The sequence below is a fragment of the Pacificibacter sp. AS14 genome, assembly GCF_038899935.1.
Classification (GTDB): Bacteria; Pseudomonadota; Alphaproteobacteria; order Rhodobacterales; family Rhodobacteraceae; genus Celeribacter.
In genome coordinates this window covers 170,933-228,603 of sequence record NZ_JBBMQI010000002.1, presented here as the reverse complement: position 1 = coordinate 228,603, position 57,671 = coordinate 170,933, and the positions used below count along the sequence as shown (strand labels likewise).

The following is a 57,671-nucleotide window of genomic DNA, read 5'->3' as shown; positions in this document are numbered from 1 at the left end:
CAAATTGCAGCAGCACTGGCAGCAGGCAATGCTGTCATTGCAAAGCCCGCAGAGCAAACACCTCTGATTGCTGCGCGTGCGGTCGCATGGATGCAAGACGCAGGTATTCCAACGGATGTGGTGCAGCTTTTACCTGGCGGCGGCTTGACTGTGGGGGCACCCTTAACCGCTGATCCTCGTATTAATGGCGTGTGTTTCACCGGCTCAACAGACGTTGCCAAATTCATTGAGCGTCAACTGGCCAAGACATCGCCCAACGCTATGTTCATCGCTGAAACCGGCGGAATCAATGCAATGATCGTGGATTCGACGGCCCTTATGGAACAAGCCACGCGAGACATTATACGTGCGGCATTCCAGTCGGCAGGTCAAAGATGCTCGGCTTTGCGCGTCCTTTATGTACAAGACGATGTGCGCGAAGAACTTCTTGAAATGTTATCGGGCGCGATGGATGCCCTTACGGCTGGGGATCCGCGGGATCTTGCAACAGATGTTGGGCCTGTGATTGACAAAGACGCCTATGATGGCATCCAAGGCTACCTTCAAGACATGTCTAAAAAACAGCGGATCGTGAAACAAATTTCAGTGCCACAGGCAGGGCTTTACGTCCCGCCAACCATCGTGCACGTCGACAGTATCGCGGATGTAAAGCGTGAGATTTTTGGCCCAGTGCTGCATATTGCCAGTTTCGATGGTGCGCGCGCGGAAGATGCTATCGAGGCGATAAATGCAACGGGATATGGCCTAACCTTTGGCATCCACACCCGTATTGACCGCCGTGTTCAATATGTCTTGGACCGTGTTCATGCTGGAAATGCCTATGTCAACCGCGACCAAATTGGCGCAGTTGTCGGCTCGCAACCCTTTGGGGGGCATGGCCTCTCTGGAACAGGACCCAAAGCCGGCGGCCCTTTCTATTTGCCTCGGTTTCAAACCTCTTCTTTCAAAGATCATTCAGCGCCTGCAGGTCTTGCGTCAGTCTCTGAGGGTCAGGCCGCGGATGCTTTGAAAACGTTGCATGCCCAAGATTGGGCAACATCTACGAACCGTATCACTGAATTGCGCGCGGCCCTTCGCGGCAAGTCAGCCAAGGTCATGTCGGCGGTTGCCGCGCTTGAATATGGGCCCATCGATTTGCCGGGCCCAACGGGAGAAGCAAACCGCCTCCAGCTGACGCCTCGGGGGACTGTTTTGTGTTTAGGACCGGACACAGAAAGCCTTATGTCGCAAGCACTGCAAGCCTTAGCGGCCGGCAATGCTGTCTTGGCAATCGCGCCGGGGGCCTCATCAGCGTTGCGTCCTCTCTCTGGCCTCAAGGCGCCTTTGGCCATTTTAGACGGTTCGCTTGATCTTGAGGCTTTAGAAACGTTGGATGTTGACCTTGTCGCAATCCAAGCTGGCCCTGATCATATGCGTGCGCTCAAAATAAAGCTCGCTGAACGATCAGGAGCCATTATCAAAGTGGTCACAGAGCCTCTCGCGCCAGAGCAGTATTGCCACGAACGCACCACCTGCATCGATACAACGGCAGCTGGCGGGAATGCGTCCCTGCTTGCGGACATAGATGCGGATTGATCATAATATCGCGTTTAGAGTCTCAAAAATATGCGTCTTTGCGGCGTTCTAGGCCTTGGTCTCTCGAAGGTGATTATCGCGCGTTGGTCGTGCCGAGTCTGAAGGTTCAAAGCTAACTTCGCTGTCTTTTAGGTTGGTCTGTTTATCGTATATTTGCGCGGCGGCGCAGCAACCTGTTTGCATTCGTACAGGGGGGCAGTGTTATACGTAGCCCGAGCACCTGATTGAGGTCGTGCTACAGCTTTGCGTCCTATGAGGTGCATTTCTGTAGTTTTGCCCACAAAATCAACAAACTACCGGAGATAAGTCATGATGAAGAAGAAAAAGATTGTTGTCAAAATCGGATCCAGTCTTTTGGCTAACAGTGACAATTTAACACTTCGCTATGCTTTTATGAACGGTCTGTTAAGCGATCTCGCGCAACTTCAAAGGGAAGGTTACAATATTATTTTGACCTCGTCTGGTTCGGTTGCGCTGGGGTTGAACATGGTCGGAAAACGCCCCGAAGACGCGGGCGTTCTTGACAAACAAGCCGCCGCTGCATGCGGCCAACCCCTGTTAATGAATGCCTACCGCCAAGTCGCTTCAGAATATGATTTGAGCGTCGCACAGATGTTGGTGACTGTCGAAGATATGGAAGAAAGTCGCCGCTTTCTGAACATCAAAAATACGATGCTAAGATTGTTCGAAAACGATATTTTGCCCATCATTAACGAGAACGATTCCGTTGCGACGCGCGATCTACGTGTTGGCGACAATGATCGATTGTCCGCTAAGGTCGCGCAAATGATTGAGGCCGATACATTGATAATCTTGACCAGTGTTGAGGGGCTGTACGACCGTGACCCGTCTGATGAGGACGCGAAGTTCATTCACGAAATCGAAGACGTGAGCGAGCATCTCGAATCCACGACAGGTATCAGTACGCTTGGAAGTGGGGGGATGCTCACGAAAATGCACGCGGCAAACATGGCGCAGAACGCTGGGGTTGAGACGATTATTGCAGAGGGTATCATAGAGCGCCCTGTGTCATCCGTACTTGAGAGTGAGCGCCGTTTCACACGTTGCCTTGTGCGCGGCAAGACGGCTTCACCGTTGAAGATTTGGCTGAGCAACCGTTTGCAGGTGTCGGGTACGCTCGTTGTTTCAAATGAAGTATCCTTAGGTATCATCGAGCGCAAACAAGGTGTTAGCCGTGTAGATGTCATTTCAATCCAAGGGGATTTTACCAAGGGCGATGTCCTGCACATTTACAACGAAGATGGTGAAGAAGTGGCGCGTGGGCTGACAAATTTTTCGTCCGAAGAAACCATGCTTATGGCACGCCATCTGGATATGCCGGTTGAAGAGGTGATCGGTTATAAGACGAAAAGTGACATCGTCGGTGCGGAGAACATTCTGGTTCTTGAGGAATATCACCTGCAACTGGAAGCCCCTGAGCAGGACGCGAAAGTTGTTATCCCTGCATAAAGCTCTTTGACGGGGCTCGGCCGTTTGCATGGCCGAGCCCCGTCTGACGTCAGCACCTAGGGCAGGCATTGAGGGGACGCCCGTCTGGATGGTTACTGCTAAGCCAACTGCCGTTCGCGTGGTTTCATCCTGCTCACGGATAAGATCTACCGCTGGTGCCGCGCGTTGGGAGTACTCAATCACCAATGTGTCAATCGAGGAGACGCCGGTGGGCTGAGCATGTCGACCGTAGTCTTCAGTAATTCCAAAGTGTGCCGTCTTCGAGCCGCACAACTGGATGGCTGCCCGGTCTGTATTCATATCGCGCGGCTTCATTTTCATCAAAATCCACCCCAAGGCCCGGAGCATCGCTGACATGAAACAACCCGTCGCGCATCACATGTTCAGACGGGAACAGCGCGTCGCATTCGGGCGTGCCGAGGACGAGATATTCCTGAATGCCAAAATTGGGCGCCCATGCATTTAAATGATGTTGCGCGGCCATTGAAATGGGAGAGTGACTTGGCGCGCCGTGAAAACCGGTACGCACGTGGTGCAGTCCGGCCAAATCGATGATGCGTTTCACATGAGTAATGCCGCCCGCATAGGTTACTGCGATGCGAATGAAGTCGATAAGCTCGTTTTCGATTAGCGCGTTGCAGTCATAGATCGAATTGAACACCTCACCGATGGCGATGGGCACCGTCGAATGCTGACGGATCAAACGCAGGCTATTTTGATCCTCGGCAGGGGTCGGGTCTTCAAGCCAAAAAAGGCCCGCAGGTTCAACTGATTTCGCGAAGGCGGCGGCTTCGCGGGGAAGAAGGCGATGATGGACATCGTGCAGCAGTTTTAAGTCCGGACCAAATTTGTCCCGAATTTCGGCCAATGCTTCTGGCATGAAACGCATATAACGGTCTGTATCCCAAACTTCAGTTTTGGGGATGATGCCTCTGAAATCAGTGATGTAGTCGCCGTTCGTGCCCTTTTTATCAGGCACGGCATAACTGGCAGTGGGCATATCTGGGATGCCGCATTGGACGCGAACGGCCTTGTAGCCTTGTTCGACGTAGGACGAGATAGAGTCCATCAAGTCGGGTAAATCCGCGCCCGTTGCATGGGCATAGACCATCGCGCCATCGCGACTTTTTCCGCCGAAAAGCTGATACAGCGGCATGTTTGCCAGCTTGCCTTTGATGTCCCAAAGCGCCATGTCGATCGCACCAAAAGCAGCCATAGCGATTGGTCCGCGACGAAAATATGCACCACGATAAAAGTACTGCCAAATGTCTTCGCTGCGGCGTGGATCCATCCCGATCAGGTTTGGGATCAGGTAGTCTTGTAGGTAGCTGGCGGGCAGTGTTTCGCGATTGTTAAGGGTCGCATCGCCAAGGCCATAAACCCCTTGATCGGTCATAATTTTGAGCGTGACATAATTCTTGCCCGGCCCGCCGACAAAGACTTTTGCACCAGTAATTTTCATGATGTGGCTCCCAAGAGGTCCGTCACATCTGCCCAATTTTCAGACCGGCGGATCACGTCGATGATGTTTTGGTACTGCGCGCCTTGCGCAAAAGTAGGGTAGGCGGGCACATCTTCGCCAAGGATATCGCGCACAAAGAGGTTGGCCAAAATATGCCAACACTGTTCTGTTTCTCCCAAACCGGCAGGCATGAGGGCCGCGATTTCAATCGGTGTCGGCAGATCTGTCCAATTTGCGCCATCATGCAATGACAAAGTGCCGGAGCCATAGTGTCCCTTGATATAGATCGCGCCTTTGGTGCCGTAAATCATGATGTGATCCTCATGAAAGCGTGGCACCAATGCCCCGTGTTTGAACAGTACGGAAATGGGTTGGGTGGCCATCGCAGACCGCAGCCGTGCCATAACCGTATAGGACCACTCGACGTTGCTATCACCCCATTCCAAATCAGGATCATTTAGGTTCTTGGGGATTAAGGCACGCCGTTTGGTAAAGTCGTGAACGCCGTCAACTTTGGGCGCGCGTCCAAGATCATCACGCACATCGCCAGCGACTTGCAGGATTTCGCCATCTGTTAAAGCCTGCGCAATGGCCAGTGAATGGGTAAAGTTGTTGTTGAGCCGCCCACCGCCATCTTCGGCGCGATGCGACCAACCAAACGGAATGCCGCGTTCAAGGTTGAAATGCGAGATGCTCTCGATCTCAGTCGGCTCCCCGATCACGCCTTGGGCGATCAGCTGCTTGGCGTGTTGGACGCTGGCCGTGTACTGAAAGCTGGCAGCATAAGCCGTTTTGACGTCTTTGGCCTTGGCCTGCGTGTAAAGCTCAGTTGCGGTGGCGCCGTTCGTGGTCATGGGTTTGTCACAAAAAACATGGCAGCCCGCCGTTATGGCCAGCTTGATCTGTTCATAATGAGCCCCTCCTGGGGTCGCTATGGACACAATGTCAGGCTTTAGCTCTGCCAAGGCCGCAGCCCAATTTGTGCTGGCATAAGGGATCGCCAAGTCCTTTGCCACATCACGCACCACGTGATCCGTACGGCCAACCATGCCTACGACCTGCGTGCCTGCATCACGAAACGCGACCGTGTGGCCCTTGCCTGCAAATCCGGTGCCTGCGATCAAAACCTTAAGTTTCTTCATTGTCTTTTCCTCCCGACTTTCGTCCTCACCATCATATTCTCCCAAGATACGTCATTGAGATGGCTGTGATTATTCCGCTACTTTTATCCGCTTCCAATCGCCTTTCCACATACGGCGGTGGAAGGCGGGAAATTTCAGAAATTCTTCCCAAAGGAACAACGATAGGATCCAGAAGGCAGAAAGATCGAAGTAAAATATGAGCAAAGCTGTCGCGGGCACGCGGAAGGCCCATTGCGGCCAAACAAAAACGTGCATGACATAAACTGTATCGCCCGCCGCGCGCAAAGTGTTGCCGCAGATTGCGTTGGTGGCGCGGGGAAACTGAATGATCAGCAAAATAGGCAAGAACCCAAACAGGATTGCGCGGGTTTCGACCTCAAGGTTTGGATAAAGCCAATCTATTGAAAAGCTCATTGCCAAGAAAGTTACAGCTACGATTCCAGCCGCCACAAATGCACCGATCCAAGCGCGCGACAGGAAGCGGTCTAGCACGTCTTCTGGTGTGTCTTTGCCCAAAAGCTGTGCCACCAATATGCCCGTTGCTTGGGTCCACTGCATTGCAATCTGACCTGTCAGCATATTCCACGGCGCAATCAGGGTCATGGCGGCGAACCCATTCAAGGACATGCTTGCGTACATCAATGAACACACATGGGCTGCAAGGTTTGAACTTACGAAGGTCGCAGCGATCGGTAAGGCAAACAAAACATGCCGCTTGAATGAAGGCAAAAACGTGCCATTACGCCAGCCTTCGACTCGACGTAAATGCCCGTAGGAGCGCAGCAGCAGGACGCTCCAGAACCCGGTTTGAACGGTGATCGCGATGGCGCTGCCAATAGCTGCGCCTGCCACGCCGAGCGCCGGAAAGCCCCAAAGGCCGTGAATCAAGACAACACTGAAAGCGATATTTAAAGGTACCGAAAGCAGGTATCCGTAAAGGGGAAGCTTACTGCGACTGCATCCATTAAAGAAACTTGCGATCGCCTGACCGATAGATTCACCTAAGATGACGATGCAGAAAATTGACAAATAGGTTTGCGCTTGATCCGAGATCTCAGCTGTTGGCGCTAGGGCTTCGGTTAGAATGCCCCCCAACAGTTGGATCAGGCCAACACCTATAACGCCGATACTTAGACTAACAGCTAGCCCAGACGCCAATACCGATTTCAAGAACACTGGATCGTTGCTTCCTACGGCCTGAGCGGTGCGAATTTGCATGGCTTGGGAAAATGCGAAAATGAAGCCAATGACGATCCCGCCGAGAGCGGCTGCCAATCCCATCGCGGCAAGCGCCCCCTCCCCAAGAGACGACAGCAAAAATCCATCAATCACCACAGTCCCGTGCAGAAAAATCGCCTTCAGTGTCATGGGCCACGCAAGAGAAAAAATCTGACGAGCTCCGGGAGCGTTTTTTTGGGCGAGGTGTTCTGTATTGTCTTGCATGGGGTTCTTTCGTTTCACTCAATATGCAGCAAGCAATGGGCGTCATCGCAATTTGCCCGCGCTGCATTAGTTGTAATGCGCTCAAAATAGTCGATCTTATCTAATGCACGCTTGGTGAGCTTGCCCAGTTTTATGCTGTTTTGTTGACGGACTAACAGTAGATTAAGGTTGGCCCTTTGCGTGAACATATCGCACGCAGTAGGGGCCGTAGGGCGGGGCGCACCGAGCTGCAAAGCATCCTTTATCTCGAAAACCCGATCACTCAGTTTCAACGTCATCGATGACATCTAATCATTTAGAAAACTCATCACTTCAGCAAAGGTCGCGCGTTGATTCAGAACTGCGGCTGCATGAGGCATGCAAGCGACCCTTTTGTATCTGCACTCATATTTACGCTACCAGAAAGAAAATAGGAATACTAGCTCTGGTATACTAGTGTGGGCACTGGTATACTAGTTAAGAGTTGATTCGGTCCTAGCTTTGGGCTGAAATCCAGCAACGTCAAAGGGGAGGACATAATGTCTGGCGTGAATCTAAGCGGAATCGTAAAGGCCTACGGGGCGGTGCAGGTTGTACATGGAATTGATTTGGACGTTGCAGAGAAGGAGTTTGTTGTTCTTGTTGGCCCGTCCGGCTGTGGCAAGTCTACAACGCTTCGGATGGTTGCTGGGCTTGAAGAAATTTCTGGTGGTGAGCTGACCATTGATGGTCGCTTTGTGAATCGGGTTGCTCCCAAAGACCGTGATGTGGCGATGGTTTTCCAAAACTACGCCCTGTATCCGCACTTAAATGTGGCAGACAACATGGCTTTCGGATTGCGGATCCGTAAGATGCCTAAGGACGAAATCAAAACCACCATCGCTGACGTGGCTGAAATCCTTGGCTTGACACCTTATCTGGATCGCCGTCCATCCGATTTGTCAGGCGGACAGCGCCAGCGTGTCGCTATGGGGCGTGCGATCGTGCGTCATCCTAAAGTTTTCTTGTTTGATGAGCCGCTCTCGAACCTTGATGCCAAGCTACGCACGCAGATGCGCGCAGAGATCAAGCGTTTGCACAAACGCCTTGGAGTGACATCTATCTACGTCACTCACGATCAAGTCGAGGCTATGACTTTGGCGGATCGGATCGTGGTTATGAATGACGGCAGAATTGAACAGGTCGGCACGCCGATGGAATTGTTCAACAATCCTGCCAACACCTTCGTTGCTGGCTTCCTTGGCTCACCGCCGATGAACCAATTGAAGGGTGTGTTGACGCAAACCGGCGTGAAGGTTGGCGACGCAGAGATCAAAATCGACGGCGCTGCTGCCGAAAACGCTGGTCGCAATGTGATTGTGGGCATTCGCCCTGAGCACGTGACACTGCAAGCTGAGGGTCAGTCTTCTAGCCTTCCGCTTTCACTGGATCTGGTAGAACCCCTTGGATCCGAGGCGTTGCTTCACGCACGTTACGGCGAATCCGCACTTGTCTTCAAAGTCGAAACCAACGGTGACATTGATCATCTGTCTGGTGTCTCAGAGGTCCATGTGCAGCCCGATATGGTGAAACTGTTCGACGCCGACACAGGCCGTGCATTGAACCTAGGGGCTTGAAGACCATGGCAGAAGAAAACTCAAGCGCAAGCGGTCAGCCTGTTCAGAATGCCCGCACGGAAGGGCGCGAAATGCGCCGCCAAAATGCGAACGATGGACGGTGGCTTCGCCTTCTAGATCATTTCAAGCGTGAATGGCAGCTCTACGCGATGTTGCTGCCCACGATTATCTGGTTCCTCGTGTTTTTGTACAAGCCAATGTATGGTCTGCAGATTGCGTTCAAGGATTATTCTATTTTCCGCGGTGTGTCAGGCAGCCCTTGGATTGGTTTTGAACATTTCCATACACTGTTTTCGAATGATCAATTCATTCGGGCGGTCAAAAATACGATCATCATCAGCTTCTACAACCTTTTGTTTGGGTTTCCGGCACCGATTATTCTCGCTCTCATGTTCAATGAAGTGCTTCACGCGAGCTACAAAAAGACAGCCCAAACAATTGTTTACCTTCCACACTTTATATCTTCGGTCATTATCGCAGGTATCGTTATCACAGCCTTTTCACCCACAGCCGGTATCATCAATACCTTTATCAGCTGGCTTGGATTTGAACCGATTTACTTCCTAACTCAACCGGAGTGGTTCCGTCCGATTTTTGTCGGAACAGGTATTTGGCAAGAGGCAGGCTTTGGGTCCATCGTGTTCCTTGCTGCGATTTCAGGTGTGAATCCATCTTTGTACGAAAGTGCAGTTGTGGATGGGGCGAACCGTTGGCAAATGATGTGGAAAATCACAGTGCCGTCGATTTTGCCTACAATTTTGATCATGCTGATCATTCGGATCGGCAACGTTATGGAAGTCTCGTTTGAGTTGGTCATGTTGCTCTATCAACCATCCACTTACGCCACTGCTGACGTCGTGAACACATGGGTTTACCGACAGGGACTTCAATCGGGTCAATACGATCTTGCCGCAGCTGCGGGTCTGTTCAACGCTGTCGTTGCTTTGACGCTGGTGATGACCGCAAACACATTGTCGCGCCGCTTTTCGCGCACATCACTTTGGTAGGAGGATCAAACAATGATTAACTGGAACCTCTATTCACGCGGCGACAAATTCTTCGCCATTACTGTATCGGTCCTGATCGGGATGTTTACCGTCGCGACGCTGTACCCGTTCATCTATATCGCGGCGGTGTCTTTCAGTTCCGGCTTTGCAGCACAATCCGGCAAGGTGGTGTTTACCCCTATCGATGCAACGCTCGAAGCCTATGGCTATATTATCGGTGATCCAAAGTTTTGGCGCTCCTATGGGAACACCTTTATCTACACGATCGGCGGCACGTTTATGAGCATGTTGTTCATCATCCCCGCTGCATATGCGTTGTCACGCCCACAGCTAAAGGGACGTCGGGCCTTCAATCTGTTTATCGCATTTACAATGTGGTTTAACGCTGGCCTGATCCCGTTCTTCTTGAACATGCGTGACCTTGGTTTGCTTGACAGCATGTTCGGCATCATCCTTGCCTTCGCGGTGAATGCGTTCAACATCATCTTGTTGCGCAACTTCTTTGAGGCCATTCCGCAAAGCTTTGAAGAAGCGGCCCGGATGGATGGGGCCAATGACTTTCAAGTGCTTTGGAAGGTCTTTGTTCCATTGTCTAAGCCGGCTATTGCGACCATCACTTTGTTTTGCATTGTATCGCGCTGGAATGGCTTTTTCTGGGCCATGGTTTTGCTGCAAAGCGAAGAGAAGATCCCGTTGCAGGTGTTCTTGCGTCACACGATCGCAAACCTCAGCGACAATGACGAGTTTGCTATTTTGCAAACGGCAGCAGGGTTCAGTGCTGAAACTGTGACCGCAGCCATCATCGTTTGTTCGATCATCCCAGTGCTGATCGTCTACCCATTTATCCAGAAGTACTTCGAGAAGGGCATCTTGCTCGGGGGCGTCAAAGAATAATTTAAACGCAAAAGGGAGGAAACCACATGCGTAAACTAAGCCTAGCAGCGGTACTGCTTGCAGGAAGTGCGATCTCATCACCCGTCTTCGCAGACGGCCACCTAAAGATCGTGGATGAGCCACTGGAACTTACTATCCAGATGAACCATCGTGCCTACCCTATCTACGAAGAGGACTGGGCTGTCGAACAAGCCGCACGCGAGATGACCAACATTCATCTTAAGGACGTGACAGTGGGCGCAAACATGCGCACAGATTCAGAGAACTCCGGCAACACCGAAGCTCTGAACTTGATGTTGGCCACGGGCGAAGTCCCGAACATCGTCGGTTCGAGCCGGATCAAGGATTTTGTGAACCAGTATGGTCCAGAAGGCGCCTTTATTCCGCTCAACGATCTGATCGCAGAGCATGCGCCCCACATCGCAGCCTACTATGCTGAACGCCCCGATATCGCAGCTTCAGTGAAAGCTGCGGATGGCCAAATGTACTACATCCCTTACTTGCCAGATGGCAAATATGGTCGTGCTTACTGGATCCGCACCGATTGGTTGGATGCTCTTGGACTTGAAGTACCGCAAACAGTTGAAGAATACGAAGCTGTGCTGCGTGCCTTCAAAACCCAAGATCCAAACGGCAATGGTATCGCAGATGAAGTGCCACTGTTCTTGCGTCAGTGGCCTGAGCTTATCCGTATGGTCACCCTTTGGGATGGTCGCGCTCACGGTTCAGACACCTACCATGATTTCTACGTTGACGATGGCCAGATCACGCACGGTTACATCGGCGAAGGATATCGCGAAGGCATTAAAAACCTTGCGCGTTGGTACGCTGATGGCTTGATCGATGCAGAAGTCTTTACTCGCGGCAGTTCGGCGCGTGACTTCTTGTTCTCCGAAAACCTCGGTGGGTCCACACATGACTGGTTCGCCTCGACTGGCGGATACAACAGCCTGTCCAGCGAGATCGAAGGTTTTGAACTCAAAGCTATGGCGCCACCAGCCTCTATTTCTGGCAAGCGGATCGAAGAGCACCGCCGTATTCTGGTCAAACCTGACGGTTGGGCCATGGGGTACACCAACGAACACCCAGTTGAAACGATCAAGTACTTTGATTTCTGGTTCACCGAAGAAGGGCGTCGCCTTGCCAACTTCGGCGTTGAAGGCGTGCACTACGACATGGTCGACGGAAAGCCGATCTTCAAGCAAGAATTCCTTGATGCAGGTCCAGTCAACCGTTCGCTCAATCAGGTGGGTGCCCAGCTTCAAGGTCGTGGTTATTTCCAAGACTACAACTACGAAATCCAATGGACCAACGAGTTCGCTCTTGAAGGTATCGATCTGTACGAACAAGGCGATTACTTGATCCCTGACTTCCTCGGCGTATCTTTCACGGCCGATGAGCAAAAGGTCTATGACCGCTCTTGGGGGTCTGTGCGTGACTACATGTTGGAAAAACAGCAGTCTTGGATCCTTGGTGCAAGTGATGTCGAAGCCGGATGGGACGACTACTTGGCACAGCTGAACGATCTCGGCCTGCAAGATGTTCTTGAAGTGATGCAATCTGCATACGAGCGTCAGTACAGCGCAAACTAAATCCTCCCGCTCGAGGCAGCGATCTTTGCTGCCTCGAGCTCTTCCAGACACTCACAATATGCGGGAACACAATCCGATGGCGGCCACCAATCTTCCAAAGCTCGATGAACCCAAAGCGGGCGGATTAACCATTCAGTACAGCCCGACAGCTGAGACAGAGATCACTGAGAATCCACCGCGATTCATGTGGATTCCTGTCATTGATGAAGAGGCGGCCTATGTCTTGAGGGTCTCGACGGATCCGAAATTTCCCAAAGACAAAACGCAGACCTTTGCGAACCTGCCTTTCAATTTCTTTACGCCTGACGTCACGTTTGAGCCGAACAACTACTATTGGGCCTATGCCTCTTGGGACGCCGAAACCGGCGCGCCGAGCAGTGGTTGGAGCAGCAATCGCAGCTTTACACTTGCGGCTGATCTGCCTGAAACGCCTCTGGCGTCGCGCAGCGCGCGCCTTTCAACGGTTGCGACCGATCACCCGCGCTTGTGGATGACAAACGACCGATTGGGCGATTTCATCAAAGAGGTCAAAGCCAACCCAGACCATTGTGCATGGTCCACTTTTTACGAAAAATCAGTAGTGCCATGGATGGACCGCGACATCATTCGCGAACCCGCAGGCTACCCTGATCACAAGCGTACGGCTCCTGTTTGGCGCAAGACTTATATTGAACTCCAAGAAGTTTGGTATGCGATCCGCCATCTCGCGATCGGTGGTAAGGTCACTGGCAACGCCGAGATGACAGCACGCGCCAAAGAATGGCTTCTTGAGGCAGCAAGCTGGGACTCGATGGGCGTTACATCGCGTGCCTATACAGATGAATGGGCTTACCGCGTGTCTAACGCGCTCGCTTGGGGCTATGACTGGCTTTACGATGAATTGTCCGAGGATGAACGCGCCATTGTGCGAGCTTCCTTGTTGGAGCGCACACGCGACATCGCGGAACATGCGATCTTAAACGCCAAGATCCATCTGTTTCCTTACGATAGCCATGCGGTTCGGTCTGTATCGCTCTCAATTGTGCCTGCTTGTATCGCTTTGCTGGGCGACGACGAAAACGACGAAGCTCGTGGCTGGTTGAACTATTCTATTGAATTCTTGATGACAGTCTATTCGCCTTGGGGTGACAGCGATGGTGGCTGGGCCGAGGGTACGAACTACTGGATGATGGGCATCGCTTATCTGATCGATTCCGCCAACCGCTTGAAATCCTATACTGGCATCGATCTTTACCAGCGCCCGTTCTTGCAAAATACCGGTGACTTCCCGCTGTTCTGTAAAGCACCAAACACCCGCCGCGCGACTTTTGGCGATGACAGCACGCAAGGCGACCTGCCAGGCATCAAAACCGGCCTGAACATGCGCCAATTTGCTGGCGCCACCGGCAAAGGCGAATACCAATGGTACGCCGAAGAAAACCTGCGCACCAATCCAGACACCGAAATGGCGTTTTACAATTGGGGTTGGTGGGACACGAATTTCGATGAGCTGGTGTTCCAAACCGATTTCCCAGTTGTTGAAGCCACGCCCCCTAAAGGCGGCCTGCGCCACTTCAAAGGTATCGGATGGGTTGGCGCGCAACACGCGATGGGCGATCCGGACAACCACATCCAGTTCGTGTTCAAATCCTCTAAATTCGGCTCTGTCAGCCACAGCCACGGCGATCAGAATGCGTTCTGTATGGCCGCCTATGGCGAGGATATGGCGATCCAGTCGGGCTACTACGTGGCCTTCAATTCATCGATGCACCGCAACTGGCGCCGCCAAACCCGTTCCAAGAACGCGATCTTGATCAACGGCAAAGGCCAATACGCGGAAAAAGACAAATCCAAAGCCCTGAATGCGACAGGTAAGATCATTGCCGCCGAACAGCGCGAGGATCACATCTTTATCCACGGCGACGCGACAAAGGCCTATCAAAGCCTATCGCCAGAAGTCACACGGGCCGAGCGCGAGATCTATTTCGTGAAAAACTCATACTTTGTCATCATCGACAAGGTGGACGCGGAAACACCTGTGACGGTGGACTGGTTGCTTCATGCCAACAACAAATTTGAACTGGGCAAATCGTCGTTCCGCAACACGGGCGAACGGGCTGGTTTCTACGGACAGGTCGTTTGGTCAGAGGCGGGCAAGCCCGAAATCTCGCAAACAACGGATTTCCCCGACGTTGATCCCGCTGATTACGAAGGCCTGCCTGTCAGCACCTTCTTGACGGCGAAATATCCGGCGTCCACGCGACACCGGATTGCGACGCTGCTCGTGCCTTACAAGCTCGACGCGCCAAAACGGATCTTTAACTTCATGGACGATCAAGGCTATGACGCTGATCTCTACTTCACAGATTCCGAAGAGAGCACTTTCAAAGTGGTCCTCAAGAAGCTGGCAAACACCTAAGAACACCTGCGGAGAGTTAGAATGACTGTTAAGAACCTGTTCCCCGGCGCAGATGCCGAGCTTGTAACCGTTTCCGACGGCCTGAGCCGCAAGGTCGGGGCGTATAACGACAACCTGATGGTCGTGGAAGTGCATTTCGAGGCGGGCACTATTGCCCCCTTGCACCACCATGTACACGAACAAATCACTTATGTGATATCGGGCAAATTCGAATTCACTGTTGGCGACGAAACTTACATCGTAACCGCTGGTGACTCTCTTTATAAGCAATCCAACATCGTACACGGCGCGATCTGTCTTGAGGCAGGCACGCTTTTGGATGTCTTCACACCACACCGTGAAGACTTCCTTTGATCGAAAACAAATAGAATAACGAACGGAGAAAATTCATGACCAAACCTGTGATCGGATTCATTGGCCTCGGCCTTATGGGCGGCAATATGGTCGAGAACCTTCAAAAGAGGGGCTTCGAGCTGGTCGTGATGGACCTAAACAAAGATGCCGTATCTGCTGTAATAGGTCGGGGAAACGCCACAGAGGCGGCCTCTCCTAAGGAATTGGCAGAAGCGAGCGACATCGTTATGCTGTGTCTCACCACTTCTGAAGTTGTTGAAAAGGTCGTCTACGGCGATAACGGCATTCTGGCTGGTATTAAAAAAGGCGCTGTGCTTATCGATTTCGGCACATCCATCCCAGCCTCGACCCGTAAAATCGGTGCTGACCTTGCGGCAAAAGGCGCGGGCATGATTGATGCGCCGCTTGGCCGTACCCCAGCGCATGCCAAGGATGGTCTTTTGAACATCATGGCCGCTGGCGACCAAACAACCTTTGATCAGGTCAAGCCTGTGCTTGACGAACAAGGCGAGAATGTCTTTTACCTTGGCGCACTCGGTGCCGGACATGTCACCAAGTTGATCAACAACTTCATGGGCATGACGACTGTTTGCGCGATGAGCCAAGCCTTCGCCGTTGCCGATCGTGCGGGCGTTGATCGTCAGCAGCTGTTCGACATCATGTCCACGGGTCCGTCCAATTCACCGTTCATGGGTTTTTGCAAAAACTACGCAGTAGATGGCGTCAGCAACCTTGGCTTTTCGATCAACAACGCAAACAAAGATCTTGGTTATTTCTTGCAAATGGCTTCAGACATGGGCACGCGCGCTGAAATCGCTGAAGGCACCTCGCACAATCTTCAAGCTGCTGTGGACGCAGGTTTGGGGGACGAAAATGTTCCGAATATCTTCGACTATTTTCTGAAGCTCCAAAGCTAAATTAAAGAAGCAACCCGACCTGGTTTCGCGTAAAAGCGCTTGGCGGATCAGGACGGCAATGCATCTATAAACCTCAGGGGTAAGCCGGCTATTTAAACTGGCAGTCATGCAATCGTGGTTCAAGCCGATCCGAACACCTAATACGAGGTGGACAGGTGGGTTGGGATCACGGTTGATGCGCCTTTGGGGCGGTGTAGATGTATATGTATATGTTGTGAACGGTCTGCCTTGCGCATCTGACGCGCTTCATTAACGACGCGCGTAACTCACATGGATTTTGCTTCGTAACTGCTTATGATAGCGATTTCTACAGTGTCGGTTTTCATGCAACGTCTGACCGTCATTATATTTTTTGGTACCGAAGGCTGCTTTGAGTGCTATGACGGCATGTCTGACAATCAGGCCATAGGTCTTGAGTATCCTATATGTTTAAGCCTTTGATATAGATGCCCAAGTCCGGCATTGAATCTGGGATGTCTCACGCCAACAAAGAGCCAGATTGAAGCCTCTGCAAATTTTAAGTCTCTTGCACGTTTTGGAACGTATGGCGGTGTGGCGTGCCATGCAGATCGGTTCCTCAGATTTTGGGATACGTATCCATGGATTGCTAAGCTGCCGTCTAAGGTAGTGTTTGCAAAGACAGTGCTAAAAACTGCTTCTGAAAACAAACCTGTCTGCCGTCATCGTCTATGTCGCTCTGTCGTTTTCGGCATTTCAAAGCGTCCAAGGGCCGTCGGGCGAGACAAATCAGACGTGTGATTAATAATCAGGCATCCGTCATCTGCCAATGCAGGCGGCTTAAAATGTGACCCATTAACGCCGAGACATATGCCAAACGCTAAAGCGCATGCATTGGGCGATTCCAAAAGGAATTGGCTGTTGCTGCGATGCCGCGATTCGTCCATGATATCGGGAAGGAGCTTTTGCCATGTCAATTACTGCCAGCATCTATCATCTCACCCATTATAAATACGACAGACCGGTGACGTTGGGGCCTCAAACGATCCGTTTGCGTCCCGCACCGCATTCGCGCACACGCGTGATTTCGCATAGCCTCAAAGTCTCGCCATCGGCACATTTTGTGAACCACCAGCAAGATCCTTATGGCAATTGGCTGGCCCGTTTTGTGTTCCCAGAACCCGTGCGCGAATTCAAGATTGAGGTCGATCTTGTCGCGGATATGTCCGTCTACAACCCGTTTGATTTCTTCGTGGAAGACAGCGCAAAGGAATTTCCATTTTCCTATGACACCGACATTGCCCCTGACCTGAGCATCTATATGCGTACTGATCCAGTTGGGCCCTTGTTAAAGACCTTCATGGCCAGTGTCGCGCGCGACCCCATGGTGACGATTGATTTTCTGGTGATGCTGAATATGCGTTTGGCAAATGAAATCAACTACGAAATCCGCATGGAACCAGGTGTGCAAACCGCCGAGGAAACGCTGGGCCGCGTCGCAGGGTCTTGCCGCGATACCAGCTGGCTATTGGTGCAAGTGCTGCGCAACCTTGGCCTTGCTGCGCGCTTTGTCTCGGGCTACCTGATCCAGCTCAAGCCTGATTTGATCGCCTTGGATGGGCCTGCGGGCACCGACAAAGATTTCACCGATCTGCATGCATGGGTCGAGGTCTATTTGCCCGGTGCGGGTTGGGTCGGGCTTGATCCGACGTCCGGTCTTTTGGCCGGCGAAAGCCACATTCCCTTGGCCGCCACGCCGCATTATCGCCATGCCGCGCCTATTTCTGGACTCGCAAGTGCGGCTGATGTTGAATTTGCATTCGATATGCAGGTCACACGCACGGCAGAACATCCGCGCATCACCAAGCCGTTTTCTGACGATGCATGGGACGCGCTGAACACGCTTGGCAAAGCGGTCGACAAACGGCTTGAAGCTGGCGATGTGCGCTTGACCATGGGCGGCGAGCCGACGTTTGTATCCATCGACGATTTTGAAAGTGCCGAGTGGAATTCCGATGCAGTTGGTCCAACAAAACGTGGACTGGCTGACCAATTGATGCGCCGCTTGCAAGGCAAGTTCTCGACCGGTGGGTTGCTGCATTATGGGCAGGGCAAATGGTATCCGGGCGAAACGCTCCCGCGGTGGACCTTTTCGCTGTATTGGCGCAAAGATGGCCATCCGATCTGGAACGATCCTGATCTGCTGGCGAAAGAAGACACGTATGAAGATGTTGGGCCCGAGGATGCTCATGCGCTTTTGGCTGCGATTGCGACAAGCCTTGAGGTGCCACGCGAAAACGTCCTGCCGGCTTTTGAGGATCCTGCCGAGTGGATCATCAAAGAAGGCAATCTACCTGCGAATGTCACGCCCGAAAATTCCAAACTTGCCGATCCCGAAGAGCGCGCGCGCATTGCGCGTGTGTTTGAGCGCGGCCTGACAACCCCAGCAGGGTACGTCTTGCCCGTGCAACGTTGGCAGTCCCGTGCCTCAAGCCGCTGGATGTCAGAGGTCTGGGATATGCGTCGCGGTCAAGTGTTCCTTGTGGCGGGCGACAGCCCTGTCGGTTACCGCTTGCCGTTGGGCACGCTGCCGCATGTGCCCGAAAGCGACGTGTACTTTATCACGCCGCAAGATCCGACAGAACCACGCGCACCCTTGCCCACCCCCGTGGCGGAAAAGCAAGCAGAGCCACAGCAACCTGTCGCCCATCGCCAGCAAGGCAGTGCAGGTCAAGAACAGGTTGAGCAAACACTGGGTGATCTCAATGGACGCGTGCGCACCGCGATTTCGGTCGAGCCGCGTGACGGGCGTCTGTGCGTATTCTTGCCGCCCGTTGAAACGCTTGAAGACTATCTTGAATTGATTGCAGCGGTGGAAGCCGGTGCAAAATCCATTGGTCGCAAGGTATTGATCGAAGGCTATGCGCCGCCGCATGATCCGCGCGTTGAAGTGATGCGCATCGCGCCAGATCCTGGCGTGATCGAGGTTAACATCCACCCCGCCGCCAATTGGGACGCTTGCGTGCACACCACTCAAGCAGTCTATGAAGAAGCGCGCCAGTGCCGTTTGGGGGCCGATAAGTTCATGACCGACGGCCGTCATACTGGCACGGGCGGAGGCAATCATGTTGTTGTCGGAGGTGCGACGCCCAATGACAGCCCGTTCTTGCGCCGTCCTGATCTGTTAAAAAGCCTGATCCTGTTTTGGCAGCGCCATCCCAGCCTGTCCTATCTTTTCGCGGGTACTTTTGTTGGTCCGACATCGCAGGCCCCGCGCATCGATGAGGCGCGCCATGATGTGCTGTACGAACTTGAAATTGCGTTGGACCAAATCTGGCCACCCTCTGAAGGGGCCACTGTGCCCCCATGGTTGACCGACCGTCTGTTGCGCAACGCGCTGATTGATGTCACGGGCAACACCCACCGGACCGAGATTTGCATCGACAAGCTGTTCTCGCCTGATGGGCCAACAGGACGGTTGGGCCTTGTCGAGTTCCGTGGCTTTGAGATGCCGCCAAACCCGCGCATGAGCCTTGCGCAACAATTGCTGTTGCGCGCCATTATCGCGCGCTGTTGGGAAAATCCGCTCAGCGGCAACCTGACCCGCTGGGGCACGACCTTGCATGACCGTTTCATGTTGCCCGCCTTTATCTGGGAAGACTTCTTGGACGTTTTGGGCGATCTGCGCGGCCATGATATGCACTTTGATCCAGCATGGTTCGAGGCACAGGCCGAGTTCCGCTTCCCGTTCTGCGGTGAAGTCACCTATGAAGGTATCACATTGGAACTGCGCCAAGCGCTGGAACCATGGCATGTGATGGGCGAAACAGGTGCTATCGGTGGCACTGTGCGCTATACAGATAGCTCTTCGGAACGACTGCAAGTCACGTTGAAAGGCGCAAATCCAGATCGCTACACGGTCACGGCAAATCAGCGTTTTGTCCCAATGACGCCGACAGCGATCAACGGAACGCGCGTGGGTGGTGTACGCTATAAGGCGTGGAAACCCTCGATGTCACTGCATCCTGTACTTGAGGTCGACGCGCCACTGACGTTTGATATCTATGACACATGGACGGGGAAATCGCTTGGCGGATGCCGCTATCACGTCGCGCACCCAGGCGGGCGCAACTTTGATACGTTCCCAGTGAACGGAAATGAAGCAGAGGCACGCCGGCTTAGCAGATTTGAAAAGATGGGACATACTGCAGGCTCAGTGCCCCCCGCGCCAGAGCGGCCGCACCCTGAATTCCCGATGACGCTGGATCTGCGGCGTCGGAGCGGCCTTTAGAAGATGCAAACGCAACAGTCCTCTGCACAGCGTAAGACGCAGCAAAATTTGCTGGCGTCTTATGGTGTGCAGGGCCGCGGCCAAGCCCCACCCAACGACGAGATGTTGGCCACGAACGGCACAATCAAACCCGTTTGGAGCTCTTTCTTTGACCATCTGAACAGTCTTACACCGCAAGACCTCGCCGCGCGATTTTCGCGCGGCGATCAATATCTGCGCGACGCTGGCGTGCTTTACCGCCAGTATGACGAAACGTTGTCGACAGAACGGGAATGGCCGCTCAGCCATATACCGGTCATCATCGGCGAAGACGAATGGCAGGTTATTTCCGACGGGTTGATCGAGCGGGCCGACCTTTTGGAATACATTTTAGGGGACTTTTACGGTGACAACACACTGGTGTCATCGGGACAGTTGCCCGCCCAATTGCTGAGCCAAAATCCGGCTTGGCTGCGTCCAATGGTCGGCGTCGCAAAAAAAGGCAGGCCTTTACTGAACGCGCTGTCGTTCGAAATCGGGCGCGGGCCGGATGGCAAATGGTGGGTCATCAGCGATCTAATCGAAGCCCCCTCGACCGCTGGGTTTGCCGTTGAAAACCGCATCGCCATGGGGCGAGTTTTTCCGAATTTTTTCGCAAACGCGAATATTTACCGCCTTGCCGGATATTTCCAAGACTTTCAGCAAAGCCTCATGAAGATAAAAGGGCGGACCACGGGTGAGGTTGCCTTGCTGTCGCCGGGCCCGATGAACCAGAACTATGCAGAACATGCCTATATGGCGCGCTATCTAGGTCTGTTGTTGGTTGAGGGCGAAGACCTGATTGTTCAGGACGGCAAAGCAATGGTGCGCACGGTTGCTGGGTTGAAGCCGATCAGCCTTTTGTGGAACCGTTTGCCAAGTACCATGTTTGACCCGTTGGAACTTGATTCAAATTCTATGCTGGGGGCCGCAGGGTTGGTACAAGCGATCCGTGACGGGACGCTTAAGACAGTGAATATGGTCGGCGCAGGCGTGCTTGAAACGCGCGCGTTGATGGCGTTTCTACCCAAAATTGCACGCGCGCATCTTGGGCACGGTCTGGCTATGCCCAATATCGCGACCTGGTGGTGCGGACAGAAAAGCCAGCGGGACCATGTTATAGCCAACAGCGCGCGTATGATGGTTGGGGATGCCTTTTCGACCGTCCCGCTGATGGCCGATCCTCACACAACCACGTTTGACACCGCCTTGGGCGGTACCCAGTCACAGCAATTGGCAGATTTGCTGACAACCAATGGCCACACCCTTGTTGGGCAAGAGGCCGTGACCCTATCGACCACGCCTGTCTGGGAAAGAGGTCAATTGGTTGCGCGGCCGATGTGTATCCGAATTTCGATGGGTCGGACGGAAAAGGGATGGTCCGTCATGCCGGGTGGTTATGCGCGGATCAGCGCAGGCGATGACGCCAAGGCGCTGGCCATGCAACGTGGCGGTCAGGTGGCAGATGTCTGGGTGAGTAGCCCCAAATCGGTCAACACGCCAACCCTTTTGTCTGCGCCCAAAACTGCGGCGTCGCGCAGCGCGACCCATGCGCTTTTGCCCAGTCGGGCAGCAGATAATTTGTTCTGGCTAGGGCGCTATGTTGAACGCGCGGAGCAGAATATGCGGATGTTCAGGGCCTATTTCTCGCGCATTTGCGATGGCGCCAAACATAGCGACACCATGCCCACCTATATTCGTGACCAGCTGATGAACGGCGTGGCGCCTGACGCGACGGCCATTGCCGCGCGGTTTGATGAACCGCTGGCGCTGGCGTTGCAATCGGCCTCGCGCATTAATGACCGCTTTTCCCCCGACGGGATGATGGCCCTGCGTGGACTGGTGAAAGATGCTAAAGCCTTGGGGGACACTTTTGTCCCGCTTGATGATATTCCGGTTCAGATCAGCAGTCTTTTGCGTCAAGTCACCGGCTTTGCTGGGCTTGTACACGAAAACATGTACCGCTCGGACGGTTGGCGCTTTCTTAGCATAGGCATCTCGCTCGAACGGGCGGCCAATATGTGCGATGTGCTGGCAGCGTGTTTGTCAGCAGAACCGGCGAGCGGTGCGGTGGACCTAGCCCTTGAAATCGGAGACAGCGTCGTGTCACATCGTACCCGGTTTCAAATTGCGGCCAATAGCATGTCTGCCGCAGATCTTCTGGCGCTTGACCCGCAAAATCCGCGTTCAGTCCGTTATCATATTACACGCACCAAGGATCACATCGCCAATCTGCCAACCCAAGCTGACGACCACAACATGAGCCATGTTGCGCGTCAGGTTCTGCTGCTTGAAACCCAACTTGCAACGAGTCAGCCCGCGATGATGACACCTGAGGCCTTAGTGCAGATCAAGCAAGACATTTGGGCCATATCCGACACGCTTAACGCATATCATCTGGCCTGACCTATGATATATTCAATCCGCCTGACAATCGCCCACTACTATGATCAACCTGCAGCCAACAGCCGCCATCTGGTGCGCGTGATGCCTCGAACGCTGGCAAACCGCCAGAATTTGACGACCCATTTGCTTGAGGTCTTTCCCGAACCTGAATCGCGTTCAGAAGCCGTCGATTTCTTTGGCAACAAAACAACGTTCTGCGCGCATCGCGACCAACATACCGAAATGACGATCCATATGTCCTGCAATGTCGACATCCACCCGCCCCAGAAATGGAGGGACGTGTCACTTGGTGTCGCAGATCTAGGGAGGGTCTGCGAGACTTTGCGTGACCTGGGGTCTGAATCGCCGCTCCATTTTCTAGGGCCTACCCCTCGCCTGCCACCCAATGGCGCGATCCGCGATTTTGCAAATGATCTGTTTCACCCATCAGACAGCACGGTGGCCAACGTGATCCGTATTGGCAAGGCGCTGCACGATGCGATGACCTTTGATGCGACCGCCACGACTGTTGATACGGACGCTGCCGACGCATTCCACCTGCGCCGCGGGGTCTGTCAGGACTTCAGTCATATTATGATCATTGCCTTGCAGTCCCTTGGTATTCCCGCTGGGTATGTCAGTGGCTACCTGCGCACATTGCCCCCACCCGGCGGTGTTAAGCTTGAGGGGGCCGATGCTATGCACGCATGGGTGCGCGCATGGGGCGGGCCGGATCAAGGATGGATCGAATATGACCCAACCAATGCAACGCTTGTCGGCACCGATCATATCGTTGCAGGCTACGGCAGGGATTACTCCGATGTCTCACCCGTGCGCGGGTATTTGCGCTCGTCGGGCGGGCAGCAGAACACCCAAGCGGTAGATGTGGCGATTGTCGGCTAGCGTGTGTAGTTTGGCAAATGCTCCAGTGCATTGCGAAGCGCGTCGCTCCAACCAGTGCTAATCGATTGATAGTAAGGGTTTTCTGCAGTTACGCGCGGTTGCGTGTCAAGCGCGAAGCTGTTGCTTTCATAGATCTGCATATCCAGTGGCAGACCGACAGACAGGTTCGCTTTGATGGTCGAATCAAAAGAGACCATGAGCAACTTGATCGCTTCCTCAAAACTCATATCCGGATCATAGGCGCGCACAAGGATTGGTTTGCCATATTTCGTCTCGCCGATTTGAAAGAACGGTGCATCCTCGGTGACTTCGATAAAGTTACCTTCGGGGTAGACAAGGAACAACGTAGGCTCGCCACCTTTTATCTGGCCGCCGACAATCACCGACGCCTTGAATGCGGAGGTCGCAGACTGACCATTCACGCCGCCACCTTGGATCACTTCCTTGAGGGTCGCACCGACGAGGCGCGCGACCTCAAACATAGTGGGGAGCTCTAAGATCGCAGGCGCGCGATCAGAAAGAACTTTTGATCGTTCCTCAAGGATGCTGATCAGCGCTTGAGTTGTGGCAAGGTTGCCAGCCGTCATGATCGTAATTGCACGATCGCCTGGCACATCCCACGAAAACATCTTTTTAGTGGTCGAGAAATTGTCGACCCCTGCATTGGTTCGCGTATCGGACATAAAAACAAGGCCACGGTTCAGGCGGAGGCCAACACAGTAAGTCATCTTTTTTTCCACAAAAGGGTCAGCAGTGCGTTGCTGCGCGGTAAGCTCTAGTCGGGAAAAGTTAACTATACAATATTGGGACGTTTGATTTTTTTGCTTCCACACGATACTTTGAGATCATTGAAACAAGAGTTGCGGTTCAAACGCTCGCGCGGGTCACTTGGACGCTTTGCTCTTCCAAGTTCAAAATTCCGTAGGATGTCAAAAGTGATGCGTCTGCAGCATCGCGGCCCACACATATCCGAATAGTCTCTGTTGGCTGCGACATCCCCGTTGGGTCAACAAGATGCCACGCACCTGCAAGAAATACCTCTACGACTGCGTGAAAGTCCTGTGGGTCCACATCTGGTGCATAAGCGCTCACAAAGCGCGCTGGGATGCCTGCTGCGCGCACAAATGCGATCAGTACATGTGCGTAATCCCGACAAACACCGCGTAAAGATGCAAAGCTGTCGGTCGCCGTCGTGCCGCCATAACTTGCAAATATGTCATAGGTGAAATTTGATGTGACCCAGTCGCGCATCGCCTCAACCTTTTCGCCGCCTGAGAGTCCTTCGAATTGGATGGATGCAAATTCCAAAAATAAATCCGATTGGCAATTGCGCGAAGGCAAGAGATATTGGATCACAGAACCCGGCAGCTGATAGCGCGGCGTCTCGTCAAGCGTGCACAAATCGACAGCCAGCCTTGTCACCTCTGCTTGCAGTTCATAATGGATTTCCAGTCGGTCGGTCACGGAAATCCATCTGCGCATCCCGATACCGTGCTCGCCCAAGGTCTCTTGCAATTGCGTGCCCGACCGCAGCGAAAGAGTGTTGAAATCGCAGCGTTGTCCGTCATCTGTGCTTGCCTCTATCTGAAGCAAAGCATCGCAGGTTTGCTGCGCAGAATAGATCAAATCGGCTGACACGTTGAGCAACACGGCAAACTCCAGATTAGCAAAGTGTGTGAGAGATGTTAGGAGCTATCGCAGCACATGCCTGACATGTCTATAGCGTATGCCGAGTGGAAGATAGGAAACCCCTATATTGTCAAGACACTTGGGTTCTATGTCGATAATCTAAACAGTTCCGAAGTAAGACTGGTATAAGTGAAGTCTAGGGGGTGGATTTAGTTGACCTAATCAATCATCTGTGCTGGATGCGGCCCAGGTCCGTTTTTTTCGCGCTTGGTGCTTTATTCTGCGTAAGCAGTCTATCGGAAACAGCCCCTCATTTTAGAGAAAAGCAAGGCCCAAATTTGGCCGTGATTGACGAACGCAGCTAGCCACCTGCGGGCCAACCATGATCGCATATGACTGCATTGTAGTCGATTGGTCGTGTGCGCTTCGAAATAGACTTTTTAGTATCGTAGCTACGATATTCGGGTTTACGCAAATAGCGTGTGACAGTGACATCGGCGTTCGTAGGCTCACAAAAACCGTTTCTCTTCCAACAGATCTGGCAGGTCATTTTCATAGAGAACGACATCATCATTGGTGAGCGTTTTTGCGATGGCGGCGCGGGCGGCATAGAACGTCGGCACTTCGATCACTTCGGCTGTCTCGCGTTTTGCAGCTGTCACAAAGCTTTCAATCCGGTTTGGGTTTACGGCGTAAATGACATCGCAACGCGTGCCAGAATAGCTGCCCAAGCGATCGTGAACGCGCTCATGCTCTAGGCCCAGTTCCGCAATGCCGGGTGTCACAAGAATACGACGCCCGCCACGGTGTTTTGCCAGTTTGTCCAGCGCAGACACCGCAGACATAAAGCCCAACTCATTAGAGTTATACGCATCATCAAGGATGAGGGCTGATCCAGGCGTGTCGATTTTTTGCAAACGGTGCGGGATTTGCGAAATGGTTTTGGTGAAATACGGAATTTGATCGGCGGTGCTGGGATCAATCAGCAGCGCAAGGGTCACGGCCAATGCGGCGTTCATCACGTTGTGATCGCCAATCAACGGCAATTCAAAGGTCAAAGTTGGGATGCGCGCGTCTACAGAGTTGAGCGTGATCGACCACGATCCACCGTCGATTTCAATGGCGTCGATGGTGACATCCGCGTCCTGCAAACCAACGGTGACGATCTTGTCGCCATAGGTGTCTTTTAAGGCTTTGAAGGGCGCATATTGCATGACGTCGGCGTTGATCACCATGGTGCCGCTCGCGGCGCAAACCTCAGCTGCCAGTTCCGATTTTGCCTGTGCGATGGCTTCAATACTGCCGAACCGCTCTGTATGGGCGTCGCCAACGGCTGTGACGATGCCATATTGCGGATGGATGAAGTCGCATAAGCGCTTGATCGATCCAATGCCGTAAGCGCCCATTTCAGCGACAAAATATTTGTGCGCATATTGCAGACGTTGACGAATGTGGCGGGTGTGGCCCAGCACGGTGTTGATCGATCCGGGGCTGTAGAACACCGGACCAGATGTTTCCAAAATTTCCGCGAACATGTGTTTGACGGTGGTTTTGCCAAAAGACCCCGTGATGCCGATGCGAATGGGATCAAGGGCTTCCAGTTTTGTACGGGCTTGATCGACAAAGCCTTCGTTGATGCGATCTTGGAAAGGTTTCAGGATCATGTTTGCGCCGATCAACGCGAACGGCACCGCTTGCAACACGAGGATTGCAAAAATGGGGTGCGCAAAAACAAGCAAAGTGCCAAGGCCCAAAGGCACCAAAGCCAAACGCCAGATGCGCATGGCGCGCTGGGTTTTGGCCAGTGGTTTTTTATAGCGGTACTGGTGTTCCATGTAGGCGATGGCGACAAAAATCACCGCGAGCAAGATGAGGCTAAGCGCTTTTGGCATGGCCAGCCCGGCAAGCAATACAATCACCACAGCGATTGATGCACGAATGTCGAACAGGCGCACATCGCGGCTTGAGGCAACAAAACGCGTCCCGTCGTATTCCTCTTGCTGGAAATAGGTCAACAGCGTGGTGGTGCGTTGCATGACCAAATAGGCGAGGGCGGCAATCAGCAAAACTGTGGCGATAAGGATCATGCTTGGTCTCGCTTCAACGTCTCAAGGATATGGGTCGTCAATTGATGTCTGCCGCGCGATAAAATCGAAATGTGATCGAACTCAGGACATTCAACATAGGTGGAATTCGGAATGGACCGATGCAGCGCCTTGCCCATGGCGGGTGGCGTTTCGGTGTCCTTGCCGCCATAGAGCAGCGTTGTGGGGCAGGTGATTTGGGGCAGCTGTGGCGTTTGATCTTCTTCAACCGTGCGAATGAAAATGTCGCGCAGGCCCAACTTGCGACTGTCCACATAGTCCGCGCTTCCGAACTGCGCTTCAAGCGCGATAATCGCGTCTTCGGATGTGGTGGCTGCTTTTTGTTTCTTAAACTGCCAGCCGCGCCACTTGCCTTTGATCTGTTTTATAAATGGTTTGGGCAGTTTGATGCCCGCGCCGCCAACGATATGCAGGTGCTCAACAGGCGAGTCCGCCATGGCGCCCAGACGCAATCCAATACGCCCGCCAAAACTGTGCCCAACCCAGATAAACCGCGTGATGCCCAGCTCGGTTTTCAAGAACTCACGCACCGCAACAGCGTAGTCTTGCGTGGTCCAGTCGCCCTCAGGTCGTTGCGATTTACCAAAGCCCGGCAAGTCCAGCAATACGGTGGGCGCGGCTTGCCCGATCAGTTCAGCGGTTGGTACAAAATCCGTATGGTCGCGGCCCCATCCATGTGCAAAAATGATCGGAGTGCCTGTCTCTGCGCCGCTCTTTTCATAGAACATGGATGTTTGCCTACTCTGCTGATATTCGCTTGGTCGACCACTAGATATGGTGCTTTATCCGTTTCTAGTGTATCGATTGAGCAAACTCCATATGGATTGTAGGCAGACAAGTGAATAAGCTGAACTTAGCCGTCATTTTCGGCGGACCGAGCCAAGAACACGACGTGAGTGTTGTGAGCGCACAACAATTGATGGACGCGGTTGATGTCCGCAAAATCAACGTCGTACCGGTATATATGGGCTTCGATGGACGGTTGTTGCATGGGGCTGCATTGCGCCAATTGGACCGCTTTCGACCCGCGCCTAAAGGCCTGCGTGAAGTGGTTTTTGCCTGGGGCGATATGGGGCCTTGCCTGAAATCGCTTGATGGCAGTTGGACCAAACAAATCGACTGTGCTTTGCCTGTGTTTCACGGCCCTTTCGGCGAAGACGGCCGCATTCAAGGCCTGCTTGAAACAGTGGGCATCCCTTGCACTGGATTTTCCGCGATCAATTCCGCTTTGGCGATGCGCAAAGACGCCACCAAATCGCTTGTTGCTTCTGTTGGCGTCAATGTTTTGCCGCATGTGGTGGTCAACGCCAAAGAGATGAAACATGCGGATGTTGTCTGTGCACGGGTCGAAACGGCGCTGTCCTATCCTTTGATCATCAAACCTGCGAATTTGGGCTCGAGCATCGGGGTTGGTTTGGCCAAATCGCGTGATGACCTGCTGGTGCATTTGCAGGGTGCGCTGAAAGAAGACAGCTTTGCTTTGGTCGAACCTCAAGTGCAAAACCTTGAAGAGCTCAACATCGCGGTGATGTATCGTGACGATGAGATAAAGTTTTCCGCGATTGAGCGGCCTAAATCCTCTGCCGAGTTACTTGATTTTAAAGAAAAATACCTGTCCTCTGCCGAAGTGGGCAGCACCGGCAGCGGCAAACTTGGCAATACGGCTGTACCATCGCAGGGCATGCTGTCGCTGACGCGTGACATCAATCCTGACATCGACCCTGACCTGCAAGCGCGTCTGTACGATTTTGCGTCCAAGGCCTTTACCATCTTAGGCCTGCGCGGTGCGCCGCGGATGGATTTCATGCACAACACCCAAACCGGCGAGCTGTGGTTTAATGAAATCAATCCAATTCCTGGGTCTTACGGTTTTTTCCTATGGGAAGCTGCGAAAGAGCAAGTCTTGTTCTCGCAATTGGCCGAGCATTTGATGCATGAGGCCTTGGGGGACAGTATCAAATTCTTTGATGATCCAGTGCCTCAAGTCGCCTATCTGTTGCCGCGTTAACGCGCGCAGGTCCAGTGGACGCTGGTCAACCCTGCAAGCTTGGCAAAGCGGTCTAATTCGGCGTCCAGCTTTTTGGTGCGGGCCTTGGTCGGTTTTACGTCAGCTTCCAACCAAAAGTTGAGCACATTGAGAACGCCTGCTTTGCGATCCCCTTTGGCCTCAATCCGACCGATGAACCTGTCGCCCTCAAGCACCGGATAGACGTAATAGCCCCATTGCCGCTTGGCGGCGGGCACAAACATTTCCACAGTGTAATCAAAGCCAAACAGACGTTTCAAACGCGTGCGGTCGCGGATGGCGGGATCAAACGGACTGAGAATGCGCAGCCGTGGTGCGGGCTGCTCAAGCGCTTTGATCCGCGCTTCAATATCCGCGCGGGCAAAAGATTTGCTCCAACGGCCATCAAAGGCTTCCACTTCGACGGGGATCAAATCACCCCCTTGGCGCTTGGCCCAGTTCGAGACCTCTTTGACCTCCGTCGCCTCCCAAAACCTGCGAATTTCAGTCAGGCTGCCCATACCAATGCGATCCAGCGCCATGGAACAAAGCCCGTCGATTTGGTCCACATCATCCAGTTTTTGCGCGCGCAGATTGGCCGGAAAGACGTTTTCTGCCAGATCGTAAAACTTGGTGAACCCGCTGCGATGACTGGTGGCCAAATCGCCAGAATACCACAGGTAATCCAGCGCCTTTTTGTGTGGCGGGCGTTTCCACATCTCTTTGGAGCCCGTGACTTTGGTGTCAAAATCACGGGTCGATAGCGGGCCTTCGTCAGCGATGCGTCGCATGACTTCGTCCAGCAGACGCGCATCCAAAGCATCCCCATACCAACTTGAACGCCCGACTTTTTCTTTCATCCTTTGAAACTGCCTTTGCCAAAGGGGTAGGGTGCTCATCGGCAGGACCGACGCATCATGGGTGAAATGCTCAAAGACGCCACAATCTTTGCCCAAAACATCGTCCATCATAGGTTCGCGGTAGGCCTGATTACGGCTCCATAAAATATGATGATGCGCGCGCGATACCACTTGAATGGTGTCAAGCTGGACAAAGCCAAGCTCGGATATGTCCGCCATGGTGTCCGTGTCGTCAACGGGTACTTTGGCCAATCCATTGACAGCCAACCACAGATGCCGCGCGTCACGATTTGATATTTTTAAAACACTCACGGTCGCTCCACTTCGCTCACAACTTGTCATATCGGCCTTTTTGGGTCGAGCCGCTTATTGTGGCAAAAGGTGCCGCGATGGGATCAATTATTCGACTTGCGCCAACTGAGCATGAGCACCGCGCAGACCACAATCAAAATCGCAGAGACGACAAAAGGTGCCCCCGGCAAATAGAGCGCAGCATCGGGGCGCGAAAATTTGGCAAAGACCATGGTCATTAGCAAGGGGCTAATGATGGTTGCCAATGCAGCAATGGACCCCAGCACGCCTTGCAGTTCGCCTTGCTGGTTGTCGCCTGCCGCGCGACTCATGATGCCCTGTAAGGCAGGCATCACGATAGACCCTAGGCCTGACAGTGCGACGAGTATCCACACAAACCAAACTTGGGTGAGCACTGCAAAAGTGGCAAAGATCACCAGTTCTAAAATCATGCCAAACACAGCAGTCTTATAAGCCCCAAAGCGGTTCACGATCGGTCCAACCAATAGCGCTTGCGATACACCCATTGAGACGCCAAACACGAACAGCGTCAGCCCGATATCGCGTGCTATAAAACCGAATTGTTCACGCGCGAAAAATGCCCAGATGGCGGGGTAGATAAACAATGCGACTTGGTACAAGAAAAACACGAACAGCAGCGCCCTCACGCCGCTCAATTCACTGACAGATTTGAATGAATTTAGGGGGTTGGCGCGGCTCCAAGAAAACGAGCGGCGTTTACCTTTGGCTAAGGATTCCGGCATCACCAAAAGACCAAAAACTCCGTTAGCCAAGGCCATGGCCCCTGCCACCCAAAACGGTGCGCGCGTGTCGACCTCGGCCAACAGACCGCCAATGACAGGCCCCAATGCAAATCCAATGCCCACCGCGGCACCAATGATGCCAAAGTTTTTTTCGCGGTCCTCGGGCTTTGAGATATCAGCCATAAATGCAGAGGCGGTTGAATAGGTTGCGGCCATGAGCCCTGCGATGACACGCCCCAACAGCAACAGCCAGATGGATCCGGCAACGGCCATGATCGCATAGTCGATGGCCAGCACAAAAAGCGCCGCGATCAAAATTGGTTTGCGGCCATAACGGTCGGACAAGTTACCCACAATCGGGCCAAAGACGAATTGCATCACGGCATAGCCCGTCGCCAAAACGCCACCCCAAATTGCAGCTTCCGACAGGGGTTTACCTGTGACCTCTAAGATAAGATCTGGCAACACTGGAAAAATCAATCCAGCGCCAATGCCATCAATCAAAATGGTCGCGACTATGAAGATGATGGGCAAGCGTGCGCGCATGATTGGGTCCTAGTGAAAAGAACTTTACAGTGAGGCCGTTGTAGCCAACTTAGTTTGCATTGCAATCCCGATTGGAATGCTGAACGCGTTGACGATCAAGGGGTCAAATATGGCCGATTTCGGAAAGAAAATCGCATACATGCATCGCAAAGGCATCAGGTGCTTCAAGCATCGGGTAGTGTCCTGACCGACGAATCAATTCAAACCGCGCACCGGGGATCAGCTCAAGTGTTTCGCGCATCAGGTCCGGCGGCGTGATGCGATCATCGATGCCGCATAGCCCAAGAGTGGGCAGACGCAGGCCGGATGTGGGCGTGTAAAAATCAGTGCCAGAAATGGCGCTACAACTGCCGATATAGCCCTCGGACCGCATGCCTCGAAGCACGTTACTCCAATGCCTGGCCATCTCACTGTCGCGTGTCGCGCGGGTGAAATTGCGTTCAGTCAACATCTTGACTATCGCGTCGGTGCCACCAGACTTGACCTGTTCTATGCGCTTGTCCCAGACGGCAGACGGGCCTAGTTTGGCGGCTGTGCCACATAAAATCATAGCGCGGACTTGATCTAGACGTTTGACAGCCAATCCTTGGGCGATCAAACCGCCAAACCCCGCACCAATGAAAACGCAGTCCTTGATTTTGAGCTGGTCCAACAGCTGTTCAACGTCTGTCACCAACTGCCCCATGCGATAAGGCGCTGGCGTAACTTCTGAGGTTGCATGGCCGCGTGCGTCATAACGGATGACGCGTAATGATCTGGGCATTTGTTCGCAAACAGCATCCCAAATGTGCATGTTGGTTCCAAGCGGATGAGCAAGCAAAACAGCAGGCGCATCTTTTGGGCCGTCATCCAAAATATTTATGTTGGCATCAGGGCCGCGCATCACAGTCTCACTTTGGCTTTATTTGAAATCTCGATGGTGATGTGATGCGCGTAAATGCATTTAGTGCGCTACGGCGATCATACCGGTGATGATCAAGCCGCCGCCGAGGATCATCCTTGGTGTAAATTTTTCGCCCATCAAAAGAGCAAAAACAAGCACTAGAGCGGTTTCGACGCCGACTAATATGAGATACAATTGGCTCATCGAATTGTTTTTCAGCAGTGCTATTTCGCCGAATGCGGCGAGCGCTAAACCCGCGAGGATGAGTGCGGCTCCTCCCCAAGCAAATTGGATGCCTGAGACAAGCTTCATCCCCATGGTGGCAAGCGCATAGCTTGAAGCGACGAGGATTAGCAATACGAATTGTGGTACTGCATAGGCTAACATAAAGCCCCTAATAGTTGTTCCTGATACCGTTATGTTATCATTGCTTTGTAAACCCAACATCACCAAAATTGGCCAAGGGCACAATTATTATCATGCGGTTTATGCACTGACTTAAGCTGGTGTTAAGCATTCTATTCAGTCAGTTGCGCGATAAAAGCAGCGATGGTTGCGGTGCTTTCGACCTCGTCTAAAAAGGGGACATGTCCCCGGTCGGGAACTTCTGCCGCAATCATGTCAGGGCGCGCGGCTTTCATTTTGGCCCAGCAGTCCGGCGTCAAAAGGTTTGAATTTGCGCCACGCAGCGCGGCCAAAGGCAGATCACTGAGCGCATGAAACAGTGGCCACAAATCTGGCGCATCGCCAGAGGCCCCTTGAGCCTCAATAGCCTCTCGCAATTTGGGATCATAACGCAGTTGCAAACGGTCTGGACCGGCTGTCCAACTGCGCTTTGCATAGTTCAGCCATTCTGAGTGGCTGACATTGGGGAACTGTGCCCCTAAAGCACGCGGCAGCCTTTCGGCGGCATCTTCAAAGGACGTGAACGCGCAAGGGCGTCCAAGATAATCCATGATATGCGCCAGACCGGTAGGGTCCAGTTCGGGGCCGATATCATTGAGTAAAACACCAGACAGTCGGTGTTTGGCTGTGGCGGCCAGAACCATCGCTATCAACCCGCCACGCGAGGTGCCAATAACGGCTGTGCGGTCAAGGTTGAGGTGATCCAAAAGCGCCAAAGCGTCAAAGGCTTCCTGTGTGATCGTGTAATTTTGAGGATTTGGGTCAAAATCAGACGCGCCACGCCCGCGACTGTCGAGGCGGATGATCTGCGCGTGGTTTGAAAATTTGGTAACCACCTGATCAAAGTCATCCATATTGCGAGTGAGGCCTGCCAAACACAAAACAGGCGTGCCCGTGCCATGGACGTTATAGGCCAATTGAAGCCCGTCAGAGGTTGTGAATGTGTCGTGCATGGGGGCCTGTGCTTTGAAATCTGTATAAGGTCAATTCATCTTGTCATGCCGGATGCACATAGGCAAAGGCTTAGAAAAGTTCTTTTGAAAGCCACCATCCGGCTGTGAAATGCACACACATGCAAAACGCATAGGCCGAGAGGACCACCAGCGCAGCGTTGGACGTTAGGCGTTTATTTTGGGCGCGTTTGCGACGGAGCAGACTTTGAGCGCCTGCCGTGGCCAAAATTCCCATAGAGATTGAGTGGTCCCTGAGTGCCGCTGCGGTAAAGGCCGCAATCATAAAGAGCGTCACAAAAGTAGAAAAGTTTGGCCAAAAGTTGTCGGAAATCGCTTGAACAACGCGCCCGCCCGCAAAAGGTAAGAAAGGCAAAAGCATTACAAAATTAAAGGTGCCAATCATAATGCCAAATGCGCGCATGACATCTGAAAACAATGGAAAGCTTGTTGCGCTGGCTTGGAACAGACCGAAGGCGATCACCATGGGCAAAATCGCCAAAGCAGGCGCATAGAGCGCCGCAAAGCTTTCCTCTAAAGCGTCGTCAAAAAATTCATCTGAACGAGGCGGTGCCATGAAAGATAGGGGCACCAAACGCACTCGGGCCAGATCATGCCCCGCAAATTGGCAGGCTTTCGCTGCGCCAAACTCATGCAATAAAACAGCAAAAATAAACCCAAATCCCATTAAGGGCGAGGTGATTGCAGCAACGCCGACAGTCACGATAAAGCCCACAATGACGCCTGGCCCATCAAACCCGCTTGTGGTGATCCGTCCATTAACCGCTTGCGTTGATCGCAGCAATGGTGCCGCCATAAGGGTTAAAACGAGAGCGAAGATAAGAAAGACCATAAGGTGCGATTCCGACGTCAATTTTAGATATTTGGAACCCAATGCGTTTGAAATGTGTCGAGAATGTGGCCCTGTGCCTCAATCTTTATGCGCGGGTGCCGTGCGCTCAAAAAAATAAAGTGCATCTTCTTTGCACATTTATGTATCAAGGAAAGGCAATGATTTTTTTTCGCAATTCCCTCGCTGTCCGCATTTTCCTTGCCATCGCTGCAACATCCATTGTGATTGTTGCGATCATGGCCGTGTTGGTTGCGCTTTCGATGCGAGACGGCTTTGCACGTTACATTTTGCGCAGTGAACTCGCGCGCTTTGACACGCTAGAGCAGGCATTGATCCTGTCCCACGATATCAACGGTTCTGGATGGTCAGATTTGGCGGCGACGCCAATGGCGTGGAACGATTATGTACGGCAGTATTTCTCGCCACCTGATCTTCCCTCAGGCCCACCGCCCGACCGCCCCCTTGGCCATCCGCCTTTTGGCGGGCCTCCCCCTGGCGGGCCACAAGGCGATGACTCCTTCATGATTGGGGACCGGTTGATTTTACTTGGCCCCGATGGAGAATGGATCGCGGGGTCGACAGATCGTTCTGGCTTGATTGAACGTCGGGCAATTTGTTCTGAGGCGGTGTGCACAGATCAAAATGTGCTGGGATATCTTGGCCTAAACGCGCCAATCTTGGCTCAAACTGCCAGTGATACTTTCTTTTTGCGCCGCCAATACGCTTCGCTTGCGCTGTCCGCGTTGATTGCGATTTTGGTGTCTGCCGGGGCAGCTATCGTCGTTGCGCGCTATATATTGACTCCAATTCGCCAGCTTGAAGCGGGGGCTAAAACCATGGCCTCAGGTGATTATTCATTCCGCATCGGTCTTAAACGGACCGACGAGTTGGGCCAGTTGATCGACCATTACAATGTCTTGGCGGCAACGCTGGAGAGAACCGACAAAGCCGAACGAGAATGGATTTCCAACACCAGCCACGAATTGCAAACCCCGCTGGCGACGTTGCGTGCGCAAATTGAGGCCGTACAGGACGGTATCCGCAAACCAGACCCCGAAACCTTGACGCAAATGCATGCGGCAATCATGCGGCTGTCGCGTTTGGTGGAGGACGTGAAAATCTTATCCCACTCCCGCGAAATGGGCTTGTCGACTGCCTTTCACCACGAAGACCTATGCGACATCGCGAGGGCCTCTGTATCAGTTGCGCGTCAGCAAATGTATGACAAAGGTCTAACGTTGACGATCGATATGCCTGACAAAATGCCCATAGTCTGTGATCGTCTACGGATTGGGCAGGTGATCGAGAATTTGCTACAAAATGCGATCCGCTATACCAATGTCCCTGGATCGGTCCGGCTGTGTGTCCAGTGCGAAGGCGATATGGTGCGCCTGAGTGTTGAAGATACCCCACCGGCGCCACGCAATGAAGACTTGCCCAAACTTTTTGACCGGTTTTTTCGCGCTGAAAGCTCGCGATCTCGCGCCCATGGCGGATCGGGTTTAGGGTTGTCGGTGTGCAAAGCCATCGTTGAATCCCATAATGGCACGATCACAGCGGGACTTTCGATAAGAGGCGGCCTTTGCGTCACCGTTAGCCTTCCGAAAGCATCAATATGATTGAACCACGTATTCTTATTGTAGAAGATGAAAGTGCTCTTGCCGAAATCGTGCGCGATTATTTGATCGCCGATGGCATGTCTGTCGATCATCTTGTGGATGGGACAGCTGCGGTCGCAACAGCATTGCAAAATCAGCATGATTTGCTGGTTTTGGATATCATGCTGCCCGGTGTTGACGGGCTGACGATTTGCCGCGAAGTGCGCAAAGCATCCGATGTGCCGATTATCATGACAACCGCCAAGGTCGAGGAAATCGATCGGTTGTTGGGGCTTGGACTTGGGGCGGATGACTACCTGTGCAAGCCTTACTCGCCGCGTGAACTCGTGGCGCGCGTCCGGGCGATTTTGCGCCGCACGGGTCATCGTAAAGAGGTGAGCCCAACGCACGTCGGGCGCCTGCTCACCAACGGCGAAAGCTGGACAGCCACGTTGGACGGCGCGCCACTGGATCTAACACGCCGCGAATTTATGCTTGTAAACGCGCTTATTACGCGCCCTGGCCGTGTCTTTTCACGTGACGAACTTCTTGCGCTGGCCTTCCCTGACGATGCGGATGTGTTTGATCGCACAATCGACAGTCACATTCGCAACATTCGCCGCAAAATTTCCAACGTGACTGATAAAAACCCAATTCGATCTGTTTACGGTGTCGGATATGCCTACGACGATTGAGAATTAAGAAAAATTAATAAAATCAATACTATAATATTTTCTTACCCTGCACACTCATTGCACATTGGTTGCAAAACTATTCCTTAATGATCTGACAAATTGGCCAAACAACAACGAGCCAAAAGTGTCACTGGAGAGAAAATGCTTACCAAGTCGAAGAAAATGGCAACCGCTTCAAGCAAGCCACAGGGTATCACCGTTTGCTCAGCGCTGACAGCACTGGCGTTGGTCGCACTGTTTACGGCCTCCTCTGCAAGTCAAGCTTATGCGCAGGAAAGACGCGGCCCAAATCCGATGGATGGTGTGGCCGACGCGCTGAATCTTAAGCCAGAACAATTGCACGAATGCCTTGGCGAACCGCCGGCCCCCCCCGGACCGCGCCCCTTAGATGCCCCCGAAGCGCGCCCCTCAGACAGTGATCGCGCGGCCCTTATCTCTTGCTTGCAAGGTAAGAATTCTGCGCTCACAGCAGATCAAATTGATGCGGCGATGCACGCCATGCACGACCCACGCCCGCCCAGACCAAAAAGCTAAAGACCAATACATGCTGCCAGACGAAAGCCCGCCGCCCCCAAGAGCGGCGGGCTTAATAATATTTCCAACGCACATGAAAGTCGCCCATGCTTGATACCCGTTCGACCCATTTCACGCTTGGCCTTTTGGCTGGGGTGAGCACAATTTCGCGTTCTGCATTGGCTGAAGACGCGCTGGAACCTATTCAACAAAGCGACCTGAACGCGCTTGTCGCGAAGGGTCAAACACTGGACGCCTTTTTGTTCGCGTTTGAGGCGGGGCAAATGCCACCAGGCGTATCAGCTGTCATAATGCACCGATCGCCAATGGTGGTGGCGGGTGCATTGCTATGAATGTCGTGGTGGACCCCAGCCATACAGGCGACCCAAGCTTTTTTCTGGAACGCAACACGACACCGCTGTTCGCACTCTCGATCCCGCAAAAACTGGCCGAAGAGCTGAACCTTGAGTTGAACCAACAACGTGAATCGGCGCGCGCAGAGGCTTGCGAAGCGGGGCTTGGTGTACAACCATTGACCACCAAAGGGGTTGGCTTTGGCACGTTGGTGACGTTCCGTACTGCGATAGAACCCTGTGCCGCCAAGATCGATACCACCGTCGTTACCGGCATCGATTCAGATCTTGTGGTGCGTCTCTTCGGGTGGAAAGGTAATCATGCGACCTTGCGGTCTTTTATCTGCGGGGCGGCGCACAACGAATTGAGCCTGCAAGGCACTGAAACGGTGGGAGCGCTAGATGGGGATTTTGATGATTTCTTCCCAGATGGCTCAGACCCCGTAAATTCTGGTCTTCAACCAGACCTCGCCGTGTCGTTCGATATGCGCAGCGATCAACCCAAAAACATGATCACGTTAGAGGACGGCACCGCCTATCACCTTGGCGCGCTGGCGGTTGATGATGCAGGGCACGGCGTGGCGAATTGGTACACTGATCTAAAACGTCATGACATGGGCGCGGCTCTATCTGACTCCGCTGACCCATTTGGAATCGTCGCGTCAATGTTCCTGACCCGCTCGCTCGCAGACTTTGGATCGACAGGCCCATGGCTACATGACGGTCGCGCGACAACGTTGAACGCCGCCATTCTAGCGCATGGTGGCGAAGCGGCCACCAGTCGCGATACCTACGCAGCCTTATACGCAGCGCAACAGGCTCAGATCGTGGCGTTTCTAGAGAACCTCGTGATCTACAATGCCGAAGAACATTGATCGGATGATGACAATGACCTCCATCATGAGGCGCAGACAGGTACTTTGGGGCCTTGCAGCCAGCACCCTATCTGCCTGCGCCAGCACGGCTGTGCCCTTCAAACCAGCCCCAACGACAGGTGAGGCCGATCCTTTCGCTTTGTTTCGTATGGATGCGAATGCTGACGCTTCCGAATGGGCTTATCACCTGAACAAGTCGCAAAATAAGACCGACCAAACTGTGCTTGCGATTTCCGCCGGCGGTGAAGATGGTGCGTTTGGGGCTGGGGCGCTTACGGGGTGGTCAGCCACAGGTCAGCGACCGGAGTTTGATCTTGTAACCGGGATATCCAGCGGGGCCTTGATCGCCCCCTTCGCCTTTCTTGGTTCTGAATATGATGATCAAATTACAAAGATTTTCACCACACTTGACGGACATGACATCATGCAACTGCGCCCGATGCAGGCGGTGTTCAATGGATCGTTTTACGACACCGCGCCGCTTGCGGAATTGATCGCAAATTTCATGCCCGATACGTTTCTAGATCAGATCGCCGCGCGTCACGCGGCGGGAGGGCGGCTGTTTGTTATGACCTCTGAGCTGGACAGTGCGCGGGCGTTTGTTTGGAACATGGGCGCGATTGCACAAGCCCGTCAGTATGATCTGTTTCGGCTCATTATTCGCGCCTCAACAGCACTTCCTGGGCTCTTTTCGCCTGTTAAGTTGCAGTACACGTCCAATGGAGTGACCTATAAGGAAACGCATATTGATGGCGGCGTTCACATGCAATTTCTGGCCATCCCCAGCTTCGCACTTACAAGCTCCGATCCAAAAATTTCGGGTGGGCGTTTGTTTGTGTTGATTAACAATACCCTGAACCCAGCGCCGATCACGACATCTGGGTCAGCCCTTGCGGTGTCACAGCAGGCCCTATCAACAATGATCCGCGCCAGCGCTTTGTCGACTGTTCAGACGACCCAGCTTTTTGCGCAGCAGAACAAAATCGAATTGTTTGTCACTTCCGTCGATCCCGCTGCGGGTATTGTCTATGATCCATCAGAACGGTTTGCCTCGGCATACATGAATGCTCTCTATGAACACGGGTACGAACGGGCTATCGACGAAGAATTATGGCAGGTGAAGTAATGGACGCGATGGACGTTGCCGTGGCGCGCATTCCGGTCAGTCAAGTGATCAGATGCGCCTGCACAGTACAAACTCCCATGGTCGCCTTAAATTGCTATCGATTCTGTAGAAGGCATTATGAATATCGGGAACTTGAATACAAACGCGCGCTTAGGATCTTTTTCGCCTTTCGCTCAATTGGCCGCGCTGTAGGGCCAAGCTCGTCTTCTGCTTATCCGCAAAATGGGTTGTGCGCCATCGTCGAGAGGCGAGATCATGTCACTGGGTTTCAGGGTATCAATAAGAACTGAACTTTTAGGTGTTTGAATATACGAACCGGATGTAAAATAAATCGGCCCGCGCGACTGTGCGGAGTTTACATTGAACCGCCCGTTGCCGTTTTCGCGGCTTCTCTCTTCGATGCTGCCACTGCCACTGCCATGTCTTCGTCAGAGTGATAATGATCACCCTACCATTTTTGCTGGAATGCGTCAGTAACCTTTCAAACATAAGCATAGCGACTGCTTACAAATATCTGACTAACTTCAGGCGATTTACCCGTTTTGGGAAATCAATCGACTTTTGTCAGGAGGTATTTTCGGAACGTCTTGTACTGAGGTTAAATTTGATTGAGATGTGGTTTACGGCCGGTTTGTGCAGAGCACAGCATCCGTCAAATTGGCACAACCTTGCGATCTGCGCCGCGCCAATCGATACCGAAGTCTGTTCGTAGACCTTGGAAACAATTGTCGCAATTTTTTGAAATGCTGGCCAACATTGTTTTACTGAAGGCGCCAAACGTTCAGGAATACGTGTTCTAGTGAACTCATACCCCTGAACTCACACTCTAGAGGCCCTTATTTCCGTACCCAAGCCGTATCGTGTGCCGCGCTGTCCTGACAGGCCGAAATAAACCACATCCCATCCATCGCCGCGTTGATTCCAGGCAACAACTGGCCATCATTCGATCCGATGATAAAGTCTGCGGCATCGCTGTATAGGTTGGCGAATCCCTCAAGATAGCCCTCGGGATGGCCAGGGGGGATACGGGTCCAGCGATCATTTCCGTCACCGAGGCCTGCGCCGCCACGCGTTAAAATCTGCGTTGGCGTGCCAAACTTGGTGAAGCGCATTTTGTTAGGGTTCCCATGATCCCATTCAATACTGCCTTTGTCGCCATAAATACGTAGTGTCAGGTCGTTTTCACAGCCGACTGCTATTTGGCTTGCCCAAATCATACCACGCGCCCCGCCTTTAAGACGCAACAATATGTGAGCGTTATCATCGACCTGACGTCCATCGACAAAACTGTGCAGGTCGGCGGACAGTGCTTCGGTCTCAAGCCCAGACACGAAGGACAGCAGATTAAAAGCGTGCGTGCCAATGTCGCCAATCGCGCCTGCACCGGCTCGCTTGGGGTCTGTGCGCCAATCAGCCTGCTTGTTCTGAATGTCTTCGGTCAACCAGTCCTGCGCATATTCAGCCTGTATCACGCGCAAGTTTCCCAGGTCGCCTCGCGCGATCATCTCGCGGGCTTGCCGCATGAGCGGGTAGCCAGTGTAGTTATGGGTTAGGATGAACTTTGCTGAGGAGGCCTCAACAGCGGCCTTGATGGCATCAGCATCCTCTTGAGTTGTCGAGAGCGGCTTGTCGCAAATCACGTGAATGCCTGCGTTTAAGAATGCGATTACGGGCCCCGCGTGCATGTGGTTTGGCGTCACAATCGCGACGGCGTCAATGCCATCAGGGCGCGCGGCTTCAGCTTTGGCCATATCTGCGTAACTGCTATAGGTGCGATCTGGGGCGATGCCGAGCTCAGCTGCAGATGCCGCAGCGCGATCTGGATCAGAAGACAGGGCTCCAGATGTCAAGGACCATTTTCCGTCAAGGCGGGCTGCAATGCGGTGCACCGCCCCGATGAAAGCCCCTTGACCGCCACCAACCATGCCGAGTTTCAAAGGTTTCATAAGCCCAGCATCCTTTTGATTTGTGCCTCGTCTCGGGTGCTGCCGGCAAAATCGTCAAAGGCTTTGTCCGTCACCTCGATCAGACGGTTGGCAATAAACGGCGCGCCCTCGGCGGCACCTTGCTCAGGGGACTTGATGCAACATTCCCATTCCAGAACCGCCCAGCTGTCATAGCCATATTGAGTGAGCTTAGAGAAGATTCCTGCAAAATCCACTTGTCCGTCGCCTAATGACCGAAAGCGTCCAGCCCGTTCTGTCCAGTTTTGATAGCCTGAATAGACCCCTTGGCGGCCGGTTGGGTTGAACTCTGCATCTTTGACGTGGAAGGCATTAATTCGGTCGTGATACAGGTCGATAAATTGCAGATAGTCGAGTTGCTGAAGCAAGAAGTGCGAGGGATCATAATTGATCATCGCAGCGTCATGGCCACCGCAAGCATCTACGAACATCTCGAAAGTTGCGCCATCAAAAACGTCTTCGCCGGGGTGAATTTCAAACCCGATATCCTGCCCGTGATCTTTGTAGTGATTTAAAATTGGCGTCCAGCGGCGGCCCAACTCGGTGAAGGCTTCTTCGATTAGCCCGGCAGGGCGCTGTGGCCAAGGGTACAGGAATGGAAACGCCAAAGATCCTGTAAAGCTGACAGTATGGGACAATCCGAGCCGTTCAGACACGACGGCAGCTTTCATCATTTGGTCGATCGCCCAGTCTTTGCGTCCAGCAGGATTTCCGTGCAGATGCGTTGGGGCAAAAGCATCAAAGGCTTCGTCATAGACCGGATTGACCGCGACAAGCTGGCCTTGAAGGTGCGTAGAGAGCTCTGTGATTTCAACGCCTGCGTCGGAACAGATGCCTTTGATTTCGTCACAGTAAGTCGCACTGTCCGCAGCTTTATCGAGATCAAACAGCCGTGCATCAAATGTTGGAATTTGGACGCCCTTGTAACCAAGGTCCGCCGCCCAATTTGCGATTTCACTAAGCGAGTTAAACGGAGCATCCGCGCTTGAAAATTGGGCGAGAAATAGTCCAGGCCCTTTGATTTGAGTTCCCATATCGTTCTCCGTTCTGTCTGTTTTCATTCAGGTGGGGCAGTTGGAATTTCCAGTTTCTGCATTAGCGGCAGGTCTGGATCTTCTAATTGTTGAATCGCGGCCCGCGCCATAAAGCGCCCAGCAAGGCTGACATCTTCTGTTTCGACAATGATATTTTCGCGAAACATTTTGAGGATGGGAAAGACTTCTTTCCCATACACGTCGATATCTTTGCCCAGAACAAGGCCGTGTTTTTCGATGGCGACGATGGCCGCGATGGCGTCCTTGGACGAGGTACACAGCACAGCATCAATTTCAGGAGATTGTTCTAATCTGAGCGTCACCCAGTGGCGGATGTCATCTGAGGATTGGTCACTGTCGGCGTTTTTGGAAATGCGGTACTGGATGCCGAACTGTTCGCTCGCCTCTTCGAGGCCGCGTATCATGTCTTGTGCATAATTTTGATTGCGCGGCGGCAAGACTGCTAGGATGTTTTTGCGCCCGCGTTTGGCCAATCGGCTTAAGGCGACGCGAATGAAGGCGGTGTTGTCATAGTCATAATAGGCGTGTTGGTCGGCCCAATTTGTGCGCCCGTGGGTTACAAAGGGAAACTGCTTTTTCAATAGGTACGCGACACGTTCATCTTCAGGTTCTGTCATATTGAAAATAACGGCGTCTGCGGATCCTGTTTCAACGATGTATTTGATCGGACGCAGCGGGTCTTCGTCTGGGAACCACGGCAAAACGTTTAGGTGAAATTGCGTGCCACGCATTTCCCGTGCAATCGAACTGGTCAGTCTGGATGCATTTGTCATCACTTCGCCCACTTCGGGGACGACGAGTGTAATCACGTTGGTGCGCCCCGTGCGCAAACGCAGGCCTGCGCGGTTGGGCACATAGCCGATAGCATCTGCAATTCTGGTCACAAGTTCCTTAGTGTCTGATCCGATGTCTGCACCGTCGCGCATCGCGCGAGAGACTGTTGTGATCGCCAGGCCGCTGATGCGGGCAATCGTCTTTAGGGTCGGTCTTTCACCGGGATTCACTAAGCTACGCAACTCATCTTTGCTCAGTTTTGCTACTTTTGTTGCGGTGCTTTTCATCCGGTCTGTTCCTTTTGCCATCTAACAAAACACCTAGCTGACACGGCCCCCAATTGGCAATTGATCTGTGGCATCTCGTAACGGCCCCTCTCCTGAAGGGTTTATATCGGAGTCCAGAAAAAACTTGCAAGGATAAACTGTATCGATGTAGTCGTTACTGTATCGATACAGATTGGGAGGAATCATCGTGAAACAGATTACTAAACTTTTGGCAGCAACAGCGATTGTTGCTGCGTCCGGCGCAAATGCGGAAGAGCTTGAGGTCATGCACTGGTGGACATCTGGCGGCGAAGCCGCCGCTGTTGGGGAACTGGCTAAGGCGTTTGATGCAACCGGAAACACTTGGGTGGATGCGGCTATTGCGGGTGGCGATGCTGCCCGCGCGGTGATGGTCAGCCGTCTAACAGGTGGCGATCCAATGGGCGCCTTTCAGTTCAACCATGGACGTCAGGCTGAAGAGTTGATCGAAGCAGGGTTCTTGCGCGACATCACTGACATCGCCGAAGCAGAGGGCTGGAAGGACATCGTAAATCCGCCGTCTTTGCTTGAGTCTTGCACGGTTGATGGTCGCATTTATTGCGCTCCCGTGAATATTCACTCTTGGCAGTGGCTCTGGTTGTCACACAAAGCCTTTGAGGATGCAGGTCTTTCAGTGCCGACAAATTGGGATGAGTTTGTCGCAGCATCACCGGCTTTGGATGGGGCTGGTAAGCTTCCACTCGCATTGGGTCAGCAAGGGTGGCAGCAAAGCGGAATGTTCAATGTGTTGTTCGCAGCCTTGGTGCCGAACGAGGTATTCCTTAGCGTTTACGATGACAAAAACGCGGATGTTGCGGCGGGTGCAGATGTTGCACGCGTTTTCGCAGCTGCCGAGGATGCCCGCATCATGGCGGCAAATTCCACAGTACAAAACTGGAACGACGCGACCAATCTTGTGATCACCGGCCAAGCCGGCGGGCAGATCATGGGCGACTGGGCGCAAGGCGAATTCGCGGTTGCTGGTCAAGTGGCCGGGACGGATTATAGCTGTTTGCCGGGCCTTGGCATGACAGAGCTTTTGAGCACTGGCGGCGATGCATTCTACTTCCCTGTCTTGAAAGATGAAGCAAAGATTGCTGCGCAATCCGAGCTGGCAGCCCTGATGTTGCGCCCGAAAACGCAGGTTGCCTTTAATCTTGCTAAGGGCTCTTTGCCAGTGCGTGGTGATATCGATATGTCGACTGCAAATGATTGTATGCAAAAGGGTCTTGCCTTGTTGGCTGATGGCGCTCTTTTGCCGGACATTTTCCAGATGGTGACATCAGATACGGGAGAACAGATGAATTCGTTGTTCATCGAGTTCTTTGCGGACCCTTCGATCTCTGTCGAAGACGCGCAGGCTCGTTTCGTGAAAATCATCGCGACTGCTCAGTAGTCTGAACTCTACGCCGGCCTGTTTGTATTCGGGCCGGCACCATTCAGGTGTTTGGTGCGGCATTTTGCATGTCGGCCAACAGCGGGGGAAACACCATGTCATCAACACGCCCGAACCAATTGTTCCGAAACAAATCAGCAAAAATTGCAGCGATCCCAATGATCGTGACGGCGCTTTTCGTCTTTGTTGGCGGTACAATTTGGACTGTGGTTTACAGTTTTACAAGTTCCGGTCTGCTGCCGCGTTTGCGGTGGGTTGGTCTGGACCAGTATGAGCGTCTATGGGCCACACGAAAGTGGCTCGTTTCAATCGAAAACCTAACGATCTATGGGTTGTGTATGCTGGTGCTGGTCTTTGTGATCGGCTTCATCTTAGCGGCCCTTATTGATCAAAAAATCCGATTCGAAGACACGATCCGCACCGTGATCCTGTACCCCTATGCGCTCAGCTTTGTGGTGACAGGGTTGGTGTGGCAGTGGATTTTGAATCCCGAATTCGGTGTGCAGAAAGTTGTGCGCGGGTGGGGATGGGAAAGTTTTACCTTTGATCCGCTCTATACCGCCGACATCGCAATTTACGGGGTCTTGATCGCGGGCATTTGGCAGGGCAGTGGCCTTGTGATGGTCTTGATGCTCGCTGGGTTGCGCGGGATCGACCAAGATGTCTGGAAAGCGTCCCGCGTGGACGGGATTCCGACATGGAAAGCCTATATTTTCGTGATCATCCCGATGATGCGACCTGTGTTCATCACCACGCTGGTGATCGTTGTGACCGGGATCGTTAAAATTTACGATTTGATCGTCGCGCAAACCGGCGGTGGTCCGGGTATCTCAACGGAAGTCCCAGCGAAATACGTCTATGACATGATGTTCCAAGCCAACAATTTGGGCCAAGGCTTTGCTGCTTCGACCATGATGCTTGTGACTGTCGCGTTGATTGTCATCCCTTGGGCAATTCTTGAATTCGGAGGCTCGAAGCGCCATGACTGATACATCGTCCTCAATGCTGAACGGTCCACAAGGACCAAAGCCGCGCAAGTCTTTCTCGCGCCGCAACATATTCCTATATGGCACGCTGATCACAATCACGTTGTTTTATGCGCTGCCGCTTTATGTGATGTTCGTCACCTCCCTTAAGGGGATGCCGGAAATCCGCCTTGGCAATGTCTTTGCGCCGCCCCTTGAGATTACATTTGAGCCTTGGGTCAAAGCGTGGTCTCAAGCCTGCACTGGGCTGACCTGCGATGGGTTGAGCACGGGGTTCTGGAACTCTATAAAAATCACCATTCCGTCTGTGGTCCTGTCGATCATTATCGCGTCAGTGAACGGTTACGCTTTGTCGAATTGGAAGTTCAAAGGTGCGGATTTGTTTTTCACAATCCTAATTTTTGGCGCGTTCATCCCTTATCAAGTGATGCTCTACCCGATTGTGATCATGCTGCGTGAAATCGGGCTTTATGGCTCTTTGGGCGGGTTGATACTTGTTCACACCGTCTTTGGGATGCCGATCCTGACCTTGTTGTTTCGCAACTATTTCACCTCGCTGCCCGAAGAACTGTTCAAGGCCGCGCGTGTGGATGGAGCAGGGTTTTGGGGCATATACACCAAGGTCATGGTGCCAATGTCACTGCCGATCTTCACTGTCGCTATGATTTTGCAGGTGACCGGTATCTGGAACGACTTCCTTTTTGGCGTCGTCTATTCCAGCCCAGACAACTATCCGATGACCGTTTCGCTCAATAACATCGTGAACTCCACGCAAGGCGTGAAGGAATACAATGTCAACATGGCGGCGACCATCCTCACGGGTCTCGTCCCGCTCACCATCTATTTCCTTTCTGGAAGAATGTTTGTCCGTGGCATCGCTGCCGGCGCGGTAAAGGGTTGAAAATTATGAAAAACTCAGTTGAAATCAAAAACCTTGACCTGCAATTCGGCGCAGTAAAAGTACTTCAAGACCTCAATCTCGATATTGGCCAAGGTGAATTCTTGGTGCTTCTTGGATCCTCGGGGTGCGGAAAGTCGACACTTTTGAACTGTATTGCGGGGCTTTTGGATGTGTCCGGTGGGCAGATCCACATCAACGGCCGAAATGTCACTTGGGCGGAGCCTTCCGAGCGCGGTATCGGGATGGTGTTTCAATCCTACGCGCTTTATCCGCAGATGACGGTTGAGGGAAATCTATCCTTTGGTTTGAAAAACGCCAAGATTCCCAAGCCCGAGATTGAGAAACGTATCAAACACGCCTCGGAAGTTCTGCAAATTGAGCCGTTGTTAAAACGCAAACCTGCAGCGCTTTCTGGCGGGCAGCGTCAGCGGGTCGCCATTGGTCGTGCCTTAGTGCGCGATGTGGATGTGTTCTTGTTCGATGAGCCTTTATCGAATCTTGACGCAAAGTTGCGCGCGGACCTTCGGGTTGAAATCAAACGTCTGCATCACAAGCTGCAAAACACGATGATCTATGTGACGCACGATCAGATCGAAGCGATGACTTTGGCGGATCGTATCGCCATCATGCGCGGTGGTCAAATTATGCAATTGGGCTCGCCTGACGAAATTTATGGTCGCCCGATCAACAAATACGTAGCCGATTTTATTGGATCTCCGTCGATGAACTTTCTGGAAGGGCATGTCAAAAACAATGCCTTTGAGGTGGGTGATCTGTCGATCCCGTTGGATGGTTATGAGTTTGTCGATGCGGCTGGTGCCACAGAGGGCCCCGCCACCATGGGCATTCGCCCCGAACATGTGGTGACCGGCGAATTGGTAGAAAACACTCCGTATCAAATCGATGTGGAAATCAATCTGATCGAGCCAACCGGATCGGACACTTTGGTCGATTGTGTTGTCGCGGGCCATCATTTTCGCGTGCGGATGGACGGCCAGTCGCGCGTGAGCGTTGGCGACAAACTGCGTCTAGGGCTCTGGCCTGCCAAAGCATCATTGTTCGATGCAACATCTGAGTTGCGTCTTTGATCCATGTCTCAGCACAACTGCAAGAGACGTGAAAATTACAACTATCAGGCGCCAAAAACGCTTACTTTTTAGAGGACTAAAAATGCCCACCATCTCTTACCAACTTTACTCTTCACGCAACTGGGACGCGGATGAAACCTTCGCGATGCTTGCTGAAGCGGGTTACAAAGAAGTCGAAGGTGTCGGTCCCCACTATGAGGACCTGCCCAAAACCAAGGCGCGTCTTGAACGCTTTGGCATGACCATGCCAACGGGGCACTTTGCGCCTGATTTTATTGAGCAAGAGCCTGAAAAGGTCATCGAAATCGCCAAAACTCTTGGAATGACCGGCATCATCGCGCCATATATTCCACCTGAAGAACGTCCGACGACTATGGTGGGGTGGACGGATTTTGCGACACGTTTGGCTAAGATGAGCAAACCGATTGTGGCTGCAGGGTTAGATTTTGCTTGGCACAACCATGAATTCGAATTCGTGCCTATCGACGACCAATTTCCACAGGATTTGATCGCTGCGGCATCACCGGATATCAAATTTGAGCTTGATCTTGCATGGGTTCAAGTTGCAGGGCAGGACCCCGTGGCGTGGTTGCAAAAATACTCAGGACGTATCATCGCCGCCCACGTCAAAGATCTGGCCCCAGAAGGCGATTGCCTGGATGAAGGCGGCTGGGCTGACGTGGGTCATGGCGTCATGGATTGGAACGTTATCAAGCCTGCGTTGGATGCAGCAGGTGTGACCCGCTATGTCGTCGAACATGATAACCCGAGCGATCACACCCGTATGGCCACGCGGTCTTTGGCCAGCGTTCAAGCGTTTTAAGGAAGGCAGAGTATGAAAAGTTTTGGCGTAGGCATTATCGGGTGCGGTAATATTTCGGCCGCCTATCTTAAACTGGCACCCATGTTTAAGGCGATCAATTTGGTTGCTGTCGCGGATTTGAATATGGAGGCGGCACTGGCCCGCGCCGATGAGTTTTCGGTGCGCGCAGACACAATCGAAACCCTATTGGCCGCCGATGATATCGACATCGTCATCAACCTGACGATTCCATCCGCGCATTTCAGCGTCACCAAGCAGATCTTGGAGGCAGGCAAACACGCCTATTCCGAGAAACCCTATGTGCTGACCTTGGAAGAGGGCGAAGCCTTGCGTGCCTTGGCTGCTGAAAAAGGTCTGCGTGTCGGGTCTGCGCCGGACACATTCTTGGGCGGTGCGCATCAACTTGCCCGCGCGGCCATTGATGAAAGCGCAGTTGGTGAAAGCGCAGTTGGTGATATCATCGGCGGCACCTGTCATGTCATGTCTCGCGGGATGGAAGCTTGGCATCCAAACCCTGATTTCTTTTTCCAACCCGGTGGTGGGCCCGTTCTTGATCTTGGACCCTATTACGTCACCAATTTGGTGCAGCTTATCGGCCCCGTTAAATCTGTCTCCGCCATGGCGTCGGCCAGTTTTAAGACGCGGACCATCGGCATTGGGCCTCGAGAAGGTGAAACCGTTCCTGTCGATACGCCAACCAACATTCATGCGGTGCTAGAATTTCACAATGGCGCTCTGGTCACCCTTGGCGCAAGCTGGGACGTCTGCGCGCATCGTCATGAAAACATGGAGCTCTATGGTAGCGCAGGGTCTATTTACTTACCTGACCCGAACTTCTTTGGCGGTGAGGTCTTGCAGGCGGGCCAAGAGGGAGAGGCGAAGAAAATTGGGTCCCGCGACCATCCCTTTGCCGTCACGAATGAAACGGACGGGCAGGGCATTGATCGCGCCAATTATCGCTGTGCAGGCCTTGCGGATATGGCGGCTGCAATTGCCACGGGCAGACCTCATCGCTGTAGTTTGGAGCTTGCAACGCACGTCGTGGAAGTCATGACCGCGATTTTGAAATCAGCCAAAGAGCGTAAATGGGTCGATATGGTGACAACTTGCGAACGCCCTGCGGCTCTGACGCCAGATCAAGCGCGCGAATTGCTGGTCTAACGTTGGGAACTGCCTCGGTATCCTTGGGCTCCATGGGTTTGTAGCAAACGCAAAACGGCTCGCAAAACTGCGAGCCGTTTCATTTTGGGTATGACGTTGCCTTAAAGGTTTTCGACCTGCGGCATGCCGATGGTGTGGAACCCACCGTCCACGCGGATGATTTCTCCCGTGGTGTAGGCACCGCCATCTGAGTTCAAATATACAGCAGTCGCACCAACCGCGTCCAAGGTCGCGTTCGAGCGCAAAGGCGCGTTTTCCTCAGCAAAGCGATAGGTGCGTCGCGCACCACCGATAGCAGCACCTGCGAGTGTTTTCATCGGACCAGGGGAGACCGCATTGACGCGGATGCCTTGGGGCCCAAGATCATTGGCAAGGTAGCGTACTGCGGATTCCAGTGCCGCTTTGGCCACGCCCATGACGTTGTAGTTCGGCGTCACGCGGTTTGAGCCGCCGTAAGTGAGGGTGATCAGTGAACCGCCCTCAGGCATAAGCTCTGCCGCGCGTTTGGCCACGTCGATGAAAGAAAAACACGAGATATGCATGGAGTTTTTGAAGTTCTCAACCGTGGTGTCGCGGATGCGGCCTGTGAGTTCGTTTTTGTCAGAATAGGCAATGGCGTGTACAACGAAATCCAACGTGCCCCATTTGTCTTTCAGCGCTGCAAAAGCTGCATCCATTTGCTCTGGGTTGGTGACGTCAACGTCAACCATGGTGTCTGAGCCAACGGTTGCCGCCAAAGGGGCCAAACGTTTGCCGAAGGCTTCGCCTTGATATGTGAATGCCAATTCAGCGCCCTCAGCTGCACAAGAGCGCGCGATGCCCCATGCGATGGAACGCTCGTTTGCGACACCCATGATGAGCCCGCGTTTGCCTTTGAGAAGATCTGCCATGGTTCAAATACCCTTATTTTGTTGGTCGTGTGTTTGGCGTGTTTCGAACGCGACGTCAAGTTTTTGGACAGTTTGGCGACAGGCATGCTGATTTCAGGATGCCATCACACCAGTCAAAGGCCGTCGAGACATTCGGCGATCTTGCTCAGTGCTGTGCATCATAGGTCGGATCATGGTCTTGTTCATCAACATGGCTCTTGACCTAGAGCGCACTCTAACCCGTATCTGTTGCTGCGTCTTAACGGGAATCACATTGAAATGAAAATTGGTGAGCTTGCGAAATGTTCGGGATTGTCGACATATACGATCCGCTATTACGAGCGGATCGGTTTATTACCTGTTGCGGAGCGCGATGCTGGGGGCCAGCGCGACTATGACCCTTCGATCTTAATTTGGACCGAGTTTTTGGGGCGCTTGAAAACCACTGGTATGCCGATCCGAGACATGTTGCGCTATGCGCGGTTGCGCGAACAAGGCGCGCAAACGGGGCTTGAACGTCGCGCACTTCTCGAAGCGCATCGTGACATGGTCAGGGATAAACTCGACACTCTGCAGGCCAGCCTTCTCGTTCTTGACATCAAAATCGACAGCTATGTCGACACAGAGCAAAGGACGCACCATGACGAAACCACACCATAAAGAAAACTCTCTGACACGGCTTGAGCGCGGTACGCGCGCTCTGGCTGAAATCGACGGACAAGCGGGTCAGAACGTCGTCGATGCCTTGGCAGATATTGCGCCAGATTTCGCAACTTATTTGTTAGAGTTTCCGTTCGGGGATATTTATTCGCGCCCAGAGCTTTCCCTGCGGGATCGCGAAATTGCGACCATCGCTGCGTTGGCAGCAATGGGCACAGCCGCGCCGCAATTGAAGGTTCACATAGAAGCGGGTTTGAATGTTGGCCTGTCGAAAGAAGAAATTACCGAAGTTCTCATGCAGATGGCTGTTTATGCCGGTTTCCCCGCAGCATTAAACGGATTATTTGCCGCAAAAGAGGTCTTTGCGGAGCGGGCAGAGCGGGCAGAGACCTGAGCTTATCGGCGGCGGTTAGCCCTTAGCGCAAATGAAAACAGCCACGCAATCAGTGCGTGGCTGTTTTGGAATTTCGATGCGCAGATAAAATCAGTCCAGGTATTTGGACATAATCATAGACCCGTTGGTACCGCCAAAACCAAACGAGTTGGTCATGACGCTATCAAGGCCCGCACTGTCCACACGTGTGGTTGCGATCTCGTTCGCGTTGATCGCTGGATCGAGTGTTTCCACGTTGATGGATGGCGCGATGAAGTCGTTTTGCAGCATAAGCAAACAGTAGATTGCTTCTTGTGCGCCGGTCGCCCCTTGGGAGTGGCCAGTCATAGACTTGGTTGAAGAAATCAAAGGCGTTGTGCCCAAGCCAAACACGCGACGCACCGCTTCGACTTCGCCCACATCGCCCACTGGCGTTGAGGTGCCGTGCGCGTTGATGTAGCCGATTTTGCGGTCTTCGGCCAACGTGGACAGGGCCACACGCATCGCGCGCTCGCCGCCCTCGCCCGAAGGCGCAACCATGTCAGCGCCGTCAGATGTAGCGCCGTAACCAGTCACTTCGGCGTAAATTTTCGCGCCGCGGGCTTTGGCGTGCTCAAGCTCTTCAAGAACCAAGATGGCACCACCGCCACCGATGACAAAACCGTCACGGTTCGCGTCAAACGCGCGGGAGGCTTTCGTCGGCGTGTCGTTGTATTTCGATGACATCGCGCCCATGGCGTCAAACAGACAAGACAAAGACCAATCCAGTTCCTCGCCGCCGCCTGCGAACATCACGTCTTGCTTGCCCATCATGATCTGCTCTGAGGCAGCTCCAATGCAGTGCAGCGATGTCGAACAGGCTGAGGTGATCGAGTAGTTGATGCCCTTGATCTGGAACGCTGTCGCGAGGTTCGCAGAGATTGTGGACCCCATGCATTTTGGCACCGCAAAAGGACCAACGCGTTTGGTCGCGCCAGATTTGAGCACAGTTTGGTGCGCCGCAAACATAGCCGATGTAGACGGGCCACCAGAGCCTGCGATCAAACCTGTGCGAAAGTTGATGACGTCTTTTTCCTCTAAGCCAGAATCCGCAATCGCTTGGGTCATGGCGATAGAGGCATAAGCAGCCCCCGGACCCATAAACCGCAGCGCGCGTTTTTCGACATGGTCTTTGATGTCGAGTTTCACATTGCCAGCGATTTGACTGCGGAACCCATATTCTTTCATATCCTCATTGGCAGTGATGCCCGAGGTGCCTGATTTGAGGGATGCCAAAACTTCTTCGGCGTTGTTGCCGATAGAGGAGACAACTCCAAGACCTGTAATAACGACACGGCGCATAGCGTGCTCCTTTTATAAGTTTGCCCTTTTGTAAGTCAGCAAGGGTAAGAGGTGCAAGGGGGAGGAGCCTTGCCATCCTCATATTAAGGATTTCGAGCTTTGTCTCTGTCGTTTAATATATGCGCCATCAATTAATTCATCGGGGGTTAAGTCCAAAACGCAATTGATGACGGATGCCCAGTTTTCGTCACTCAAGTGGAAATCTTTGGGTAAGGCGCTGTGGCTGCTATAGACCTCGTCAGCGACCCTTTGAAAAAGCGCCCGACAAAAATCGGCTTTTGAATGTCGTTGGCTAGCCAATGCAGCAGCGGTCACATCATCGTAAATTTCGATTTTTGCTTGATGATGGCTACGTGAAATCGTTCTGAACACGTCTGCCAATGATGGCCAGTATTTCAGATCAAACTGAGATGATAAGTTATTTAGATGTGACTTTACCCAACTAATAAAGAGATAGTTTGACGATGATGCATCTTCGATTACATCAGTTATACTATAGTGAGTATCCGAACCAAAACTGTTGCGGTTTTCAATTTCGCTTTTTTTCTCAAGTAGATCTGCAAGCTCACTGCTAAGCTTTGATATGCGATCAGTCACTTGAGTAAGTTTTTTGTAATCGTCCCTCATTAAGAAAGTTGCTTCGGGATGCCACGCGGATCGGGCGCATATGATTGAATCGAAAAAGAGTTGAATTGCTAACTTATTGCCGCCGGTCTGCTTAAGCACATCTTTGTAGACATCGATTAGTTCCGCGCGCCTTGCAATGAGGCGCTCTCTGGTTTCACCCCAGTTACGGGGAAGCTTTCTTTCCTCACAGTCAGGCCAATGTTCAAGTAGAATATCTTGGCAATAGTCGGTCTCATTTACTTCTGTCATTTTGATCTCCTTTGTTTCCTAAGTTTGGAGAAATTTAGATCGACATGGGAAACATGTCGGTACCTGAAAGAAGAAAAATTAAGCGCGCTTGGGTACCCCAAACGCGCTTGAAAACGATTTTACTGTGCCTCAGGCACCTAGCTCTCAGACAAAGCCACCTTCATGTCTTTCACTTCATAAGCCAGCTCGCCGTCGATTTTGACGATGCCGTCCGCGACGCCCATGGTCAGGCGGCGGGTTTGGATGGCTTTGGTGAAGTTAATCTCATAGGTCAAAAGCTTGGCCTCTGGGCGCACCATGGCTTTGAGTTTGATTTCGCCAACACCCAAAGCATAGCCGCGACCTGTCCAGCCGCGCCAGCCGAGGTTGAACCCTGTGAGCTGCCACAGCCCATCAAGACCAAGACAGCCGGGCATGATCGGGTTGCCGGGGAAGTGGCATTCAAAGAACCACAGGTCCGGCGTGATGTCGAATTCGGCCATCACGTGACCTTTGCCGTGCACACCGCCATCGCCTGAGATGTCCGTGATACGGTCCATCATCAACATGGGCGGGGCTGGAAGTTGGGCGTTGCCTTCGCCAAACAGTTCGCCACGGGCGCATTTGAGTAGGTCTTCTTTGTCGAAGCTTGTCGGAAAATCGGCCATAGATGCGATTGCCTTATGTTAGGGTCTTTTTCAGTTTGATGGGTCTGTATCACTGTGAGAGCAAAACGCGCAAGTGTACAGAGGGCCGTCTTGACCAAAGGATATATGGGATTTTCGTTTGAATTACACCCGCGCAAGGCCTTATACTGTCCAAACCAGCCAACTGGAGGGCCTCATCAAGGGGCCTTTTTTACGAAGCGAGACGTGAATGAGTGACATGATCCAACAGACCAGCCCTGCGACAGCTGTTCAAACGCGACGCGGCGAAGCGTGGCTGGCCAGTGCCGATCTGCGCCCGACACGCCAACGCGTGGCTTTGGCCGCGATGCTGGTGGGCGATGGTCAAGACCGTCATGTTACAGCGGAAAGTCTGTTTTCAAATGTGTGCAGCGCTGGCGAAAAAGTATCGCTGGCCACAGTGTACAACACGCTGCGCGCTTTTTGTGATGCGGGCCTGATGCAAGAGGTCACCGTCGACGGCACGCGGTCCTATTTCGACACCAATATGGCCGAGCACCCGCATTTCTTTTGGGAAGACAGCGGTGAATTGACCGATGCCCCTGCGGAAGACCTGAAGATTGTGGGTTTGCCCATGGCCCCTGATGGCACAGAAATTGCGTCCGTCGATGTGGTTATCCGGTTGCGCAAAACCTAAGTAGCGCGCCTTTCAACGGCGCTATGACGTAGGAACGAACTCTGCCAATCCGCGTAGCCATGTCTTGATTTCGGCTTCAACACCCTCTTCTTCGAATGTTTCTAACGCACGCGGCGTCCATTGCTCAGGCGTGAGCTGGTTCAACCAATGGCGGCGTTCTTGTTCTTGCAAGGTGGGCAGTTTCAGCGCGCTTGCGGCATGAAGCAGTTGCAACACAGATTGCACCGCGCGCATTTGCCGAAAGGCGTCCATCATCGGTGCAGTCATCTTGGGATCGTCGCGCCATGTGGTGTCAAACAGTGCTGTAGCCCGCTGACCAGCCCCCAAACATTGATAGGCGACACAACCAGAATAGCCCTTTGATATCAAATCTTTATGGATGGCGCAGCCAAAGCCAGACAGGTTGTGGCAGGGCACCCCCGCCGCTTTATCATGGGCAAAGCTGTCGTCTTTGTCAAAGGCCAAAGATAGGCAACATAGGGCGGCGCAATTGGAGCAATCAGACGTGAAATCTATTGGGTTTGTCATATAAAAAATCTGTCACCCCATGCGCTTTTAGGCAAGAAAAAAGACGGCCCGCATTCGCGAACCGCCTTAAATGTGTGGTAGGTGTAGGAGACAAAACCATTAGCCCTCAAAGGCCTAAGGTCTCTCTCACGCCGTTAACCCTTATGCGATTTCGACAAGCTCGATGTCGAATGTCAGGTCTTTGCCCGCCAACATGTGGTTCGCGTCCAATGTCACGAACTCTTCGCCAATGGACACGACGCTCACAGGGATCACTTGGCCTTCTGGCGATTGCATTTGCAGCTGCATGCCCACTTCAAGTGGGATCTCAGCTGGGATCACTTCGCGTGGCACATCTTGCTGCGCGTCGTCTTGGCGTTGGCCGTAAGCCTCGTCAGCGATAGCGACGATGGTTTTCTTTTCGCCAACAGTCATGCCGACCATTTCTTTGTCCATGCCCACGATCACTTGGCCGGTGCCAACTGTGAATTCCAATGGGTCACGACCTTCGGAGCTGTCAAAAACAGTGCCGTCAGTAAGGGTGCCTTTGTAGTGAATGCGAACTTTATCGCCGGATTTAACTTCGGACATCAGAAAACTCTTTCGATTTTGGGGTGAATTGTGAGGCCGCTTTGAACCTATGTGATGCGGGTGCTCAAGTTTGGTGGCTAAGATAGCGGAACTTGGCTGGGTGTAAACCCATGCAACTGTAGACTGTGACGAGCCCTATAATATTTGGCTCTATCAATGAGGTGGGGAGGAAAAAAGTGGCCCTTCGGTTCACTCAGTCTATAATAGCCCCTTTGAGCGCGGTGCATTTTTGCCGCCCCAAGTGCTCTTTGCCCCACATGTTCAGTGTCGACACGCCAAAGCAGAGATCATCGGAAACCTGTTTGCGCGTTAACTCAAGGTCTGTGGAACCTGTACCGCATTTCGGCGAAACTCGCATGTCCGTTCCTGTCCGATAGTCAGTCACTTTGGTTGCAGTAAATGCTATCAGAGGGGTGCTATCAAACTGTAACAAGACTAAGCCATCTTTCGCTTTCATAAAGTCACCAGAAGCTTTAAGCATCACAATCTTCTCTTTTTAAGGACAGATCATGGCGCAAAAAGCCACCATTTATAAAGTCGAACTTTCCGTGTCGGATATGGATCGTCACTATTATGAAACCCATAAACTGACGATCGCCAAACATCCTTCTGAGACGGATGAACGGTTGATGGTGCGACTTTTGGCGTTCGCGTTGAATGCGCATGAGAATTTGGAAATGACCAAGGGTTTGTCAACCGATGACGAGCCTGATATTTGGCAAAAAAGCCTGAGCAACGAACTTGAGTTGTGGGTGGCTTTGGGGCTGCCGAGCGAAAAGATCGTGCGTCAATCCTGTGGCAAATCCGACAATGTGGTGATCTATTGTTATGGCGGCAGAACGGC

At 52.8% G+C, this 57,671-nt stretch carries 52 protein-coding genes (2 of these 52 running past the window's edge); 29 read left to right on the top strand and 23 right to left on the bottom strand.

Annotation, left to right across the window (positions count from 1 at the left end; all coding sequences use genetic code 11):
* Together putA and proB are read left to right on the top strand one after the other, a co-directional pair.
* A protein-coding gene (putA, locus tag WNY38_RS03955; protein ID WP_342856027.1) for a bifunctional proline dehydrogenase/L-glutamate gamma-semialdehyde dehydrogenase PutA crosses the window boundary here: on the top strand, positions 1-1,575 show its 3' portion. It extends 2,031 nt beyond the left edge of the window; the window shows 1,575 of its 3,606 coding nt (coding positions 2,032-3,606); its start codon lies off the left edge, out of view; it ends in the stop codon at positions 1,573-1,575.
* 309 nt (positions 1,576-1,884) lie between these two features.
* Positions 1,885-3,045: a glutamate 5-kinase gene (gene proB, locus WNY38_RS03950; protein WP_342856026.1), complete on the top strand. Its 1,161-nt coding sequence runs from the start codon at positions 1,885-1,887 to the stop codon at positions 3,043-3,045.
* 235 nt (positions 3,046-3,280) lie between these two features.
* On the opposite strand, the gene manD is transcribed toward proB, so the two are convergent.
* From manD to WNY38_RS03935, 3 genes are all read right to left on the bottom strand, one after another.
* Positions 3,281-4,507 (bottom strand): D-mannonate dehydratase ManD, encoded by a 1,227-nt coding sequence (gene manD / locus WNY38_RS03945; RefSeq protein WP_342856025.1) that lies wholly within the window; start codon positions 4,505-4,507, stop codon positions 3,281-3,283.
* Positions 4,504-5,649 carry a Gfo/Idh/MocA family oxidoreductase gene (locus tag WNY38_RS03940; protein WP_342856024.1) on the bottom strand — a complete coding sequence of 382 codons (1,146 nt, stop codon included), beginning with the start codon at positions 5,647-5,649 and terminating at the stop codon, positions 4,504-4,506. Before WNY38_RS03940 ends, manD begins: the two co-directional genes overlap by 4 nt.
* Before the next feature lie 69 nt (positions 5,650-5,718).
* A complete protein-coding gene (locus WNY38_RS03935) occupies positions 5,719-7,017 on the bottom strand; it encodes an MATE family efflux transporter (protein ID WP_342856023.1) in 1,299 nt (432 codons plus the stop codon).
* Between the two features lie 593 nt (positions 7,018-7,610).
* Between WNY38_RS03935 and ugpC the strand changes: the two genes are divergently transcribed.
* The 10 genes from ugpC (at position 7,611) to WNY38_RS03885 (ending at position 23,404) form a co-directional block, all read left to right on the top strand.
* Positions 7,611-8,687: a sn-glycerol-3-phosphate ABC transporter ATP-binding protein UgpC gene (gene ugpC / locus WNY38_RS03930; RefSeq protein WP_342856022.1), complete on the top strand. Its 1,077-nt coding sequence runs from the start codon at positions 7,611-7,613 to the stop codon at positions 8,685-8,687.
* A 5-nt stretch (positions 8,688-8,692) separates the two neighbouring features.
* A complete protein-coding gene (locus WNY38_RS03925; protein ID WP_342856020.1) occupies positions 8,693-9,694 on the top strand; it encodes a sugar ABC transporter permease in 1,002 nt (333 codons plus the stop codon).
* A gap of 12 nt (positions 9,695-9,706) precedes the next feature.
* On the top strand, positions 9,707-10,588 hold the full coding sequence (locus WNY38_RS03920) for a carbohydrate ABC transporter permease (RefSeq protein ID WP_342856019.1): 882 nt from the start codon (positions 9,707-9,709) through the stop codon (positions 10,586-10,588).
* Between the two features lie 26 nt (positions 10,589-10,614).
* The gene (locus tag WNY38_RS03915) at positions 10,615-12,180 is read left to right on the top strand and encodes an extracellular solute-binding protein (RefSeq protein WP_342856018.1); all 1,566 of its coding nucleotides are present in this window, start codon (positions 10,615-10,617) and stop codon (positions 12,178-12,180) included.
* A 58-nt stretch (positions 12,181-12,238) separates the two neighbouring features.
* Complete coding sequence (locus WNY38_RS03910; protein WP_342856016.1) at positions 12,239-14,578, top strand: DUF4962 domain-containing protein; 2,340 nt, start codon at positions 12,239-12,241, stop codon at positions 14,576-14,578.
* A gap of 21 nt (positions 14,579-14,599) precedes the next feature.
* A complete protein-coding gene (locus WNY38_RS03905; protein WP_342856015.1) occupies positions 14,600-14,932 on the top strand; it encodes a cupin domain-containing protein in 333 nt (110 codons plus the stop codon).
* A gap of 35 nt (positions 14,933-14,967) precedes the next feature.
* Positions 14,968-15,849, top strand: a complete 882-nt coding sequence (locus tag WNY38_RS03900; RefSeq protein WP_342856014.1) for an NAD(P)-dependent oxidoreductase — start codon at positions 14,968-14,970, stop codon at positions 15,847-15,849.
* A gap of 928 nt (positions 15,850-16,777) precedes the next feature.
* Positions 16,778-20,098 (top strand): transglutaminase family protein, encoded by a 3,321-nt coding sequence (locus WNY38_RS03895; RefSeq protein WP_342856013.1) that lies wholly within the window; start codon positions 16,778-16,780, stop codon positions 20,096-20,098.
* A 3-nt stretch (positions 20,099-20,101) separates the two neighbouring features.
* On the top strand, positions 20,102-22,522 hold the full coding sequence (locus WNY38_RS03890) for a circularly permuted type 2 ATP-grasp protein (RefSeq protein WP_342856012.1): 2,421 nt from the start codon (positions 20,102-20,104) through the stop codon (positions 22,520-22,522).
* Positions 22,523-22,525: 3 nt separating this feature from the next.
* Positions 22,526-23,404, top strand: coding sequence for a transglutaminase family protein (locus WNY38_RS03885; RefSeq protein ID WP_342856011.1), 879 nt, complete (start codon positions 22,526-22,528; stop codon positions 23,402-23,404).
* On the opposite strand, the gene WNY38_RS03880 is transcribed toward WNY38_RS03885, so the two are convergent.
* The 4 genes from WNY38_RS03880 to WNY38_RS03865 all read right to left on the bottom strand — a co-directional run bounded on the left by WNY38_RS03880 (position 23,401) and on the right by WNY38_RS03865 (position 27,866).
* Positions 23,401-24,132, bottom strand: coding sequence for a peptidase (locus tag WNY38_RS03880; protein ID WP_342856010.1), 732 nt, complete (start codon positions 24,130-24,132; stop codon positions 23,401-23,403). The two genes, WNY38_RS03885 and WNY38_RS03880, sit on opposite strands and share 4 nt — an antisense overlap.
* A 139-nt stretch (positions 24,133-24,271) precedes the next feature.
* A complete protein-coding gene (locus tag WNY38_RS03875; RefSeq protein WP_342856009.1) occupies positions 24,272-25,054 on the bottom strand; it encodes a transglutaminase family protein in 783 nt (260 codons plus the stop codon).
* A 488-nt stretch (positions 25,055-25,542) separates the two neighbouring features.
* Positions 25,543-27,120 carry a UDP-N-acetylmuramoyl-tripeptide--D-alanyl-D-alanine ligase gene (gene murF / locus WNY38_RS03870; protein WP_342856008.1) on the bottom strand — a complete coding sequence of 526 codons (1,578 nt, stop codon included), beginning with the start codon at positions 27,118-27,120 and terminating at the stop codon, positions 25,543-25,545.
* A complete protein-coding gene (locus tag WNY38_RS03865; protein ID WP_342856007.1) occupies positions 27,117-27,866 on the bottom strand; it encodes an alpha/beta hydrolase in 750 nt (249 codons plus the stop codon). Before WNY38_RS03865 ends, murF begins: the two co-directional genes overlap by 4 nt.
* Positions 27,867-27,976: 110 nt before the next feature.
* Here WNY38_RS03865 and WNY38_RS03860 point away from each other — a divergent pair, with 110 nt between their 5' ends.
* Positions 27,977-29,146, top strand: a complete 1,170-nt coding sequence (locus WNY38_RS03860; RefSeq protein ID WP_342856006.1) for a hypothetical protein — start codon at positions 27,977-27,979, stop codon at positions 29,144-29,146.
* On the opposite strand, the gene WNY38_RS03855 is transcribed toward WNY38_RS03860, so the two are convergent.
* The 6 genes from WNY38_RS03855 to WNY38_RS03830 all read right to left on the bottom strand — a co-directional run bounded on the left by WNY38_RS03855 (position 29,143) and on the right by WNY38_RS03830 (position 34,695).
* Positions 29,143-30,315 (bottom strand): crosslink repair DNA glycosylase YcaQ family protein, encoded by a 1,173-nt coding sequence (locus WNY38_RS03855; protein ID WP_342856005.1) that lies wholly within the window; start codon positions 30,313-30,315, stop codon positions 29,143-29,145. The genes WNY38_RS03860 and WNY38_RS03855 overlap by 4 nt on opposite strands.
* A gap of 83 nt (positions 30,316-30,398) precedes the next feature.
* Complete coding sequence (locus WNY38_RS03850; RefSeq protein ID WP_342856004.1) at positions 30,399-31,604, bottom strand: TCR/Tet family MFS transporter; 1,206 nt, start codon at positions 31,602-31,604, stop codon at positions 30,399-30,401.
* Positions 31,605-31,707: 103 nt separating this feature from the next.
* The gene (locus WNY38_RS03845) at positions 31,708-32,487 is read right to left on the bottom strand and encodes an alpha/beta fold hydrolase (RefSeq protein WP_342856003.1); all 780 of its coding nucleotides are present in this window, start codon (positions 32,485-32,487) and stop codon (positions 31,708-31,710) included.
* Between the two features lie 60 nt (positions 32,488-32,547).
* A complete protein-coding gene (locus WNY38_RS03840) occupies positions 32,548-32,874 on the bottom strand; it encodes a hypothetical protein (RefSeq protein WP_342856002.1) in 327 nt (108 codons plus the stop codon).
* A gap of 131 nt (positions 32,875-33,005) precedes the next feature.
* Positions 33,006-33,845 carry an alpha/beta hydrolase gene (locus WNY38_RS03835; protein WP_342856001.1) on the bottom strand — a complete coding sequence of 280 codons (840 nt, stop codon included), beginning with the start codon at positions 33,843-33,845 and terminating at the stop codon, positions 33,006-33,008.
* A gap of 70 nt (positions 33,846-33,915) precedes the next feature.
* Positions 33,916-34,695 (bottom strand): hypothetical protein, encoded by a 780-nt coding sequence (locus tag WNY38_RS03830; protein WP_342856000.1) that lies wholly within the window; start codon positions 34,693-34,695, stop codon positions 33,916-33,918.
* Between the two features lie 158 nt (positions 34,696-34,853).
* Here WNY38_RS03830 and WNY38_RS03825 point away from each other — a divergent pair, with 158 nt between their 5' ends.
* From WNY38_RS03825 to WNY38_RS03800, 6 genes are all read left to right on the top strand, one after another.
* Entirely contained in the window at positions 34,854-36,314 is a 1,461-nt protein-coding gene (locus tag WNY38_RS03825) for an ATP-binding protein (RefSeq protein WP_342855999.1), read from the top strand.
* Positions 36,311-36,988, top strand: coding sequence for a response regulator (locus WNY38_RS03820; protein WP_342855998.1), 678 nt, complete (start codon positions 36,311-36,313; stop codon positions 36,986-36,988). Before WNY38_RS03825 ends, WNY38_RS03820 begins: the two co-directional genes overlap by 4 nt.
* Positions 36,989-37,129: 141 nt before the next feature.
* Positions 37,130-37,522, top strand: coding sequence for a hypothetical protein (locus WNY38_RS03815; RefSeq protein WP_342855997.1), 393 nt, complete (start codon positions 37,130-37,132; stop codon positions 37,520-37,522).
* Positions 37,523-37,608: 86 nt separating this feature from the next.
* Positions 37,609-37,854 (top strand): hypothetical protein, encoded by a 246-nt coding sequence (locus WNY38_RS03810; protein ID WP_342855996.1) that lies wholly within the window; start codon positions 37,609-37,611, stop codon positions 37,852-37,854.
* Positions 37,851-38,729 (top strand): di-heme oxidoredictase family protein, encoded by an 879-nt coding sequence (locus tag WNY38_RS03805; RefSeq protein WP_342855995.1) that lies wholly within the window; start codon positions 37,851-37,853, stop codon positions 38,727-38,729. Before WNY38_RS03810 ends, WNY38_RS03805 begins: the two co-directional genes overlap by 4 nt.
* Positions 38,730-38,754: 25 nt before the next feature.
* A complete protein-coding gene (locus WNY38_RS03800; RefSeq protein ID WP_342855994.1) occupies positions 38,755-39,855 on the top strand; it encodes a patatin-like phospholipase family protein in 1,101 nt (366 codons plus the stop codon).
* Between the two features lie 836 nt (positions 39,856-40,691).
* On the opposite strand, the gene WNY38_RS03795 is transcribed toward WNY38_RS03800, so the two are convergent.
* From WNY38_RS03795 to WNY38_RS03785, 3 genes are read right to left on the bottom strand one after another with little or no spacing between them, the layout of a single operon-like run.
* Entirely contained in the window at positions 40,692-41,801 is a 1,110-nt protein-coding gene (locus WNY38_RS03795) for a Gfo/Idh/MocA family oxidoreductase (RefSeq protein WP_342855993.1), read from the bottom strand.
* Positions 41,798-42,853, bottom strand: coding sequence for a sugar phosphate isomerase/epimerase (locus WNY38_RS03790; protein WP_342855992.1), 1,056 nt, complete (start codon positions 42,851-42,853; stop codon positions 41,798-41,800). Before WNY38_RS03790 ends, WNY38_RS03795 begins: the two co-directional genes overlap by 4 nt.
* A 23-nt stretch (positions 42,854-42,876) precedes the next feature.
* Complete coding sequence (locus WNY38_RS03785) at positions 42,877-43,935, bottom strand: LacI family transcriptional regulator (protein ID WP_342855991.1); 1,059 nt, start codon at positions 43,933-43,935, stop codon at positions 42,877-42,879.
* A 187-nt stretch (positions 43,936-44,122) separates the two neighbouring features.
* Between WNY38_RS03785 and WNY38_RS03780 the strand changes: the two genes are divergently transcribed.
* The 6 genes from WNY38_RS03780 (at position 44,123) to WNY38_RS03755 (ending at position 50,308) form a co-directional block, all read left to right on the top strand.
* Positions 44,123-45,349, top strand: coding sequence for an ABC transporter substrate-binding protein (locus WNY38_RS03780; protein ID WP_342855990.1), 1,227 nt, complete (start codon positions 44,123-44,125; stop codon positions 45,347-45,349).
* 95 nt (positions 45,350-45,444) lie between these two features.
* The gene (locus tag WNY38_RS03775) at positions 45,445-46,338 is read left to right on the top strand and encodes a sugar ABC transporter permease (protein ID WP_342855989.1); all 894 of its coding nucleotides are present in this window, start codon (positions 45,445-45,447) and stop codon (positions 46,336-46,338) included.
* Complete coding sequence (locus tag WNY38_RS03770; protein ID WP_342855988.1) at positions 46,331-47,236, top strand: carbohydrate ABC transporter permease; 906 nt, start codon at positions 46,331-46,333, stop codon at positions 47,234-47,236. The genes WNY38_RS03775 and WNY38_RS03770 overlap by 8 nt, the downstream gene beginning before the upstream one ends.
* Before the next feature lie 5 nt (positions 47,237-47,241).
* Complete coding sequence (locus tag WNY38_RS03765; protein WP_342855987.1) at positions 47,242-48,324, top strand: ABC transporter ATP-binding protein; 1,083 nt, start codon at positions 47,242-47,244, stop codon at positions 48,322-48,324.
* A gap of 82 nt (positions 48,325-48,406) precedes the next feature.
* Positions 48,407-49,147, top strand: a complete 741-nt coding sequence (locus tag WNY38_RS03760; RefSeq protein ID WP_342855986.1) for a sugar phosphate isomerase/epimerase — start codon at positions 48,407-48,409, stop codon at positions 49,145-49,147.
* A gap of 12 nt (positions 49,148-49,159) precedes the next feature.
* Complete coding sequence (locus WNY38_RS03755; RefSeq protein ID WP_342855985.1) at positions 49,160-50,308, top strand: Gfo/Idh/MocA family oxidoreductase; 1,149 nt, start codon at positions 49,160-49,162, stop codon at positions 50,306-50,308.
* A 101-nt stretch (positions 50,309-50,409) separates the two neighbouring features.
* Here the strand turns inward: WNY38_RS03755 and WNY38_RS03750 are convergent, their stop codons facing one another.
* The gene (locus tag WNY38_RS03750; RefSeq protein WP_342855984.1) at positions 50,410-51,198 is read right to left on the bottom strand and encodes an SDR family oxidoreductase; all 789 of its coding nucleotides are present in this window, start codon (positions 51,196-51,198) and stop codon (positions 50,410-50,412) included.
* A gap of 258 nt (positions 51,199-51,456) precedes the next feature.
* Between WNY38_RS03750 and WNY38_RS03745 the strand changes: the two genes are divergently transcribed.
* Both WNY38_RS03745 and WNY38_RS03740 read left to right on the top strand, forming a co-directional pair.
* Positions 51,457-51,837, top strand: coding sequence for a MerR family transcriptional regulator (locus tag WNY38_RS03745; RefSeq protein WP_342855983.1), 381 nt, complete (start codon positions 51,457-51,459; stop codon positions 51,835-51,837).
* A complete protein-coding gene (locus tag WNY38_RS03740) occupies positions 51,818-52,231 on the top strand; it encodes a carboxymuconolactone decarboxylase family protein (protein WP_342855982.1) in 414 nt (137 codons plus the stop codon). The genes WNY38_RS03745 and WNY38_RS03740 overlap by 20 nt, the downstream gene beginning before the upstream one ends.
* A gap of 90 nt (positions 52,232-52,321) precedes the next feature.
* On the opposite strand, the gene fabB is transcribed toward WNY38_RS03740, so the two are convergent.
* The 3 genes from fabB to fabA all read right to left on the bottom strand — a co-directional run bounded on the left by fabB (position 52,322) and on the right by fabA (position 55,074).
* Positions 52,322-53,551 (bottom strand): beta-ketoacyl-ACP synthase I, encoded by a 1,230-nt coding sequence (gene fabB, locus WNY38_RS03735; protein WP_342855981.1) that lies wholly within the window; start codon positions 53,549-53,551, stop codon positions 52,322-52,324.
* A 78-nt stretch (positions 53,552-53,629) separates the two neighbouring features.
* A complete protein-coding gene (locus WNY38_RS03730) occupies positions 53,630-54,427 on the bottom strand; it encodes a hypothetical protein (protein ID WP_342855980.1) in 798 nt (265 codons plus the stop codon).
* 137 nt (positions 54,428-54,564) lie between these two features.
* The gene (gene fabA, locus WNY38_RS03725; protein WP_342855979.1) at positions 54,565-55,074 is read right to left on the bottom strand and encodes a bifunctional 3-hydroxydecanoyl-ACP dehydratase/trans-2-decenoyl-ACP isomerase; all 510 of its coding nucleotides are present in this window, start codon (positions 55,072-55,074) and stop codon (positions 54,565-54,567) included.
* 217 nt (positions 55,075-55,291) lie between these two features.
* On the opposite strand from fabA, the gene irrA reads away from it, so the two are divergent.
* Entirely contained in the window at positions 55,292-55,729 is a 438-nt protein-coding gene (irrA, locus tag WNY38_RS03720) for an iron response transcriptional regulator IrrA (protein WP_342856087.1), read from the top strand.
* A gap of 21 nt (positions 55,730-55,750) precedes the next feature.
* Here the strand turns inward: irrA and WNY38_RS03715 are convergent, their stop codons facing one another.
* The 3 genes from WNY38_RS03715 to WNY38_RS03705 all read right to left on the bottom strand — a co-directional run bounded on the left by WNY38_RS03715 (position 55,751) and on the right by WNY38_RS03705 (position 57,308).
* A complete protein-coding gene (locus WNY38_RS03715; RefSeq protein WP_342855978.1) occupies positions 55,751-56,257 on the bottom strand; it encodes a hypothetical protein in 507 nt (168 codons plus the stop codon).
* Between the two features lie 141 nt (positions 56,258-56,398).
* Complete coding sequence (locus tag WNY38_RS03710; protein WP_342855977.1) at positions 56,399-56,827, bottom strand: peptidylprolyl isomerase; 429 nt, start codon at positions 56,825-56,827, stop codon at positions 56,399-56,401.
* 193 nt (positions 56,828-57,020) lie between these two features.
* Positions 57,021-57,308, bottom strand: coding sequence for a hypothetical protein (locus WNY38_RS03705; RefSeq protein WP_342855976.1), 288 nt, complete (start codon positions 57,306-57,308; stop codon positions 57,021-57,023).
* Between the two features lie 28 nt (positions 57,309-57,336).
* Here WNY38_RS03705 and WNY38_RS03700 point away from each other — a divergent pair, with 28 nt between their 5' ends.
* A protein-coding gene (locus WNY38_RS03700; RefSeq protein ID WP_342855975.1) for a YaeQ family protein crosses the window boundary here: on the top strand, positions 57,337-57,671 show its 5' portion. The gene runs 214 nt beyond the window's last position; 335 of the gene's 549 nt are visible here — the first part of the coding sequence; the start codon lies at positions 57,337-57,339; the stop codon falls past the right edge of the window.

Bases quoted from the DNA above. Each gene is read 5' to 3' on its own strand.
- manD (WP_342856025.1), bottom strand. From the start codon at position 4,507: ATGAAAATTACTGGTGCAAAAGTCTTTGTCGGCGGGCCGGGCAAGAAT.
- WNY38_RS03840 (WP_342856002.1), bottom strand. From the start codon at position 32,874: ATGTTAGCCTATGCAGTACCACAATTCGTATTGCTAATCCTCGTCGCT.
- WNY38_RS03710 (WP_342855977.1), bottom strand. From the start codon at position 56,827: ATGTCCGAAGTTAAATCCGGCGATAAAGTTCGCATTCACTACAAAGGC.
- WNY38_RS03790 (WP_342855992.1), bottom strand. From the start codon at position 42,853: ATGGGAACTCAAATCAAAGGGCCTGGACTATTTCTCGCCCAATTTTCA.
- WNY38_RS03890 (WP_342856012.1), top strand. From the start codon at position 20,102: ATGCAAACGCAACAGTCCTCTGCACAGCGTAAGACGCAGCAAAATTTG.
- WNY38_RS03755 (WP_342855985.1), top strand. From the start codon at position 49,160: ATGAAAAGTTTTGGCGTAGGCATTATCGGGTGCGGTAATATTTCGGCC.
- WNY38_RS03805 (WP_342855995.1), top strand. From the start codon at position 37,851: ATGAATGTCGTGGTGGACCCCAGCCATACAGGCGACCCAAGCTTTTTT.
- WNY38_RS03750 (WP_342855984.1), bottom strand. From the start codon at position 51,198: ATGGCAGATCTTCTCAAAGGCAAACGCGGGCTCATCATGGGTGTCGCA.
- WNY38_RS03740 (WP_342855982.1), top strand. From the start codon at position 51,818: ATGACGAAACCACACCATAAAGAAAACTCTCTGACACGGCTTGAGCGC.
- fabB (WP_342855981.1), bottom strand. From the start codon at position 53,551: ATGCGCCGTGTCGTTATTACAGGTCTTGGAGTTGTCTCCTCTATCGGC.
- WNY38_RS03830 (WP_342856000.1), bottom strand. From the start codon at position 34,695: ATGGTCTTTCTTATCTTCGCTCTCGTTTTAACCCTTATGGCGGCACCA.
- WNY38_RS03810 (WP_342855996.1), top strand. From the start codon at position 37,609: ATGCTTGATACCCGTTCGACCCATTTCACGCTTGGCCTTTTGGCTGGG.
- proB (WP_342856026.1), top strand. From the start codon at position 1,885: ATGATGAAGAAGAAAAAGATTGTTGTCAAAATCGGATCCAGTCTTTTG.
- WNY38_RS03850 (WP_342856004.1), bottom strand. From the start codon at position 31,604: ATGCGCGCACGCTTGCCCATCATCTTCATAGTCGCGACCATTTTGATT.
- WNY38_RS03730 (WP_342855980.1), bottom strand. From the start codon at position 54,427: ATGACAGAAGTAAATGAGACCGACTATTGCCAAGATATTCTACTTGAA.
- WNY38_RS03880 (WP_342856010.1), bottom strand. From the start codon at position 24,132: ATGACTTACTGTGTTGGCCTCCGCCTGAACCGTGGCCTTGTTTTTATG.
- WNY38_RS03820 (WP_342855998.1), top strand. From the start codon at position 36,311: ATGATTGAACCACGTATTCTTATTGTAGAAGATGAAAGTGCTCTTGCC.
- WNY38_RS03765 (WP_342855987.1), top strand. From the start codon at position 47,242: ATGAAAAACTCAGTTGAAATCAAAAACCTTGACCTGCAATTCGGCGCA.
- WNY38_RS03905 (WP_342856015.1), top strand. From the start codon at position 14,600: ATGACTGTTAAGAACCTGTTCCCCGGCGCAGATGCCGAGCTTGTAACC.
- WNY38_RS03865 (WP_342856007.1), bottom strand. From the start codon at position 27,866: ATGTTCTATGAAAAGAGCGGCGCAGAGACAGGCACTCCGATCATTTTT.
- WNY38_RS03785 (WP_342855991.1), bottom strand. From the start codon at position 43,935: ATGAAAAGCACCGCAACAAAAGTAGCAAAACTGAGCAAAGATGAGTTG.
- ugpC (WP_342856022.1), top strand. From the start codon at position 7,611: ATGTCTGGCGTGAATCTAAGCGGAATCGTAAAGGCCTACGGGGCGGTG.
- irrA (WP_342856087.1), top strand. From the start codon at position 55,292: ATGATCCAACAGACCAGCCCTGCGACAGCTGTTCAAACGCGACGCGGC.
- WNY38_RS03835 (WP_342856001.1), bottom strand. From the start codon at position 33,845: ATGCACGACACATTCACAACCTCTGACGGGCTTCAATTGGCCTATAAC.
- WNY38_RS03910 (WP_342856016.1), top strand. From the start codon at position 12,239: ATGCGGGAACACAATCCGATGGCGGCCACCAATCTTCCAAAGCTCGAT.
- WNY38_RS03770 (WP_342855988.1), top strand. From the start codon at position 46,331: ATGACTGATACATCGTCCTCAATGCTGAACGGTCCACAAGGACCAAAG.
- WNY38_RS03915 (WP_342856018.1), top strand. From the start codon at position 10,615: ATGCGTAAACTAAGCCTAGCAGCGGTACTGCTTGCAGGAAGTGCGATC.
- WNY38_RS03885 (WP_342856011.1), top strand. From the start codon at position 22,526: ATGATATATTCAATCCGCCTGACAATCGCCCACTACTATGATCAACCT.
- WNY38_RS03800 (WP_342855994.1), top strand. From the start codon at position 38,755: ATGAGGCGCAGACAGGTACTTTGGGGCCTTGCAGCCAGCACCCTATCT.
- WNY38_RS03925 (WP_342856020.1), top strand. From the start codon at position 8,693: ATGGCAGAAGAAAACTCAAGCGCAAGCGGTCAGCCTGTTCAGAATGCC.
- WNY38_RS03935 (WP_342856023.1), bottom strand. From the start codon at position 7,017: ATGACACTGAAGGCGATTTTTCTGCACGGGACTGTGGTGATTGATGGA.
- WNY38_RS03775 (WP_342855989.1), top strand. From the start codon at position 45,445: ATGTCATCAACACGCCCGAACCAATTGTTCCGAAACAAATCAGCAAAA.
- WNY38_RS03900 (WP_342856014.1), top strand. From the start codon at position 14,968: ATGACCAAACCTGTGATCGGATTCATTGGCCTCGGCCTTATGGGCGGC.
- WNY38_RS03825 (WP_342855999.1), top strand. From the start codon at position 34,854: ATGATTTTTTTTCGCAATTCCCTCGCTGTCCGCATTTTCCTTGCCATC.
- fabA (WP_342855979.1), bottom strand. From the start codon at position 55,074: ATGGCCGATTTTCCGACAAGCTTCGACAAAGAAGACCTACTCAAATGC.
- WNY38_RS03795 (WP_342855993.1), bottom strand. From the start codon at position 41,801: ATGAAACCTTTGAAACTCGGCATGGTTGGTGGCGGTCAAGGGGCTTTC.
- WNY38_RS03895 (WP_342856013.1), top strand. From the start codon at position 16,778: ATGTCAATTACTGCCAGCATCTATCATCTCACCCATTATAAATACGAC.
- murF (WP_342856008.1), bottom strand. From the start codon at position 27,120: ATGATCCTTATCGCCACAGTTTTGCTGATTGCCGCCCTCGCCTATTTG.
- WNY38_RS03745 (WP_342855983.1), top strand. From the start codon at position 51,457: ATGAAAATTGGTGAGCTTGCGAAATGTTCGGGATTGTCGACATATACG.
- WNY38_RS03940 (WP_342856024.1), bottom strand. From the start codon at position 5,649: ATGAAGAAACTTAAGGTTTTGATCGCAGGCACCGGATTTGCAGGCAAG.
- WNY38_RS03920 (WP_342856019.1), top strand. From the start codon at position 9,707: ATGATTAACTGGAACCTCTATTCACGCGGCGACAAATTCTTCGCCATT.
- WNY38_RS03715 (WP_342855978.1), bottom strand. From the start codon at position 56,257: ATGACAAACCCAATAGATTTCACGTCTGATTGCTCCAATTGCGCCGCC.
- WNY38_RS03705 (WP_342855976.1), bottom strand. From the start codon at position 57,308: ATGCTTAAAGCTTCTGGTGACTTTATGAAAGCGAAAGATGGCTTAGTC.
- WNY38_RS03760 (WP_342855986.1), top strand. From the start codon at position 48,407: ATGCCCACCATCTCTTACCAACTTTACTCTTCACGCAACTGGGACGCG.
- WNY38_RS03815 (WP_342855997.1), top strand. From the start codon at position 37,130: ATGCTTACCAAGTCGAAGAAAATGGCAACCGCTTCAAGCAAGCCACAG.
- WNY38_RS03845 (WP_342856003.1), bottom strand. From the start codon at position 32,487: ATGCGCGGCCCTGATGCCAACATAAATATTTTGGATGACGGCCCAAAA.